Here is a 57,058-nt window from a genome sequence, read left to right as displayed (position 1 = left end):
TTCGACAATCCCCTCCCGAAGCCAGAAGAACACCCGGCCGTTTGCGCCGAACCCCTTCAGGTCAGGATGACCGGACGGGCCATCTTTTCCGTCGTAGTCATGTGCGTGAACGATCCCGAGCGGGGCGAGCGTCTCTTCGTAGAAGGCGACCGATCGGCCGATGTCGCTGACGGATAGGAAGACGTGATCGAGCATGGCGCTCTCCTTGTTCAGATGATGTAGCCGCCCGCGACTTCGATGTTCTGGGCATTGATCCAGCGGTTCTCACTGGACAGCAGGCTGGCGACGACGCCGCCGACATCCTCCGGCTCGCCAACGCGACCGAGCGCCGTCTGGCTGGCGAGTATCGCCTCGAACTCGTCGTTAAGCCCACCACCAAGTTCCGTGCGGATCGCACCGGGGGCGATTGAGTTTGCCCGGATACCGCGAGTGCCGAACTCCTTGGCCATGTAGCGGGTCAGGACTTCGAGGCCACCCTTGAACGCAGCGTAAGGAGCAACGCCTGCCGTGGCCACACGGGTGGTTGCGCTGGTGATATTGATGATCTGTCCGCCGTCCGCCATCAACGGCAGAAGGACCTGCGTGAGGAAGAACGGGCCTTTGAGGTGGACCTTGAACAATCCATCGAACTGATCTTCGGTCACCGTGGCGATCGGATTGAACAGGCCGTATCCGGCGTTGTTAACGAGATAGTCAAAGTCGCGGCGGTCAAAGACGGACTGCAGCGTCGCCGCGACGGCATCGCGAAATGCAGGGAACGAACCGGTGTCGCCAACATCGAGCTTCAGCGCGACGGCCTTCCCGCCGCTCTGCGTTATCTCCTTTACAACCCTTTCGGCCTTGTCGGGGCTGCTGTTGTAGGTGACGACGACACCCATGCCTTTGCGGGCGCATTCGATGGCAGCGCTTGCTCCGAGGCCGCGGCTGCTGCCGGTGATGATGACGATCTTCATGGGGCGTTCCTTCCGTGTCTGGTGTGACCTGAAGCTATGCGGCCCTCACACACGGCGCTCACCCATTCCTCTCTGAAACTTGCCTATTTCTGCTTCGCTCTTGCAGCGCATAGCCCGGCCTGTCAGGGTCGCCTTCATGGAAAAGCAACTTCAGGAATTACGCGCCCTGGCGTCTTCAGCGGAAAACCGTCGAACCGACACGGGCATTCCCCGCGTCGCCATGGTGCAGGGCGAGATCCCGGAACACAGGCTTTCTGCCGTCTACGAGCCAATGATCAACCTGATCCTGACCGGGTCGAAGACGATGACTGTCGGCGATCGGACATTCGCGTACGATCCGGCCACCTACTTCGTCATATCGGTCGATCTGCCGGCGGTCGGTGCGGTGCATCCCTCTCCCGCAGGAGAGCCATATCTCGCCGTCAGCCTGACGCTGGACCCGCCGACGGTCGCGGCACTGATCAGCGACCTGCCCGTTCCGGTCTGCAGCAAGCTGTTCGGCTCCGGCTTCTCGATCGCCCCGGTCAACGAGGAGTTTCTCGATGCCTGGGTTCGCATGCTACGGCTGATGGCGCGGCCGGACGAGATCGCGGTGCTTGCACCCGCCTATGAGCGGGAGATTTTGTTTCGCGTGTTGCAGGGGCCGCTGGGCTGGATGCTGCGCGACATCGCCGCTCCCGATGCGGCGCTGTCGCGGATCGGTGTGGCGATCCAGTGGATACGGGAAAACTTCGCAAAACCACTCCGGGTCGAAGCGCTCGCGGAAATGGCGGCGTTGAGCGTTTCGGCCTTCCATCGCCATTTCAAGGCGGTGACAGCGCTTAGCCCAATTCAGTTTCAGAAGCAGGTCCGCCTGCTGCACGCCCGGACGCTTCTCATGGCCGGAGAAGGAAACGCGACATCCGTGGCCTTCGGCGTCGGATATGAAAGCCCCAATCAGTTCAGCCGGGAATATGCGCGGCAGTTCGGGCTCCCACCATCGAAGGATGTTGTGCGGTTGAAGGGCCAAGCCGCATAACCTCGCGCGGCCCACATCACTTTCCGGCGCAGAAAGCATCTCGGTTTGCTCTTGAAGAGAATCGAACCCGCGATCTACTCCTGCACTAACCAATTGATAGCGCTCTTATTGTTCGATTTGCGAATGTGAGTTGCCATTAGAATCCTGCGCCGTTCGTCATAAGCCAGGACTGAAGCAAGCTGCCGTTTAACAAGAGCTCCACAGGAGTCTAATGTTCTGCTTCACTCATACCACGACGCGACAGACTCATACTCAACCATATTGCCGAAACAAGAAAATAGAATGCTCCGAAACCCGCATAGCCGGCGACTGTGGAGATCGAAGGCTCCTGCGGCGTTTGCGCTTGATACAAGAAGACAGCGCCTGCTAATGCCGATTGACCACCACTTAGAACCATAGCCCACTGACCTCCGCTCGTTTTCCACCGCCTGACGGCAGTGCCAAGCTGCAGCAGCCCTGAAAAAATCGCCCATAGTCCAAAGGCGCCCAGGACCCAGTTCATATTCATCGTCAAAGCGATGATCACGGCAATTGTCATGATCGAGCTTGCAGTGACATTGATCGCCTGGCTGCGATTGACCGCCAAGCCACCGCTCCTGGCCGCGTCAATAACGTTCGCGGCGGCGTCCCAAGCCGGATAGGCGATCAGGAGTGCGGCAGTTATCGCAAATGATTGCTGCCCTATGGTCAAGGCAGCTGTGACCCACAACAACGAGAACGCCGCACGCGTGAAGTAATATTGCTTGAGCCATTGCTCGTTGCCGCTCGCGGCAAGGGAAGTCTGATTGTTTGCCATTGTTCTTTTCCACTTTCTTGAATGATGAGATTTTCTAAAGCGAGGTCGATCAAAAGAAACCGACCTGTTTGCCAAATGCAGTATTCTCGTCCCACTCAAATCAACCAATTCGATCGCTTTCGCCGGAGAGTTTCGCAGCTGGCTTCTCTAAGAGCTCGACGTTCTGTGCGCTGTCGTGCGACGGAGTCGCTGAATCAGTGCCGTGTTCGCTCTCCAAGCGCATGCGCTTCTCGAATGCCTCGTTAATCGCCCCCTGCCGCTTTGCGACCCATTGGCCGTCGGGATCAGAAAGGATCGAGTTGGTTTGGCCGATCTCAACCGGTGGCGAGGAAGCGACCGCTGAGATGGGCATTACTTTCTGAACTGGGCGTCTGCTCATGAGCTGTGATCCGGTGGTTTGCTGTTTTGATTGCGTCAGATGCCGGCGTACCATTCGTACCCGCGGTCTTCCCAATAGCCGCCGTTTCCGCCCCACAGGCCGGCGAAGCTGTCGACCAGCTCGATGCGCATGATATATTTTGCCTGCTTGTAACCCAGCTGCCGCTCCACCCTAAGACGCAAGGGAGCGCCGTGCCCGATGCTCAGATCCTGGCCGTTCATTTGGTAGGCGAGGATGGTTTGAGGATGAACCGCATCGATGAGATCAATGCTCTCGTAATAGCGGCCGCTACCATCGAGCGTCTTTTCAAGTTCGTCGGCACAATGCAGCACGACATAACGCGCCGTCGGCTTCAGCCCGGTCAGACGCAGCAGACTGGCGAGAGGAACGCCCGTCCATTTGCCGATGGCGCTCCATCCCTCGACACAGTCATGGCGGGTGATCTGCGTGCGCGCCGGGAGCGCCTTTAGATCTGCGAGCGAAAACGCCTGAGGTCGATCAACTAGACCGTCGATCTTCAGTCGCCAGTTTGCAAACTTGCCTTCCAACAGTTCCGCATATTCCTCGCTGTCGGGCGCGCTCGTTCCATTGACACGGAAAGACGGAGAGATATCCTTTTCGTCAAACTCCCGCGCCAGCGCATCACGCCCCTGAAGCAGTCTTTGCGCCTTCATCGTCAGGTGCTCGGCTGAACGGAGGACATTGGCGATGCCGGCGTTCTGGTCTAGCACGTCACACCCGGAAAGGGTCAAAGCACTGGCACCAAGCGTGCCGCCGATGAGAAAGCGACGTCGCGTGAGAAGCTTGCTCATGATTGCGGGCCTTTTTCCTGGATTGCATAGCGTCCGGTGATCATCGAGCGGATGTTGTTCCAGGTCCCGGAAAGGACGACCATTGCCACATGGACGATGACGAAGATGACAAGCGCTGACGCTGTGATGAAATGGATGGTGCGCGCGGACTGGCGTCCGCCAAATACATCGACCAATGCGGGAAGAGCGGCATCCACCCCGGGTGACACGGTCAGACCCGTCAGGACCATGAGAGGCAGCAGAATAACAATGACCGCCAGATAGGTCAGTTTCTGAAGTGCATTGTAATGCCTGGCCTCCTCCCCTTCGGGGAAGCGGAGACGAGCATGGTCGAGAACCTCGCGGCCGAGGTGGCGAGGCGAGAGTTCGTTCACCTTCGGCGCCAGGTCTCGCTTGAAATGTCCGCTCAGCAGGCTGAATCCAAGATAGAGAAGACCATTGATCACAAACAGCCAGGCGAAGAAGAAATGCCAGCGACGTCCAGCCGCGAGATCCTGGAACGAGGGAATTGTCGCCCAGGACGGGAAAGCTCGCGCAGTCGGCTTCCCATCAACATTGGAAACACCCAAGACGCCGGTTGTAGGGATCTGTAGCCCTGCGACACGAACGAAGCCGCTTGGCAAGCCTGCATCATCGTCGGAGCCGATTGTCAGGACAGCGGGGTCGCCGTCCGCGCCAAAATGACCCCAATAAAGCTCCGGGTGGGCATTGAAGATCTGCAGCCCGCTCAAAAGAAGGAAGCTCAGGCAAAGCACGTTTAGCCAGTGCGTGAGCCGGGTTACAACGGAGTGGCGGCGGATGAAGATCGTCCGAGGATACTGAACATTGTCATTGGAAGCGTTTGCGCTCATCTCAACGTCTTTCATCTGTGGCATTTTACGGCTGAAGATCAAGCAGCGTCGATCTGTTGTCGCTGGCCGAAGCAGTAAGGCGGCTGCTCCGGCCAGTGACGGCGTGGTCTTCACATGGGGGGAACCACGCCATTCTTGCCGACCACCACCTGGTGGGCGATCGGGCCGGTTGCAGCCTTTTCGGCGGTGATGAAGACAACGGCGCCGGGAACGAGATCATCCTTGGTGGCTCCAGCGATGGTGACGACAGGTGTCCCATCCGGAATGGCGATCTTCTTTTCCTTGCCATGATAGGTCACGGTGACAGTCCGGCCATCAACGCCCTTAACGGCATCCGCGACCGTCGCATTGGTCATGCTGCTGTCGGGCTTCAGATCCCAACCGTAGCTACCCTCGCCCGTGCCTTTCATTGCCGGCGGGAAAATGAGGACCTCAAGCGCTCCATCGCCGCCGTCGACCCTTGGCAAGGATGCGATACCCACGAAATCGCCCGGCTTGATATCTGTGACCTCGGCATCCGCGACCCCAGCCACCTTCCAGTCGTCGGCAAGCGCGACATCGATTGTCTCGCCTTCGCGCGTCTTCACTTTGAGCGTTGAACCCTGGTAGTCGACGATGCTGCCGCGGACGTGGATCGGCGCGGCTTTCTTATCTTCGGCAGATGCGGCTGTCGGAAGGATTGTTATAGAAAACATGCTGGTCAGCCCGAGGGCCAAGGCGGGGAATAGGTTTTTCACTTTGATCTTCCTACTAGTTGGTAGTTTCGTTGGACGCGATTGACCTGAGCAGGCTAGCTACGCAGGATTAGTGAGAGACAGTCGGCGTAAGGCGGTTGAGAGCAGGTGCAAGTATCGTCGGAAACACCCCCGGTTTCCCGTAGGCTCTCGCGGAGAGCATCGCGCCATACACCGTCGCCAGAAATGCTTCGGCTTCGACGTGCGGTTCGCTCGTGAGATTGAGCGTCCCGCTTTTGTAGCCACGTTCCATGACCGTCCTCAGCCACGATGAAATGAAGCGAAAGAAATTCGTCACCTCGGTTGCGACTTCCGGCGGAAGGGATGGCAGTTCACTGGCAAGCAAAGCACACACACAATAGGGCCTGCTCGCATCCTCGATGCATTTGGCCCAGTGGTTCGCATAGACTTTGAGGATGTCCAATTCGTCTGGAACGTTCTGTTCGAGAGTGACAACGCTCGCCTGCCCGTCCTCCCGGTAACGCTTGACCAGCTCACGCACCAGATCGACCTTGCTGGGGAAGTGGTGGTGGATGCTGGCCTTGCGTATGCCGACCACTTCAGAGATATCTGCATAGCTGAACCCGTTGTAACCCCCACTCATGATGAGGTTGCGCGCAGAGGCCAGGATTTGGTCGGAAGTGTTCGAAAGATTGTTCATGGAATCTGTCTACCTTCTAGTAGGAAGATCGTCAATAGCAAAAAGCTCGTCTTGCTTCTAGCCGTCTGTGGAGACCGTAAGAGCTTTCCACGATGCGAGTTCCTGCTGCAAACGCTCGATACGCGCCGTCACGTGGCTGAGGGCATCGCTACCAAGAAGGAGCTGCGGCGGAGGATTGTTCGATCCAATGAGAGTAAGCACAGCGGCAGCCAGTTTTTTGGGATCACCGAGCTGCTTGCCGCTTACGGCCTGACGCGCCTCGCGAATCGGATCGAACAGGCTGTCGTAATCCGCAATCGACCTGTCTGTGCGGACCATCGAACGCCCAGCCCAGTCTGTCCGGAATGAGCCAGGGCAAAGCGTTGTCACGTGAACTCCAAACGGCGCCATTTCCGAGCGCATGACCTCGGAAATGCCCTGAAGAGCGAACTTGCTGCCGCAGTAATATGCGATGCCGGGCATGGTGATCATACCGCCCATCGACGTGACGTTCACGATAAAGCCACGGCGGCGCTCACGGAACCTCGGAAGGAATGCCTTGGCCACAGCGACGGCGCCGAACACGTTCACATCAAACTGACGTCGCATCTCTTCAAGTGGCGATTCCTCGAGCACGCCTTCGTGACCGTATCCGGCATTGTTGATCAGCACGTCGACTGGCCCGTGTTCGTCCTCCGCTTGCTGGACGACGTCAGGGATGCGGGCGAAATCGGTTACGTCGCAAAGGACCGAGCACAGTTGCGGGAGGGTCTTTGCCAGCGCTTCGCGCGAGCGTTCGGAGCGGAGGGTCCCGATGACGGTGTGACCGGCTTCCATTGCGGCGGTGGCGATCGCCAGTCCAAAGCCCGAGCTCGCCCCTGTTATAAAAAACGTTTTGCTCGACATTTCTGAAACTCCTTGATTAAACGTGGATGACAGATAATCTGAAGGCCAGCTGAAATCGATTGCGGATTCTCTAATTGGTTTGACTAATCCTATGATTTTTGAAGAACAGTCCGTCGCACATGACCGGCTTGTCGCCGTGGCCGAACAACTGGCTCCTCGCCTCGGTTACAATCAGACTGCGATCAGCTGTGTCCGTATCCTGCGCACTGAAGCGGTACTAGATGACATCCCAGTTCTCTATAAACCGGGGGCAGTGTTCGTTTTACAGGGGAGCAAGCAAGGCATCCTGGAAGGCGAAGTATACCTTTATGACGAGGACCATTATCTCGCTGTTTCGGTACCCGTTCCATTCCGGATGACGTCAAAGGCAAGTCCACAACGGCCATTGCTTGCCGTCTATCTGGAGCTAGATATGCGGATGGCGGCCGAGATTGCTCTGCAGGTGGAAGAACTCGCAGGTCCCTCAGGCGGTAAACCGAGAGGTTTGCTCTCGAGCAAAATGGATCGCAATATCGGAGACGTCCTGCATCGCCTGCTGACTGTACTCGGCAACCCGGTCGATGTCGCCGTGCTCGGGAATTCCATCCTTCGTGAACTGCATTACCGGGTCATGTCAGGGCCGCAGGGTGACGCGGTGATCGCGGCAATTCAGCGCAAAGGAACATCGGGAAGACTGGTCGAGAGCGTGGCGTGGCTGCGGGAGAATTACGCTAACGAAATTGCCGTGGCGGATCTGGCCAAAGAGGTGGGCATGAGCGTTCCTTCCTATCACGTCCATTTCAAAAACCTGACCGGCTCAAGTCCGATGCAATATGTAAAGGCGATGCGGCTCCATGAGGCCCGACTTATGATCGCCAGCCAGAGCGGGACCATTGCAGACGTAGCTGCGTCGGTCGGCTATGTCAGCCCTGCACAATTCAGCCGCGATTTTAGAAGACATTTTGGACGCACCGCGTCGGAAGAGGCCAAGTGGGTCCACCATCATCTTGGTGAGCAGGGCTAACCGATGCTCTCGCAAACCAGTCGCCCGATGGGCAGCATGTCACTGCAAAGCAGCTCGAAGGGCGGCTTCACAGTGAACCAGGGTCGTATCGAAGACGGGGACGCCGACATTACCCTGATTCAACAGCATCCCTACCTCGGTACAGCCTAGGATAAGACAATCACTGCCTTGATCAATCAGTCCCTGCGCAATCCGTTCATACGTCAAGCGACTTTCCTCGCGAACCACATCGCGACACAACTCGTCATAGATGATGCGGTGAGTTTCCGCTCGATCATCGGCGTCAGGAACTGTTGGTGACAGTCCTCGGGCGGTCAGCCGGTCGGTGTAGAAATTCTGTTCCATAGTGAAGGCGGTCGCCATCAGGCCCGGCCTGCGGAAACCGCCGTCCAGGATGGCGGTCGCAGTTGCATCCGCGATGTGCACGAACGGGATCGAGACCCCGCTCAGGATCTTGTCCGCCACCTTATGCATGGTATTGGTCGCCATGATAAGCAAGTCGGCACCTCCGCGCTCCAGAGCAATGGCTTTTTCATTCAGGATATCTGCCGCCGCGTCCCACTCGGAGGATGCCTGTAACTTTTCGATTTCGTCGAAGTCGACCGATCGTATGAGCAGCTCGGGAGAATGAAGTCCTCCAAGGCGCTCGCGTGTCAGCCTGCAGAGTTCCCGATAATAAATCTGGGTCGAGGCTGCGGACATTCCGCCAAGAATACCGATTGTCTTCAAATGCTTTCTCCATATTCACGTGTTTTAGTCTGTTGCCGCCAAAACAGCCGAACCAACACTCTGTCGTCAGGAAAACCCGACGACAGAGTGGGGAATGTAGTTCATCTCAAGAGCTTGTATTTCAGCGTCGGTGAGCCTGATGGAAAGCGCGGCGACAGCGTCGTCCAAGTGCTGCAACTTGGTTGCGCCGATGATGGGTGCGGTGATCTCGGATTTAGATAGAACCCATGCCAACGCAATCTGTGCTCTGGGCACTTCCCTCTCCTGCGCAATCCTGGCAACCGCCTCCGCCACGCGTCCGTCGGCGTCCTCGGTGGTGCGGGTGTAGAGGCCCTTTCCGATCTCGTCAGTTTCGGAGCGATCGCTCTGCGCGCTCCAATCGCGGGTCAGACGGCCACGTGCGAGCGGGCTCCACGGGATAACGCCAATACCCTCGGCTTTGCAAAGCGGGAGCATCTCTCTCTCCTCTTCACGATACAGCAGGTTGAGGTGATTCTGCATGGATACGAACCGTGACCATCCGTTCGCCTGCGAGACAGCGAGCATTTTCGAGAACTGCCACGCGTACATCGACGACGCACCGATGTAGCGGGCTTTGCCCGCCTTTACGACGTCATGCAACGCTTCCAGCGTTTCCTCGATCGGCGTGTGGTGGTCGAAGCGGTGGATCTGGTAGAGATCGACATAGTCAGTTCCCAAACGCTTCAGGCTGGCATCGATCTGCGAAAGAATAGCTTTTCGCGACAGGCCGGCCCCATTTGGTCCGGGCTTCATCCGACCGTTGACCTTTGTGGCGATGACCACGTCGTCTCTCGTCGAGTAGTCCCTTATAGCGCGGCCGAGGATTTCTTCGCTCGTTCCATCCGAGTAGACGTTGGCGGTATCGAAGAAGTTGATCCCCAATTCGATCGCTTTGCGGATAAAGGGGCGGCTTTGTTCTTCCGCTAGCGTCCAGGGGTGGCTTCCGCGATCGGGCTCGCCATAGCTCATGCACCCAAGGCAGAGCCGGGAAACCTCGAGGCCGGTATTTCCAAGGCGCGTATATTCCATGTCTATCTCCAATTTTGCAGCGGAAACCTGGCTTGCCGATCGGCAGCTCCCGCCTTGCTTAATGTTCAAGCGCTTATGCCGCCATCGACGAGAATGCCCGAGCCGGTGATGTAGCCAGCGCCCGGGCCCGCGAGGAATGCAACGGCCTCTGCAACCTCTCTGGTCCGACCGTATCGGGCAATCGACAGGCTCGGCAAGATCGCAGGTGCTAGAGCGCCATCGGCAGGGTTCATATCGGTATTGATCGGGCCAGGCCGGACCAGATTGACGGTAATTTCCCGCGGTCCCAGTTCGCGCGCTAGACCACGTGTAAAACTTTCCAGAGCGGACTTGGTCGCTGCATAGACCGCAATTCCTGCGAAAGGCACAGCCAGGCCTGCATTGCTGCCAGTACTGATGATGCGGCCTCCGTCCGGGATGTGCTTCAACGCTGCCTGAGTGATCAGAAAGACGCCGCGCACGTTCACGTTCAGTTGAAGATCGATCTCGTCCAGTGGCTGTGAGGAGAAATCACCGGCAAACAGGACGCCGGCATTGTTGACCAGGATGTCGAGGCCGCCGAGGTCAGCGACAGTCCGCTCAACCGCAGCTTTAGCAGCGTCTGGGCTCGCGGCATCAGCTTGAATGGCAATGGCTTTGCGGCCCATCACTCGGATCTCGGCTACGAGGGCTTCGGCCTTTTCCGCCGACCTCTCATAGGTGATCGCGACATCGGCACCATCTTCGGCCAGTTTCAACGCGATGGCCGCGCCGATACCGCGTGCCGCACCGGTCACGAGCGCTCGCCTTCCCGCAAGTGGAGGAGTGGGAGTGTTGTTCATGGAATTTTACCTCAAAATGTTGCATGTCGATCGGCCGAGAAATGGATTGTCCGAGGGTGGCCGACTGGGAGTGGGAATGGTCAAACCTTCAAAGGAAGAGCCGATGGCTCAACTTTCGTACTCATCGGTGGACTTCTTTGTCCGATGGCAGGCCAGCGGAAAGCCAACCTGCAATGATGAGACAAAGACCAATCGCGACGGCTGCGACGCTGTAGGCATGGCCGATGGATCTCTCATCGGATGCTGAACCCAGGATTGAGAAAAACAATCCGCCGATAAGCGCTGTGGCCAAAGCGCCGCCTATCTGGAGCATCGAATTGACTAGGCCCGACGCCAAACCCGACCGCGTCGGGTCAACCCGCTGAACGACAGTCTTCACCAGATTTGGCAGCGCAATTCCCTGACCGGCGCCAATAAGGAACAAGGCAACGAATAAGAACTCTGGTGCCCCGAACGAGATCAGGGCAGCGGTCCCGAACAATCCAGCCGCTTCCAGGGTCATGCCTGCGGCGGCGGCGTACCTGCCGAAGACGCGCAGGATGCTCCCGCTCGCGAATGGTCCCAAAACGAACCCGAGGGCCGCGGGAAGGATTGCAACTCCAGCCTCGAAAGGCGTACGGCCAAGGCCGCCCTGTTGGTAGACCGAAAACGTCAGCCAGAAAGCCGCAAAGGCATAGAAGAACAGTGCTGAGAGCAGCCCGCGCTTCAATCCCGTTACCTGGAGCAGCCGAGGTTCGACAATCGGATCTCCCCCCGCGGCCCCCACCCTTTGCTCGTAGCGCCAAAACAGCAGAAGAAGTGGCAGGGAAGCCGATAGCATCAAGATCGACCAGATCGGCCACCCTTGTTCACGGCCCTCAATCAGCGGCGAGATCAGCGCAAACAACGCAACTGCGATCAGCGTCGCTCCACCCATATCCAGCTTCCTCGCATCCTCCGATCTGGTCTCGCGCAACATTACCAGCGCGGCCGGCGCGGCTATTGCGATCACGGGAAGGTTGATAAGGAAAATGGCTCTCCATCCGAGGCCAAGCACATCCAGTGCAATCAGCGCCCCACCGAGAAACAGGCCAGCCATTGATGCCACCCCAAATGTCAGGGCATAAAAGCTGAGTGCCTTCGACTTTTCGTGTTCGGGAAATATCGCATTGATTGACGCCAAAGCTTGCGGCGCCATAATTGCTGCCGCAAACCCCTGGAGGATACGACCGGTGATCAAGACCGAGGGGGACCAGGCGAAGCCGCACAAGGCAGAGGCGGCGGCGAATGCGACCATTCCAGCCAGAAAGACGTTTCGTCGACCATAAAGGTCGCCAAGTCTGCCGCCGGTGATCAGCATGACTGCGTAGGTGGTGGCGTAGCCTGAAATAATCAGCTGCATCGTCGAGGCGGAGGCCTGAAAGTCCTCCCGGATCGAGGGCAGCGCCACGTTGACGATGAAGAAATCCAGCGGGGGCAGAAAAGCCCCGGTCAATAAGATGGCCAATGCCGTCCACCTGCGCGGATCGAGACTGTCCTTGGCGTCATGGGATCGTAACAACTTTCTCTCCATATCGAGAAGCGAAGCCGCTGAAGCGGGTTGCAATGCGTGAATTCGGAACTCAATGGTTCCTAATTGAAGTCAGTCGAGCGGCTTCAGCGCGAAGTCGACCATCGCCCTCGTGTCCTCTCGATCTGCACCAGCCTTGCCCAGCACTCTCATTCCTTGGATCTGACACACGAGGAATCTCGCCAAAGTTCGCTCGTCCAACCCACGATCAATCTCACCCAGGGCTTGAGCCCTTATGATGGCGGCCGCATAAAGATCCTGCAGTCGCCGGAACAGTCGTGCAATTCGAGCGGAAACCTCTTCGTCCGCAGGAAGCATTTCGACGGCCGACAACACGACAAAGCATCCGCGCAGGCCCTGTTTGCCTGAGGACTCCTCAACCTGCCGCAAAAAAGCTTCTCGAATTGCGGCTTTTGGCGACGGGTTGGTATGTAGGATTTCGCCAAGCTTACGAATGGCATCTTCGATATAGACATCAAGCGCGCGGAGATAGACGCCCCGCTTGTCCACGAACGCCTTGTAAAAACTACCTCTCGATAGCTCCATGCCTTCGAGCAGGTCGGGCAAAGAAGCATCGTGATATCCACGGTCCCAGAACACGCCCATCGCCTTGCGAACTGCGTCGTCGAGTTCGAATTCGCGAGGGCGTCCAACGGTCGGGGATGTCTGACTGCGTCTAACCATGGAGACAATATGGAACCATTCAGTTTCTATTGCAAGTCATATTTTCTCGCATTAGATAATCGCTCGTGGTTTCCAAGGCGGCGCCGCCCTTCCCTACCTGGGCCGCCTATATTTAACAGGAAAGTTCAGGCCAATGGATCGAGAAGTCATTATTCCAGAGGAAATGCGCGAAATCGTCGCCCGCGCAGGATATGCCCCGGCGGTTAAGGTTGGCGGTACGATCTACGTCGTCGGGCAAGTCGGCCGCACGAGGGACTTGCAGGTGATTGAGGACCCGCGGGAACAGTTCAGGGCCATGTGGGAGAACCTCCGCATCGTCCTTGAGGCCGCAAACTGCACCTTCGACGACGTGGTGGAGATGACTACCTATCATGTGGAGATGTCGAAGCACATGGATATTTTCAGGACGGCAAAGAACGAAGTCTTTCCAAAAGGAACCTACGCATGGACTCGTATCGGCGTATCCGAACTGGCACATCCTGGCTTGCTTGCGGAGGTGAAATGCGTCGCGGTGAAGCGATAGCGGTTAGGTTCACACCGATCGGGGAGCGGGCAATGCGCCCTCGTGCCGGCATGGAACAGGGTACCAGCTCTTGAATGGACACGAACCCACGACAAGTTAGATCAGGGCGTTATAGCAGTGGATTTCAGATATCTCTCAGTCGGTTGGAAATCGCGGCGCGTCTCCTCGAGTATGCGCCGACCCACACCGATATTTTGTTCTTGATACGTTCTGCCTTTTTCCTTATTATTCGGGAATTAAGGGGCAATTCGCCTCTGCGCGGTCGCCACAGCGACGGCGCGATCTATCTCTGAACAAGAGCCGACGCGCGGATAGTGGCCTCGGTCCGAAACTGGTGGGAGCTGCGAATGCTGACGGCAATTTCTGAAAGGTGGTGAAAAAATCAAACACGGATTGATGACGTTTTCGAATGCCATTATCAAAATTGCAACAGGTGAGTCGTCATATATGGACTCAGGAGAATGACTATGGCTAATCGCTACGTAGAAGCCGAACTGCTAATGGCGATCTGGAAGCTCGGAAGCGATAACGAACGTTTACCGACCTCACATGGGATATTGGATAGAGCGTTGTTCGAGTGCCGCGATGATCTTCCAGCGGCACTTCGGGATAATCTGCATTTTGGGCAAACGAACGTCGGTCTGCGTTGTTACGAGCTGCCCGACATTCTTCTGGCTGCGCAAGATGCGCTGCTGACCAGCGAACCCAATCCAACCTATCTATCGACGAATGTCATGATCGACGAGGAGATGGCGCGTCGCATCGCGGTCAGGAATGGCTTGTCCACGAAAGTCGCTCGCGAAATCGGCGGCAGGCTTAATCATCGTGCGGCCATGTTGCGAGACACGACAGAAAACACATCGCATTTTGCCGCGTAGGGTTTTTCTATGGAACGAAGCTTGGCAATCCAACTCAAGGACAGCCTGCCAAGCTTAACCCAGAGTGTCCATGAGCTTATGACGCAATGGCTCCAGCCATTGAAAGTCCGGCTGGACCAAGGTGTTGAAACACGCCCCAAGCAGGTGAACGATCCAATCTGGGGAACGGTGGACCTCTTTTCCTGGGAAGTCGCGTTTCTGGATACGCCCTTTCTACAGCGATTGCGTGGCGTCAAGCAGCTAGGACTTGCGCAGCTTGTCTTCCCAAGTGCAAATCATGATAGGCTCGAGCATGTCGTTGGTGTTGTCGGTGCCGTCGAGACGATGCTCGATGCGCTGGGACGGCGTATTTCGAAGTGGAATATCTCCCACGTGGACGACCTGCTTCCGGAAATCACACAGAACCAAAAATATATCTACAGGCTGGCTGCCCTAATCCATGACACAGGTCATGGGCCATTTAGCCACGCCATAGAGCCGGTGTTGGAGACCCAAACCGGCGGGGCGAATCCACTTGCGCCCTGGAAAAAGGAGCTGCGAGATGCGCAGCTTCTTTTACGCAGGATTTATCCGCAGAACGATATGCCGTCGATCTCTGAAGTCCTCGCGGTCCTATTTGTCCTATCGCAGCCGATGCGCACGATCCTCGCCCACGATCGACTGCTTATGCCGCGTGGCAGCCTTGATGCAGAACAATTTCAGGAACATCTTGCAGCCGCCATCCTCGGTGCCGTTTCCGGACCTGGTGCGAGTCATCTTTCCCAGGTTCTCAGCAGCCAGATCGATGCGGACAAGCTCGACTACCTGTCTCGGGACGCCCATCATTCCGGGCTTGAGATCGGGTTTGACACGGATCGGCTACTGTCGAAAATCGAAATCCTCAAAATGACAGAGCAGAACCTCGACCCAAGCCTCGGTGATCTGATAGAAAGGGCGAACGCACAATCGACGCGGAGCATCTTGCAGATTGGAATAGCTGCATCCGGGTTCGGGTCGTTCGAACAGATGCTCATCGGCAGAACGTTCCTCTACGACCGGCTCTACCACCACCACAAGGTACGGGCGGCCGAGGCGATGGCGCAGCGATTGGTGCTTGCCGCAGAAGAAGAGAGAGGAAAACCCTTTTCTCTTAAGGAAATGTTCGTTCCGTTCGGCGACGAGAGCATACTTCAGGTGTTCGCCGGCAACTTGACGAGCTCCCAGATCAAACTGAAGCCGGGTCGGTCCCGACGACTTGCATCCGGACTGTTGAACCGGGACCTTCTTCATCGGGCCTTCGCATTTCGGGGACGATTTATCGATTGCCCTCCGGGCCTTTTGGACGAGCAAAAGGAAGACATCCGCCGGGAGAAATGGGCGGTCGTTGCGCGCGATCTTAGCGCGCTGGCCACCCGTATTGAGGTTGCAAGCGAGATTCACGCGCTGTCGCTTGAGATTGGTACGTCCCTCGCCACCGACGTGGGGACGCCGGAGCAGTCGAAGGTCGCGTCGATGCGAGACGAACTTCAAGCCATCGGGGCAGAAGAGATAATCGTGGATATTCCTGCGAAAAAGGCAGACGCAATCCGTATTCTTGCCAGGTTCCCGACTGGAACCATCCGCGTTCCGGAATTTTCGTTCAATCCAGTCAAATGGACCGACGCCTACGATTTACAGAAGCGAACCGGTTACGTCTTCTGCCCGCGCAGTCTTGTTCCGCTTGTGTCGCTTGCGGCGAAACTGATCTTTCTGCGCCGGTACGGCGTTGTGATGGGCCCTGACGCCGACGGCTATATCAAAATGACCCAGGACCATACCGGCTGGCTCGAAATCCTTCGGCAGCGCGAGTTGCTCGATCATACAGCAATCGAACTCCTCACACGGAAACGCCACCAGCTTCTTACGATCAGGTCAGAGAAGCTCGGTATCCCCAACGACTGGCTCGGCCAGGATCCGGATCTCGACGTCAAACTCACCGAGGATATCAACCGGGTACTACAAGCGGGATTGACCCACGAGGATGCCGAGGCCTTCTACAAGGTCATGGGCACTATGTTCAGCATTGTTGACCACTGGTACGGAACAGGACTTGTCACCGAGGCACTCGAAAACGAGGCTGCCTTGCAGAAGCATATCCGCAGCTTTCTTGAAATGAACCGTATCGATGTCAAGGAAGGCGCTGAGATGAGCGGCGGTGAGCTCGACCTCTTGGCCGAGGGTCGCGTGATTATCGAAAACAAGTTCGAAAGCAACGTGGCAACGAATGCCACAGCAAAAGCCGCGGGTATGCAGGCCAGGCGCTATGCGATGGCGCTCTCGTCGCAGCTCACGATCGTAATCGTAGCGGTTCGCCACCGAGCAGGGGAGATGCTGGAAAAGACCAAGGCTGTCAGCGTCGGGCCTATTGTTGGCGGCGAGAACCGCGTTGCGCTACGCATTGTCCTTCCTTATGGGTCTCCCATACCATCACGCGAGAAAGCGCAGAAGAAGAAATGAAAGTCCTGATAAAAAAGGACTGGCTCTTGCTCCGCCCCGCCAAGCAGCTTAGCGTCCACGGTAGAGTTGCACGAGCTTTATTCATCATCCGCATCTGCAATTACGACGAAGGCTGCTCCCAATGAAAAGCAGTCAGATCGAGCGCCAAGAAGAAGGGCGTCGAGCTGCTGCATACGCCGAACTTCAGAATCTGGTGGGTCGTCACTATCCATCTTATCCCGAACGCTGTTGAAGACAGAACGACGGACGCGCGGCTGAAATACAACCACTTTCGTTTTCAGATTGGAGCCTAAGCCAGCGAGCATCGCGAGCAATGCCTCCCTGTTTTCTTGGCGTTGCCCATCATGCCAAACTGCATTCTGGAGCACCCCTTCAGCGTTCGCCGCCAGCTTCTCTCTGAGCAGTCCGCGATCAACGTGGCGCAGATTTTTGATCGCTTGTCCGACAACGACTTCATAATCAGAGACGGAAAGCCCGCGATTGGCATCGTTGGAACCACTGCCCTTCACGTGGATCAGCGTGAGCTCAGGCGGGTCGCTCGTGTCGTTGACGTGGATGAAGTCCGCAGACTCCATTGCGCCATCATCGCAAACGAGCCAACCGGCCTGCTGGCCCCGTTCTTCCAAATTGGGCCAATGTCTGGCGACCATGCCGAAAAGAGAATTGTCGTCAGCATTGCCGATATTCTCAACAGCAAAGCGTTTCCCGTCCAGGGGCTTCTCCTGCCAGAACGCAGTTCCATGATGGGCCATCGAGACCCATCGCCAGTCCGAGAACCTGGCGTCCCGGAACCTTGTCTCATAGAAGTGGCCCCGTGAGAAAGTGTGGCCAGTGTCGAAATAAACCGTGATGTTCTCTGGCTGCCGACATATTTTGAGGATATCGGCATCTCGGGCTTCATTGTCGAAACCATCCATCTTGCGAATCTTGAGACGAACATCGCTACCCAGCGTTTGCTCGAATTCGTACGCCAACCGCCCGAGCCTCTCATCGGCCCAGAAGACGTCCGCTTCAAAGTTCGCGCTTCCGGCCGCCGCCGTGACTTCAAATCTGGCAGCATCGCCGAACTGCTGAAGCCAACGAAGTTCGTCTTCGCCAGCAGGCCCCGCTCCATCAGCCACTTGTTCGGGCACAATGAACGCTAAATCGTAAGGCTGCTCGATTCCGTCCAGTGCGGTTATAGCGGAAGCGAGGATCGGAAGCGGCCTGTCCGGTCGCGCCGCGTCGCTCATGTAGTCTGCAGCTCGATCAAGGACCAGACCGACGTTTACGATGAATTCCTCCCAAGACCGTGTGGGTCCAATCCAGATTCTGCTCCCGGTTGGACTCGCACCGACCACGGCACTTGTGTGATGTTCGGATAGGGAAATCGTGCTGCGGACCGAGCTGAAGTAGTATGTCTGGTCCCCAAGGGGATCGAGGGAGGTCTCCAACTCAAGTCCTGAGAGAATTTTCGAGTCAGGCTTGATCGCTGTTCGACGATGTGTGCCGCTGAGCCAAAGCGTGCGGACCTGGCTCTCAACAAATGCCTTGTTGATTTCGCTCGAACTAAGCCGCCTAATTCTCGAAAAAGGTCCATTGGACGCGCGCAGGATTTTCTTTGCAACGGTGCCTCGAAGACCATTATCCGAGAACAGCAGGGCGTATAAATCTCCCCGACTAGCCACAATGATCAGTTGGTTCAGCGTGTCTGCAACGCCTTCACCAACATACCAACTCGGCGATCGCTTTTCGACGTAGTGTGCCCAGGCAACCGTTGTCCCGTCACTTTCGATGGACGGGTCTTGGACCGCGGGGAACCTTGCCCTTTCCGTGCCTTTCTTGTCAGCATTGTCTCTTGCGAGATCGCGAATTGCGGTAAGCAGTTCGCTGGATGCGACGGCGTCTCCGGTGGCTCTGTAGAGCGAAACCGATAAGTAAGGCGTACATTGATCGCTGGACAGCGCCATCGACATCCCCCAATCCGTCAGCGCACCAGCAACGACACGCGATTAAATAACATCAGTTCGCCCCACATCCTCACGTCTCCACTTCATAAGCCGAAGGCAAATTCTGCGGGCGATAGGCTGGCACGGCATCCTTCCGCTGGAGCACTGACTCATGGATCTTCGCTCCCTCAGGAATAGATCGCGGCTCGTAGTGGGGCAGGTAGTAACCAAACAAGCCCTTCCGCTTCGGCCACTCGCGCCATTTTACATTTTTCGGTAGCCACTCGAGAAGGCGCCAAGCGCCGGTTGCTGATGTGTGCAATTCCGCGCTTGCGCTGGGCTCGGCGTATCTGTGCTCGCTACCCTCCCTAGCCTTCCCTTCCGCGAGATGATTGAACATCGCCATGTTCACGTTCAAACCGTGCGGCTTGGCTTGTTGGATCATCCAACGGAGGGGGTATTTTGACAGACCGCTTTCCTTCTCCGGATAACCGCCGCCGATGTCGGAGTGACAGCCTGCGAACCAAACCTGGCGGCTGTCTTGCTCTCGAGGCTCTGAGGTCGAAAAGCGGTTGGGCTTGAACTCCTGGTCCTCTTTCCATCTGCGCAATCGAAACATCCGGCGAAATTCATCAATGGCAATTGCTTGACGGAAGACTTCGACGCTGGGATTCTGCAGCGTGTAGGGCAGCGTCTCCAAACTCGGGATGTAGAAGCGATCAGGTCGCGGCACGATAACAGATGCGACGGTATCCCAGACGCCAAGGAACTTGATCGGTACCGTCCGGCCGCCGACAATTCTCCGGAAGTGCCAAGCTACCGAGAGATCTTCGCCATCCATGGCGGCGCGCTTGTAAGCGGCGAATGCATAGCCGAGGTAATTCAGTTGATCCGGGCGTAATAGACCGAGGAGGTGAATGAAACCACCAAGGACACGGACGCTGTAAGCCCCGCGGCTGAAGCCGAAAAGAAATACCTGGTCGCCTTCGCTGTAATGTTCAGCCAAGAAGCGATAGGCGCCCAACACGTCGTCGTCCAGGCCATAGCCGGTGGCTAGCCCCAGAACACCTTTTGCGTTCTGGCTAATTCTCCCCCAGGTCTTTCGTTGACCCAACGTTCCAACGCCGGGGTCATAATACACAGTTTGACCGTTGTCCTTCTCAAGCATCCTATACAGCTTGAGGACATTGGACATGTTCACGCCGATTTCGTTGCCAGTTCCGTCACAGCAGACGACGATGTTCTTGGCCATCGCTAATCTCCCCTCGTCCCCGTCAGAAACCTACCACAGATAGCAACCTCTTCAACTAATTCGCGCACGCTAGTTGAGGCTTGTTTTAATAGGCTCAGCGGCCTGTCACTGGATCCGCAGAGCCGATGCGAAACCACCGACGCGCCGATTCTGGTCAAAAACGATCATTGGCAGATCCGCCTTTGGCATCCACACGCGCCCCAGTTCCACCGCCGCAGAGACCGGCAAGGCGGGAAAAACGTTTATCGTTGCCCCTTCTCCGTGCACCGCTTTGATCCTGTCGAAAAGCCGTCTCAGTTCCTGGCGAAAGCGCGAGAGATCCCCGGCGCTCCGCATGATGTCGTTATGCGGTGAGATCGCATTGATCGACCAAATCGAAATGTCGTGGCCCAAAATGGCATCGATACGCTCCTTCGATATCGTCGCGCTCAAACCCAGAACCAGGGCCACTATCGAATGAACATCGGTGGGCGCCTCGATCTGGAACTCGATCGGCGCACTGTCGTTCTGCCACTTCCATGTTGCCGGCTCTCTGTGTCGTTGATGAACCTCGGCGGGTAGGATGTCGCAAAGCTGCCTTCCCAGTTCGATCAGGAGCGGCTGGGGCGCAAGCGCGAAGACGCTTGCATGCGTGATCTGCTGTCGTTCGATTCGGCCCCGGATCTTTTCAGCAAACTGCCGCTGGAGGTTCTTCTGCTGAACCTGCCAATACTGTTCGTCGGCATCATCGAGCGAAAGACCGAGCATTTCCAGATCGATTGTGTCGAAGGACGCCGGCGAACGATCAGGCTGCATGGAGGCGAAAATGTCATGCCTTGCGACCAGCGCCTCGTTCATGCCGATATTCGCGCCGAAACGGATTACATGAGATGCCCGGTCCGGCTGAATACCAGCTGCTATACGCACCCGCTGCTCGTGCTCGTTCTTCATACGAAGGAGAAGCTCTTCCGGATGATCAAAGGGTGCTTCATCATCGATGAGACGATGGTGTTTTGCGCAGAGCAACATGAGATTTGAGATGTCTTTTGCGAGAAGCGCGGACCGGGTCGGATGTCCGCGCGCGCCGTTCGGGGAGTCGGCAACGATGTGCGCGACGAAGCCGAACATCTTGTCCTCCTTGCCGGACAGCAGCTCCCCGATGAGCTCGCAGTTGCAGCCACGATATTGGCAGCGACCGGCGGCACGCGCCCAAAGCGCCCGTTGCGTTTTTTGATCGACTTTCGTCTTCGCCATTTTACTCAATCCTTTCACGAGGAGGATGCTGGCGCTGCAAACGGCTTCGGCTAACGCGGCGCTCAACGTCTCGCGGCACGGGATGTTCTCCTCCGCCTCGCCATTCGCCCTCGCCTAGCCAGTCCTCGAAGTAAAACAGCCACAGCGACGTCCAGGGGACGATGGTCTGATCCAACCTCATCCAGGGCTGCCATTCATATGTTCTGGGCAGATAAAGACATAGGCGCGTGGGGCTCTGCTCGTAGACGTGAGGAAGTTTCTTTCCACCTGCCAGCAGCACCAGGTCCGGAGTTTCAATGTAAACCCGGGGCGATCGGTCAGACGCAAATTCCAAGCGTGCCTCGTATATGCGGGACAATGGAGTCGGCGTGGCGCGGAAGCGCCATTCAAAACAGCCTGAACCGAGAGTGCCATTGCCGGCCGACAGCGGGTTCTTCCTGAGGAGGAGGAACTGCTGCGCAGCGGTTAGCGGCTTCGGCTCGGCAAAACGCATGAGCTACCTGCCGAAGAATGTGTTTGCCCGCACCGGCGTGGCGGTTGCGGAAGCAAGGCCTGTCACGAGCCCGACATGCGGTGCAGCGGTGAGCAAGCCGTTCCGACGCGATAGCGAGATCTCGTCGGTTATGGAGTCGATGACAGCTTTCGCCGGAGCCGGGCCAAACGAGTCCGAAAGTCGCTGCTTCAGACCGTCCAGCCCCTCAACATCCCTCAGTCGCCCAATGTCATTGAGCACACGCGAATGCCACGCATAGAACACCTCAGCACGTCTCGGTTCGCCGTTCCATTTCTCGGCAAAGTTTTCGCCCTTGGTGGTCTCGTTCCATACAAACCAGTGCATTCGGCCGTTGACGGTGCGAGTCTCAATGAAATCCGGCATGCGCCTGATCACATCGACCAGCAAATCCAGTTCGCTGTCGTAGACGTTGGTTCGGACGCAATATTCATAGCTCTGGGAGGCCAGGGTCGTGACGAGAACGGAAATGGGCGAAAGAGACGTATCGAGGTCGTTTGCCAGAATAAAGACGTCTCGATGCCTTTTTAGAATCTGCACGATCCGCTGCAAAATGCCTTTGAAGCGACCCTGCTCGGGATAGGGCTCCACGCTGGCATGCGCCCTATCCTCAGCCTGAAGGCCTTTCATCACCCGAAACCGGGGCACCAGTTTTACTCTTTCCAGGAAAAGCGCCTTGTAGCCTCTCGGGTTTGAGGGCTTCCAGACCTTCAGGGCGCGGTCCGGAACGAACTCGCCGCCCATGTTGCAATCACGGTTGGGAATCGATGGCGTAATATCCAGGTGGAACTCGTTGGCATATACCAACCGCCAGCAGCGGCCCATCTCGATGAGCAATGGCTTGTAGTGGCCGTTCTCCCTCAAGCGATCACCGATCGCCTTCTTCAGGACAGCCGGCTCAACCCAGATTCCAAGACCTGGAACATGCGCCACCAGATCCACATCATGTTCATTACTGCCGATCGGCTTCACGGTCGTTCCGATGGCGGTCGAACCCTGGAGGAATATTCCGATCGCCTTCAGCAGCGGGTCATCAGATTCCGCGAGCCAACCCCCAACGCCTTCGTAGCGCTCCTGAGCGAGAGTGGTTTGGGACTGCGAGATTTCGAGTGTGGCGCACATCCGCTCGAGCGCACCAATGAGCATTCCGTCTCGCAGAAAAAGTCGCTGATCATGAAGCATTCATGCCTCCATTCCCTGAGAAGGGTTCGATGACGTAAGATTCGCACCTATCATTTCGTACAGATAAATCTAACGCTTGTTTCCGTCAATCCCTGTGTTATATTTTCGTACAGATGTATCGAACGGCGCGGCGCGAGAGTGCACGCGCCTTAAGCGATTCAAGGGAGCATTTGAGAATGTCTTTGGCTACCAAGCTCAAAGAACTAAGAGGGAAAAACCGGCAGTCGTTGCAGGATGTGGCAGACGCTATTGGAGCATCGAAAACCCACGTCTATGATCTGGAAACCGGCCGCAGCACCAATCCGTCTATCGACCTTCTCACCAAGCTCGCCACGCATTTTCGAGTTTCGATCGCTGATCTCGTCGGGGAAAACCCGGAAGGCGAGAATGAGGATCCGGCACTGGTTGCCATGTACCGAGACCTCAAGACGCTGGCCCCACAAGATCGGGAAACAATCCAGATGTTAATGGATCGGCTTAAGGCTCCAAAGGAAAAATGACATGACCGTCATGCGGATGGATTTAGCTGACACCGGATCGCCCGAAGGGCTTGTCAGTCTCATCCTGAAGCATGAGCCCGAGTTTCGAGTGCCTGTCCCGATTGAGGAGCTAGCACTGCAGCTTGAGATCGACGAAATAGCTGAACTTGAAACCGACGGGTTCGAGGGTGGGTTGATCACCGACAGCCATCGGAGCCGCGGAATCATATTGGTGAAACGCGGGGTGAAGCAGCCGCGGCGTCGCTTTACGATCGCCCATGAGCTTGGGCACTTCTTGATTGCCAATCATGTGCCAGACAAGGAGGGGCGTTTCCTTTGTTCAAGGCAGGATCTGCAAACACTATCCGCGAAAGAAGGTGACCGGCGCGCAAAGATGGAGGTTGAGGCAAACCGCTTCTCTTCACTGATCCTGATGCCGCCGCCCAAACTTCGCGAGTATTTCAAGAAACAACCATCACCTAGCCTTGAGCATGTTTTCCAGCTCGCTGAGGAGTTTCAAGTCAGCAAAGAAGCCATGGCCCGGGCGTATGCCGACTATCACCCTGAATCCTTGGCCTTCATCATTGTGAAGGATGGGAAAGTCGGCCGGATATATCATAATCGGAAGCGCTTTCCGTTCATCACGGCAAGCCGCAACAAGCCGGTACCACAAGGTTCGTTATTCTACCGGAGAAACCTTCGGATCGGCACTCCCAGTGAGATTGACGAAAGACTGCCGGATGTTTGGATTGATGTGCCGCGCGGACAACGCGCTCCGACGCTCAGCGAACAGGCCTGTCTTCAGAAGAATGGCTATGCGCTGATCATGCTCTGGCACGAGGAAGCCGATGAGGAACAGGAAGAAAGAGAGGACATGACGGCTCGCGACCGCTGGCATGCTCAGCAGGAAAAATATCAAAGGCGCTGATCACGATGGAAAGCCACAACTTTGAACGCCTGAAAGCGCACATCCTCCCTTTGTCGGTTTCAAAAATGTTCGAAACAGCTCGCCTGGAATGGCAGTTGGTTGGCGTTGAGATAAGCGAGGAGTTCGACCAATGCCCTTGCGGTCAGGACATTCTTGAGCATTGCTACATCCGAAATCGCCTCAACGGAGCGACGACTTACGTTGGCAACGTCTGCATCAATCGCTTTGTAGGCATCAACACTGGCAATCTCTTTGAGGGCCTGAAGCGCATACAGGCGGACCCTTCTGCCAATGCAAACGATGACTTGATCGAGCACGCGTATCGAATGGGATATCTCTACGACGAAAAGGAATATCGGTTTCTTAAACAGACAAAGCTCAAGAGAAAGCTCTCGCCAGCGCAGCTGAACTGGAAGCAGAAGATCAATCGCCGAATTTTGAATCAAACGATTGTCCAGCGCCGGGGAGCGCATCAGTCTCGCTAACCTACTCGGGACGAGTCTACCGTGACGTGCCAGAAAGGAGAGCTCCTTCAGGAGAAGTGGCTGGAGGCCAGGGCCTACAAACACGGCTACCTGTGGATCAGTGCCCTCGATAATAACTGATCAGCGGTGGATGCTCGGGATCATCTACGACCATCTTCCGTTCAAACGTGCCGGTCTTAAAGCCTTCGAAGGGACTAAATGTCTGGTCTACGATTATGCACTGCCAATCAATCAATTCAGCGTTCAGCAACCGATACAATTCCTTGTAAAAATTCTTGAAAACCAACGGATTGATATCAGGCGTAATGTTTTTCATCGTTGAATCCACGATTAGTAGCTGAGGTATGGGAAGTCCTTGTTCCGCAGCCGTCTTGTGAATAGCAAGCGCGTACGAAATCTTGAAAAGCACCGCCTTGCCGCCGCTACCTACATCGTAAAAAGTCCAAGCGGCATCAAAATTCCCCTCTGGATAAATGTAGGGAAGCCAAGTTCGCGTGTTGATGTGAATACCGTCAGTATCGCCGATCTCCGGAAACTTGATGGCTCGCAATATGGATTTGAAGTTCTCTTCTAGAGCCTTGACATGGATACGACCCTTTTCGAATTTCTCTTCTTCCTCACTGATATTGCGCATAATTTTTGCGATATCGGCTGAAAGTTTGTCTGCACTCGCCATTCTCGCCTCAATGTCCGCTGGCATCGCCCTGACGTGCATGAGAAATCTTCTTCGTTCGTTTAACTTACCCAGTTCGCTTTCGATCCGACGCGCCCGCTGCAGGTATTGCGATTCCACACTTTGTCGTGCGGAATCGATAGAGTGAGATATTTCGGCACGCTTCGCCTGGATCTCAGAAAGTGACCGCGATTGATTTCTCAGCGAATTCGATAACCTTCGTAACGATATGTCCAAGTCATCGATACGGTCTGACAAATCCTGTTCGACGGCGGAAGATGGCATGTCCCCTTCGTCGTCAGAATCGGTCTCAGCCTTGCACAGATAGCAGTGACCAGGGGGAATCTTGGTCGTAACTGACGTTCCGCAACACGGGCATGCTTTGAAGGTAGCTCCTTGCAAGAGTTTCGAAGCACTCGCTGCTCTGGCCGCTTTCATCTTCAAGGTAATCAGTTCGGAACGAAGTGCCTCCTGTTCTTCCTGGCGCAGACGAATGTCTTCTATCGCTGCGGCTTTAAGTTGGTAAGCCTCTGCCAGGCGAACTGCCTCGCTGCGCAGGCTATCCTCGACGAATTCCGTTGGTGCCTCCTGAGCTGCTCGCTCAATTTCGAGCTTTTCGGTCAAGCCGTTGATCTCGTCAACTTGGCCGTCGATAGACGCCTCCGAAGCGAAGCCGTAGGTGTTGAGGAATTCGCGGATCTGTTTCGCGGCCTCTCGCAGAGAGCGCTGCTCCTGTCTTTTTTCCTGAAGCTCCTGCTGTAACTGCGTGAGCACATCGCTCTGAAAGCCGAGAACGAATTTCAGAACATCCTTCGACTTTTCAGCCTTGATCGGCTGCTCTAAGGCGAACAAGCTTGAATCAAGATGGGGCTGGTCAAGGTAGCAGAACCTATAGAAGTCTCTAAAACTAAGTCTGTGCAGTTCTGAGTCTTCATCCGCCTTCCGTTTTCGCACCTTCATCGGCGCGCTTCCCATACGCACCAGCAGGAAGTCGCTAAGGTTGAAGACGTCGTCACCGATTATCGCCCTTTCTCCCGCTTGGAGAGGCAATACTTCGCGAAAAACGTGTCCATCTTGCTCCCAGCTTACTTCCACGTTTGACGCCGAAATCGCACGTTCTATGAGAACCTCAGTATCGCCCAAACGGACGGTCAGCTGCGCTTTTAGCACCTCGGATGAAACGGCCGGCGTCTTTACAAGCCTTCCTCCGAGGCAGAAATTTATCATTTCAACGATCGTCGACTTTCCGCTCGACATCCGGCCGTGGAAAAATGAGATCTTCGGTCCGAAGGTGATTAATTCTTCAGAGCCTCGGCAAAGCAGTTTGAGATAAACAATGCTAATTTTCACCGATGAGCCCCGTTGCATCGATTTCGTCATTCAGCTGCATAGAGTTTAGCTCTGGAAAAGTATCGTAGATGAAATTCATCAGCTTGGTTGCTGACAGGTCGAGATGCCTGGCAAGCATGGAAGATCGAAACACCAACTGTTCGAACTCCGCCTGCTTGGACAATGTCTCGGCAATAGCTACGCCTGAATCTGTTAGGTCGATCGATATCTTACGCCCCTCAACCTTGAAGCTAACGAATCCGCGCGCCGCAAGATTGTTGAGGAAACGCCGGTATCGGTGATCCCACGGGCCAAATCTGTATCGGACCATAGTAGCTTCTATAGATTTTCGTTCAAAATCTGCAACTTGGAGCTTTGCCCTCTGCACACCTCTCTTCTCAAGCGCGGCTTCGAAATACGATGGGTATCTCAATAAGAAGTCCAGCTTTGCAAGTTTAGTTATTCCCTCGACCGCGCTGGCGTCTTTTTTCATAAAGGCATTCAAAAGCACCAAGAGCCGCGCGAGATGAAGCTCCTCATTCTGCTCAAGCGACGAGACGATGTCGATCAGATCCATCGTCATGCCTCCGCCAATAGTTCAAATGGTGCCGACCACCACACTTTACAGTATTCAGTCAGAAGACCTGCTGCTCCGATCAGATGATCGGGCTTACATCCGTAAAGAGTCGCCTGCTCACGAGCATACCGAGCTTCCAACTTCGCCTTCATCAGTGAAAACTGTGAAGAACCATAACTCATGCCCGACGCGGCAGCTTCAGCCTCCACGTGTGCCTCAACGCACTCGGTGAGCGTCCTGGCCAACAGGTCATTGACCATCTCTTTCGCTTTGTCGCCACCATATCGGGTGGCCCACCGCACCTTCAGCGCTTCGAAACTTCGAACCAGGTCCTGCACGTGATTTATTCTAGCGAGCTGGACGCCGCCCGCGGCCATCTTCTGTACCATGCGGGAAAGCCCCACTGGCAGATCTGAATGCACAAGGAGATCGGTTATGGCCAAGGGTTCGTCAACCGGCTCCAATCGATCGGCGATAATTGCCTGCACCATCTCGCGTCCGAGCGTCTTTCCTTGCAATGCGGCTTTCTCGAAGACGCTGGCGTAGTCGACGTCAGCCGCATAAAGCGAAGGTACAAAGGTATTTCTACCTTTCGAAGAGGCATGAAATGCTGCGGCGATAAGGTCGTCGACGAGTTTCAGAACGGTTCTATGCTGGAGGCCTGAACATTGGTCGCACTCGACGATAGCATGCTCGACTGCTCGATCGATTGTTTTGATATCTTGCTTCTGCGGGTTGCATCGCGTTCGCGATAATGTGGCGATCACACTATCTGCATCGGCGCCGGACGCTTTACACAAGCGGTCAATGGCGATCCTCTTCGGATTGGTGACTTTTAGCCTTTTTATAGAGGGTTGGCGCTCAATTTCATCTAACAGCCAAACAAGATTGGAATCGTTCTCCTTTTCGATCCACATCTCATGGTTTGTGACGAATACAAACTCGTCGAAGATACCTGGGAAGCGGAGATCAAGCCGGACGAAGCGAACAATAGCCTTTTCGACTGCTAGTTCATTCAGCTTAAATGGTGACAAGTGTCGCTCGCGCGATTTTACTTGAATTGCCGAAAAGGTGCCCGCGTGACGCTCGATGATAAAATCTTCGAAATTCTCGCAGATGATCGCTTTAGCCCATTGTGGCTCAACGACCATTTTGAGTGCTTGGATAGCGACGTGGCTGAATTGGTACCTAAACCGCGCGATGACATCATCACCCGGATCTTCGAGATCTAGCAGTACAGATGGGCAGGCAGTCTGCAAAATAGGACCCGGCTATGCATTGTTCCAGAACAACTTCGAATTGTTCTTTCGTATTGTCAATCGCGCTCAATGAACTTCCCGCATCAGACGTTTAGATAAAATTCAACGGCGACGTCACAGCACGCCCCACGCCCGAAACCTCCCCCTCCCGGTCATCTCCCTCAGTCCCAGTTCCAAAACAATCCGCCGCGCCGCCTGCGGCGTCACCTCGAGCGTCTTTGCGACCATGCCGGCCGACACCAATGGCTTTGCCATCACCAGCTCAACCAGCTCCGGCAGTTTTGACGACGTCCGCCGTCCCTCCAGTTTTCGGTCCATCATCGTTTTCGCCAGAGTCAGCCGGTCATGCTCTTTCAAGCCGATCTCGGCGGCCGCCAAGAATCCGTGAGCAATTGCAAGCACCCGGGTCTCCCGATCACGATGCCGGCGCCGGTCGACCGGAATGGTTTTGAGGCCCAGATTGATGGCGGCCAGGTGCGCGCCGGTGGTGATCCCGGCTTGCCGAAGTATCGAGGCGGCAAATAACCGGCCGAGCCAGGGCGCATGCTGCAGAACGGCCAGCTCGTTCCAGGCATCGAGGGCGACGATCGCCTGCAGCACCGCCGGCAGATTTTCAGCCTGCCGCAACACGCCGCGCCACTCGTCGAGCCTGGCATCCTCGTCCCAGTCGAGATCATAGACCAGTGCGTCTCTATCCGCGGCGCCACTCCGGCCGGGCCGAGTTGCGTTCTCGATCGCGGCCTCCGATCGGGCGAGCACCGCATCGATGGCGGCATAGTCGACGCCGGGAAGCCCTTCGGCTTCGTCGATGTCCTTCCCCTCCCCTTTTAGATCATTCACGGAAGCGCGGCGAATGCCGCCCGCCACCTCTCCCTCGTCGGCGCCGACCGGTGTGATCTCCGCGGTTTTCCGCAGCGTCCGAACGCCCTCGGCCGAAAGCGCCCAGTCGGGAGACTGAGCAGCGATGCGCCGGCGGGTCCTCAAAACGTCGCGGGCGATGGTCAGTTCATGCGTCGGTGTTCGAATATCCCGCGTGGCGTCATGGAGGACAAGGTCTTCGAGATGGACGAGTTCGCCGTCGATCCACAGCGAAGCGCAGGCATCGGTGAACTGGGTGCGCTCGATCCATCCCTGACCCACCGGCGAACGGGCGATGCGCTCGTCGAGACGGGTGAGCGCGATGCCGGCGTCGAAAGCCGGCCGTATCAAGTCACTCATGTCGATTTTAGCGAGATCATAAGCCATTGAAATCATGGTAAATGATTTACTAAAGGAACTCTATATAAATATTGCGGTTCCTCACATGGTATGAATGCTGGTTGGTCTGCTAACCCTCGATAAGTAACCCTTATCGATGGTAGATTGATTTCGGCGTGCAAATCACGGAGAATCGTCTCAAAGGACGGCCCTGGAGGCCTTTTGGGATGCCTGTGGCCAAAGCAAAAGAATCAATGACCGCCGTCGAGCGACGTGCCGAAGAACTCGACACCATCGCCGCCGTGCTGCCGATCGACCGCCGCGACGAACTCGCCGAGTTGCTCACCGACCACGACGTCGAAACACTGCGCCATCTCGTCAACCAGGGCATGGGCGACAACACCTTGCGCGCACTGACCTCCGATCTGACCTATCTGGAAGCCTGGGGCATGGCCGCCACCGGCAAATCCCTGCCCTGGCCGGCGCCCGAGGCGCTGCTTTTAAAATTTGTCGCGCAGCATCTGTGGGATCCGGAAAAGCGCGCCGTTGATCCAGATCATGGCATGCCGGCCACCGTCGACGAAGACCTTCGGCGCCAGGGGTTTCTCAAATCCGTCGGTCCGCACGCGCCAGCCACGGTGCGCCGGCGCCTGGCCAACTGGTCGACGCTGACCAAGTGGCGCGGTTTTGACGGTGCCTTCGCCTCCCCTGCCCTCAAATCCGCCATTCGGCTGGCGATCCGAGCCGCGCCAAGACAACGTCTTCGCAAGAGCGCCAAGGCGGTCACATCAGACGTGCTGGCAAAGCTGCTGGCGACCTGCGCGAGCGATAGTTTGCGCGATCTGCGTGACCGGGCGATCCTGATGGTCGCCTTTGCCTCCGGCGGCCGCCGGCGCAGCGAGATCGCAGGCCTTCGCCTGGAACAACTGACCGTGGAAGCTCCGATCGAGGTGCCGGACGGGCCTCCCCTCCCCTCTCTCGCCATCCATCTCGGCCGCACCAAGACCACGACCGGCGAGCAGGACGACGTCGTCTATCTCACCGGTCGGCCAGTGGAGGCGCTGACTGCCTGGATGGTTGCCGCCAAGATCGAGAACGGCAGCGTGTTTCGGGCGATCGGGAGGTGGGGCACGGTGTCGCGGCGGGCGATTGATCCGCAGTCGGTTAATGCCATCATTAAACAGCGGGTGGAAATGGCCGGGATGGAGCCCGGGGAGTTTTCGGCGCACGGTCTAAGGTCAGGATATTTGACTGAGGCTGCTAACCGCGGCATCCCTCTTCCCGAAGCGATGGAGCAGTCGCGCCATCGCTCAGTTCAACAGGCTTCCAGCTATTACAATGATACGACGCGACGCAAGGGGCAAGCCGCGCGTTTACTCTAGCTTAGAATGCAATACGGCATCGTCAGCCCTTCAACTAGATACAATATCCGCATCTACGCTTGCGGCCTAAACGTCCACAGGTCACAAGCCTAGATCGGAGTTAACAGGCTCTCAGATCCGGACGCGGGTAGAAAAGCCTATCGATAGCAGGCTTCAGATGTGGGGGCAAAGGCATTGAAAAACAGACCAAGTGTGGAAATCAGAAACGGCGAAGCGATTATCGACGGTCGACCGATCGCGCTACGTGGGCTGACAATCGATAGGATCATCGATTCTGGGGCACACGGCACTGTATTCGAGGGTACCGAGACGGCGCTTGAAAGAAAGGTCGCCGTGAAGGTTTGGTATAAGGTGGGCGACAAGGTACGAGAGGGAGCTATCGGGGAGGTTCGCAAATTGGCCTCTATCGTTCACCCCCTTTATGTCACCGTCTACCAGATGGATGTCTCCGAGGCCGCCCCTTATTCCACTATGGAGTTGTTGACTGGGCCGTCACTGAAAGCATGGTTGCGAGAGAGAGATTTTCGTCGCCTGGACGACGTCGATTTTTTCCTTCACCTGCGCGTTTTCCAAGACAATCTCAGGCAGCGTTGCAAATTCTGGTTCCTCTACTCATCAGGGTTGAAACACCTGTATTCTCAAAATCTGCTTCATGGTGACCCACATCTCGGTAATGTCATTGTTGTAGATGATGAATTGGGCATCTCGAACCGCTTCGTCGACCACCATATTCATAGCAAGCATCGGCTGCTTTCGATTCGAATACTAGATCTTGGAACAAGCCTCTTCCGCGCGGATAGGCACAGTACTATTAAACGTGAGGCAGACATAATAAAGGAATCAGCACAGAAGCTCTTTCCAGACTTTCCTCTCGGTCGAACAATGAATTTGAATCTTGTGCTCGACCCGCCAACACTGCTGCGTGTTCTGGATTGTTTTGTTGAATATGTTCTTGAGCTGTCGAACGTGCCCACCATGACGAAGGACGACTATCACAGTTTTGAACACGGATTTCCGCAGCTGCTCGGTTGGTGCCCATTCTTCAATTACCAGACCATTAGCGATGACCTAGTGTCGCTTTTCACCACCCACGAAGCAAAAGATTTGATGAGCCAAGCAGTGTCTCAGATGTTGGGGCACTGTGACGGCGCTTCGGCCGAAGAAGAGGCGGATAGGTTGAATAAGTCGACACTTGAAATTCATCAAAGCGTCGCGAGGCTTACTGAATTGAGTCCGGGACTTCGTTCCCCACACTGGGTTTTTCAGTCTCCAAACGATCTCTGATGTGCTGGTGCTCTAAGCTTGTTCCCAAATAGAATGTCAGAAGCCAACCTTTAAGCTAGGGTACCCCTGCGCAAAGAATTGAAAATGGCCGCGTCGATTCGACTGAAGAGCCCTCGTAAGAAGTATGGGGGCTGCGTCAGCTCTTGAAGCCTGCACCACTCATTTCTCGGTAGTCCGTTACGATATCGACGAGTGAGGACATCGCTTTCGCGAACTGCATTGGCACAATTCCGCTGGTGACAAGCGCTGAGCGGAGTTGGATTTTGGTCGGGTCGATGCCGGTCAATTTTGATAAGCCCGCAAGATTGCCTTTCAAGAAACTAACTCGGTCCAGATGTTTTTGAATTGGCGTTCGCTTGTTGTTTCTCAGTCCGGTGGTTGTGTAGTCGGCAAGACGTTCTCCAACTTCCCCGACCGTGCGGTCGAGCAGTAGGCGTTTGCACTCTATGATCCAGACACGTCCGTCGCCATCCCAAGCGAGAACATCGACATCTCCGAGCTCCTTCTTTCCCTGGAACTGTGTCATCAGTTGATCAGGCAACGCATTTAACCCAAGTTCTTTCAGCCGGCCTGCGACGGAATGATTGAAAGCATGACCGCGTTCGTCCACGACCTTCCCGATCCATTTTCCGATTTCTTTGGTATCGAACAACTCCGACCCCAATTTGCCATCAATGATCTCGAAGTACCGTCGAACAACTCTCGACAGGAGAACCGCGGAAATGATGATTTCAGGTTCTTCTCCTTCACCCAGCTGTATGATCGGGCGTCGCGTCAGCGACAGCTTCCTGTTCATTCTCCAAGGCTGCCAATCTCTCGCCCGAGCGCCCTCTGGCCTTTGTTCGTTCCACTGGGGCCTCGGCCTTAGAGTCAGAGATGCGTAGGCCCGATCTACATCGACATCAGTGCCTAGATCTGCCAGCAGTTCCCGAAATTGGGTACGGTTCATGCAAACGAGAATCTCTTGGTCTTTGAGCGCCACTTCCGCCACACGATGTGAAAGCTCAACAAGCTCCTCGAGTCCCATTCCGAACTCAGCACGCACCCCCGCCAAAAGGTCGGGATCGAGCACCGGTGGTGCCGATTGCTGAGCGTCCGCTTCAGGCTTCTCGAAAGGGCTAGCATAGTCCGCAGCAGCGTCACGGAAAGCGCGATCACCATGGGCATGAGTGTAGGGCCTGTGCAGCTCCTCGTAGAACCCCGTATGAAAAAGGAAACATCCACTCGGCGTGACCTCAAGCGGCCCGGTCGCAAGCCCATAATGGTAGGCGTCGCACTGGGTCGCGCAGTCAATCATCGCACAGACATCTGCAAGCAAACGGTCGAATTCTATCTCGGTGCAAGGAATACCCCCCTCTATCGGACAGGTACACAACGCCATTTCGGCCAGCGCACGGCTTGCCACCCCAGCCGAAGCTCGCTTCCCTTCTTGCTCGTTATGTGTGGCCAAAACATCTGCATGATCCTGGTGGAGGGCAAGGAGCGCTGCTGCCGTTTGAGCCCACTCAGCCCGGTCGCGGTCGATAGCCTCATGGTTAACGAGAGCTTTCATGACCAAATAGCGCCGATCGATAATCTCCAGCCGCACCCGGATTCTCTCCCAAAGCTGCAACACCGCACCCTGGAGCAGCGAGCCCACCTGCCCTTCTTTGACGATCCCGGGTTGGGTTGCACCCGCCAGCGTTGCCAGTCCGAGATCAGACCACGACCGATCTTCATCCAACTGATAAACCGGTTTTGGAAGGAACAAGCTGGCCTGAATCATCTGCGCTGGGTCTTCAGCAGGGATGGCATGCACGAAACGAGCGTCTGAGTTCCCCGCGATCCCCATTGCAAGGTCATCAGCCCAGTCGTTTGAGCGAGGAGCTCCAGCCAACTCGCTGACACCTATTGCCATCGCCGCGATGAGATATCGCTCGGCGACGTTCGTCTCGTGAATGTAGCCGCAAAGAGCGGCAACTCTCGAATCGATCTTGATCACACCATCGTCGACTGTAACACTCGGTCGAGCAATATGATCAATGGTAACCGCGGCCAACTGTGACAGGTCTGTAAGATCTGAAAAAGCTAACTCGATGGCAATGGGGCCCGCGGGAAGTGAGTTCAGCTCGTGCTCCAAAAGGGGCGCCAGACGCACCAGCCAACGTTGCGCCGCGTCCCATATTTTGATGGTGATAGCTCGGATGGCGGACGTGCCGAGTTCCTGATCAATCCACCATGGTCGCTGATCCGTTTCGACCACAACGCGGAGTTTGTCATTCAAGATAAACATGGGGGAAACGAAGATCGGAAGCCGGCTGATCTCCTTGAAATACGACGACGTCGAACGCCTTTGTACCTCAATCAACGAGCTGCCGTCAGGGGCCAGGGCGAGATGGTAATCGCTCGCGGTTCTTATCCGGTGGCGCGCGAGAGAAGCGTAACCACCATCGAGCACAGCCATACCCGACTGCGCCAACGCTGTCGGCACGGGCTCGAAATTTCGTTCCTGCAGATATCCGTAGAGATTGAGAAAACCGTTGAAGTTCTGAACCAGCCAGCCGCGCAAACGCAGCTGCGCTTGCTGCTCAAGGATTTTCCAAAGGCGCTTGGCCGTAAAATCATCATCCCAACTCAGTCTCAAAGCGTCACCCAGATCGAGATCGACGCGGTGCCAGTTCTCAGGGTGAACCGCCGAAGATCGGGAAGACCCTTTACCGACGCCACCGTGGAGAAAGACGGTCAGCCCATGGCGGAAATCCGGTTGGGTTGCAGTATCGGCTTCGACCTTGGCAATCGCATCCATTACGCCATCGTTGAGCTCAGAAATCCCTGACAGTCCGGTCTGCAGGGCTTCGGTCAGGTCAGCCGCAACGTGAACAATAAGAGCGTAACACCCCTCACCGAACCTCGCTCTGATCAATCTCGAGCGCTCATCCAATCGCTCCTCTGTCGTGTTATCGCTGAAGCCCAGATTCTTAATGAAAAAAGCGCGGATGTCCTGAAACTCAACGAAGCTCAGCGCCTCCTCAAGGTGCGGCAAAGCGCCTTCCGAATGAGCGGCTTCGAGAACGAAGAGGCGTGCAGCTGCACCGATCGCAGTCGGCAAGGCGACGAGCCAATCGTTTCCCTGCCTCAGCAATGGAAATCGCTCCAGTACGGATTGCCCGAGCGAACCGAACTTGATCGCATCGCGATAATCGTCCGGCAGGACAAAGGGAGCAAGGTCCCTCGCGAGCACATGAAACCTAATGAGGTCGTTGAAGCTGAAGCGGACGGCTGACCGCGTTGCCTCGATCGCACCGGGCGATACAGTAATCCGAGATCTTGGGAGAGACGTGCACAGTCCATAGCGCTCGACCCCGGTGCGCTCCGAAATTTCGCGTGCGATCTGTAAGATGGCCATCGCGTGGTGAAACGCTGCATCGGCCCATGGCTCACCGCGTAACCGGAGCAGCGCAGCCAGGAGGTTTTGCACATAGTTGCCGTTGTCAGCCCAGGCTCCTTCGAGCAGTACCACGCTCCCCCCCCAAGCCGGAACGACGGTCGCGAAAACGTCGCCGACAGGGTCCTCCCCGCGTCCGAGCGGATCTCGAAGTAGGTCGTCATTGATCCACTCCCGGATCTGCGCGTTTGTTGGGATTTGTGTCCCTCTGCAGAGGGCCACGGCAAGATGTATCAACGCCTCGATGCGGTGCGTAGCGATGTGGTTTTCCTGGCGTGTCAACAGCCCCGAAAGTGTCTGTACGAGGTGGAGGCCATCGAACTTCGCCAGCCGTGCGCACAGTTTGTTCTGCCGTGCAATCAGATTACCAAAGCTGTCGAGGTTGCCTGATTGGTTATGCTGCTTTTCAATATTCAATGAGAGTCTCGCTTACGCCTATGCAAAAAAACCAATATTTATCGCCGTCCCGTAAGTTAACGAGCACTCTACTTCTACGACTACCATAGATGGTCGCCGCAGGCACAGGGCTAAAGATTTGTCTTCTGCCAAGGCTCACGGAGCGCCGCAACAGAGCTGCGACGTCGTGTTTCATAGGGCTTGTCGAGATCTCGTTCGGCGATCCGCTGGTCTCGTCAGCAGTTCGGCCCCGGCTGTTTCGATTTGCTTTCCAGCTTTGGCAGCGGCAGGCATGAACGCGATAGTCGTGCAGCTTTCGCTACGGAGTTTTCGTACCCCGTAGCGCTTCCCGCGCTTCGACCCTCCCGGCTATGAAGGCAAGAGCCTCAAGGGCTGAGAACCGAACCGGCGAATTTCATTTTTAGTGCTATGAGCTGTCGGCACGGCCGCAGCTTACAGTTAAATGCCAAACGACACATCATCATGTTTCCATTACAGAAAAATGCCATCTGTACCGCTGACAATTTTGTGCCGGTTAACGATCAGACGCCATGGATTCATATGGCCGGGACGAGAGAACTCTTCAAGCCGATTGTTGTCTCTGCGGGTCGTGTGCCCTGAGCAGAGCCATCAGCATAGGGCCAAGCGAGAACTCGCCTTTCTCACTTCGCCTGGTCAAGTCTCGCAAGTATCCGCCCGCCGAGGTGATGTGCTGTGCTCGCTCGAGGACACACGCCATGGCCACGGCGGCATTTTCCGGCCCCATGGTCTCGCAAGCGTCCTGGTAGGCTGACGGACTGACGCCGAGCATGGTTCGGACGACCACCGCCGCGGCCATCAGCTCACGCCAATGGGAGATTGTCCCTCCAACCGCGTAGTCAGAAATCTGCGGGCACGCTCTTAACACCATTCCCAACGGGAAAGCCTTTATCGGTTCGGTACCACGGTTCGGCTTAGGCACTGTCGTTTCGCCCTGCTCTTTTTCGGAGCGAGGTTCAAGTTCATTTAAGGATTCGGTATTTGAATTCTGTATGTGCCGACGGATTTCGCTATCATTGGTGTCGGAATTTTGAGGATTTAGCTGAATTTCCAGTAGGTTCACGGCTTCTTCGTTGAGGAGGTTGAGTTCATCGAGGCAAGCTTCGAAGGCCTCCACTGTTTTGGCGAGTTTTATGCGCGCGATCGCCCCTACAAGGGCACTTTCAACTGCCTGCCAGTTCCCTGGTGCACCCTCCTCTACAGCAGCCGTAATGAGCTTGCGTACGTTGCGCCGCGCGATCGTGATGCGCTCCTTCGTAATGCGAAGTTGGCGGCTCTCCTCCGCGACCTGATGCGCCATTAGCGCAAGCTCCTCAGCGCGTGCGAGGAGCGGCGCTAGGCTGAAGCCGTACGCTGTTTCGATCTCACCATCGCTCCCCTTACGGGCGTAGCGTTTGCCATTTGGACTATCGTTACGATGAATCAGCCCCGCATCCACCAGGAGCGCCAGGTTCTCCCGTAGGGTTGTTCCTGCGATTCCGTTGGAGCGAATGGATAGCTGCGCGTTCGACGGAAACACGACAAGATTGCGGTCTTCGCTGAGTTCTTGTTCTGGATAGAAGCTCAGCAGCGCGTTAAGGACAGCGAGCGCGCGATCGCGCAGGCCGAGCAGAGCTCTCGCCTCGCAGGCGCTACGATAGACCTTCCACTTATCAACGGTCTTCCCTGCCTTGATATTTGCCGTTGCGAGTTGACCTTTCACCAAGGCAAGCGTCATTGGCCGCCGCCCGAACGGCGTCGTCACATTTCCTGTCTGCATTTTCCTCTCACCTTTCGAAAGGCAAAGGAAATCCGCTCACCAAACTGGCGCCAAATACTCTTGACTGCGATTCATGGAAATGCGATTCTCAGGCTGCTTAGACATGAGGAAGGCTTCCACGACGGCGACGTTTGGGGGCCTTTTTCTTTTGCCGCTACTTTTCCTCTGCTCTGGTTGATGTCAGGAACTCTTGATGCAAGCGGTCCAGGTTATCGGCAATGAACCGCCCAAACCTGCCGGCGTCGTTCGCTTTGAGGGCGATAGAGTAGCTCTTCCCGCCTCCTTTGAATTCCGCACGCACGCTTGAGTCCTCAGCTTGCCACTCGCTAGCCTTGGTGGGACGTTTTGCGGGTTTCGAGGCATTTTTGATCTCGGCCAAAAGTCTCTCGAACCGGGCATCAGATTCCAGCGACGAAAATGCCTCATCACCAATGAACGTTCGTGCAAGTTCGAGCGTCGACGGCTTCTCGATCAATTGAGCGAATTCGGTCCAGCGATTGCGGCCGACAGACTTTGCTGCACCAATCGCATTTGCGATGTCCGCTGGAACGCGACTCGCTACCGACAGCATTCGCGTCAACATCGGCGCATCAACGGAAAGCGCTACCTGAATTACGGGTTTTTCGTGTGAAAGTTCCAGTAGCCTTTGTGCGAACATTGCGCGCTCGATAAAGGAGAGGTTTTCACGGGCTGAGTTTTCCTGCCCCTGAGCAATGATATGATCCGCATCGGACAACTGTTTGACGACAGCGCGGACTGGGCGCCCGAGCTCCTTTGCGGCGCGCGCTCGGCGATGTCCAAAGACGATCTGATAGCGGCCATCGGCTGTCGGGTGAGGGCGCACCATTATCGGTGTGTCCTGTCCGCGCTCCCGGATACCCTCGACAAGCTCGCCATACGCAAGGTCGTCTGCTCCAATCCGATCGGAGACGAAGGAAGAATCCAAGAGTTCAGGATCGAGATCGATGATCGTCTCGCCAGTAATCTGCTGTTCGGCCTGCGCGACTTTCTCGCGCAGTTCGCTCAACGAGCTAATCATCGATCGTGACGCCCCATGCGTCGCGTAGCCAGGCGTTGCGCGCCGTTCGGTGCCCGAATTTGCCGGCGACGTTATGTTTGCGAAAACATCTTTACGTGCCATTGGATAAAGCCTCAGTTTTGATCAAACCGCTGTTTCCGCTCCAAGAAATCACAGTTTGTACCGCTGACAATTTACTAAGCATGGCGTCTCCCCCATGCCTTCTGCAGGAGTTCTATGACTTCGTTGTTCACGGCATCCATCGATTCCCGCGCACGGTCGTATGTGGACGCTGTGAACTGCGAGCGCTCGACCTCATACAGGCTCTGCTTCGTCAAACCTGCGTCCGATACAGCAGTCGACTTGACCATATGGTTTTTCATCATCTGCTGCGCAAACATCGACTGCATGAAGCCGACCATCTGCTGTTGCGGGATATCGGTAGGCTCGTAGCGAGTCACAAGATAGCGGAACCAGTCGAGCGACACGTCGACACCCACGCTCTCGACACTCTTGAGGATCTCACCAAGCATCAACAGGAACTGGGACATCGACATGATGTCGAGCATCTGGGGATGCACGGTGATAAGGACCGATGTTGCTGCCGTCAGTGCCGTCAGCGTCAGATAACCGAGCTGGGGAGGGCAATCGACCACGACGACGTCATATTGGTCATCGACCTCGGCCAAAGCATCACCGATGCGAGTGTAGAAAAGTTTGCCGGCAGTCGAATCCTTGCGCTGCATAGCAATCGGAGTGTCATACTCGTATTCTTGCAGTTCGAGGTTGGCTGGCACCACATCCAGATTTGGAAAGTTCGTGGGCTGGATGACGTCTTTAATTGACTTGCGCTGATCGTCGTAACGCAATGCTTCGTAGAAAGACTTCTTCTCATCCAGTTCCGGCTGGATGCCGTAGAGCGCAGTGAGGGAGGCTTGGGGGTCGAGATCAACCGCAAGCACGCGATAGCCCTTCAGGGCGAGGAACTGCGCAAGGTGAGCAGATGTCGTGGTCTTTCCCGAGCCGCCCTTGAAGTTCACGACCGCGATGACCTGCAGCTTTTCATGGGCCTGGCGATGTGGAACACGATCGAGATGTTGGCGAAGCTCGTTGACTTGGGCGGCGGTGTAATAGCGACGGCCGGTCGACGTGGTAGTCGGCTCTACGCCTTTTCCCTGTAGGTGGAGCTTCTTTAAATAACTCTGCGAGACCCCGACAAAATCGGCGACTTCCGCCAGCGAAAATTGGCGGAGGGTCTTTTGAGCATTCGGCGGGAATTTCTCCTGCCTTAGCATGTCAAGCTTCGAGGAAATATCCCCGCCCTGTGCGAGGATAGTATCCGCGAAACTCGTCACTTTCTCCAACGCAGCCATTTTCACGTTCATTTAGCTAATCGCCTTCAGTCACGATAATCGTAAGGATTTTGTCCAATTATCGTGACAATCACCCGATTCCCAGATCATGGCAAGGAAAATAGGGTAAACAAACCCTTAACTCGCTTCGGGGGGGTTCTAACGGAAATTCCCGAGACATGAGCATTTCTCAACAAGATTAGCGACTTAGCGACAACGCCAGCTCTGCCGCCCCTGTGGAGACTACCAGTTTTGATAGTCAGATTTTGTCACCGATCGGCGATCAGGTCGGGTGAACGCGGGTTAATCCTGAGAATCGGTCGCTACCACTTTTGATAGTAGCAGCCTGAGTCCGAACATCGCAAATCTCCCTGTATCCAGCAGAGGAGCACTATCGATGGCTGTGCAAGGCAGACGAGAAAGCGAGGAAACGGAACGGCTAAAGCACCTGTCAGTCGGGAGGGGAGGGCACCAATGACGCAGCACCGGTCCCTACCTCGGTTGATTCGGAAACTGCAGGAAGCATTGGGAGATCAGATCTGCATAGCGCTCGACGATCCGAGTGTCGTCGAGATCATGCTGAACCCCGACGGCAAGCTGTTTATCGAGCGGCTCGGTCATGGCATCACGCCGGCAGGCGATATGCGGCCCGGCTCTGCGGAGATTGTTATCGGCAGCGTGGCCCACGTTCTTGATTCGGAAGTCGATGACGCGCACCCGATCGTGTCGGGAGAGTTGCCGATCGGTGGACACCGCTTCGAAGGGCTATTGCCGCCCGTCGTTTCCGCGCCGTCGTTTACGATCCGGCGGCGCGCATCCCAGCTCATACCGCTCGATGCCTATGTGACAAAGAAGGTGATGACGGCCAAGCAGGCCGAAATCATTCGAACCGCAGTGAAATCTCGACTGAACATCGTCGTATCCGGTGGGACCGGGTCAGGCAAAACCACGCTCGCCAATGCGATCATCGCGGAAATCGTCGAGCACGCACCGGAAGACCGTTTGGTCATTCTGGAAGATACGGCGGAGATCCAATGTTCAGCCGCAAATTCAGTTGCCCTGCATACGAGCGACGAAATCGACATGGCGCGCCTCCTGAAAAGTACCATGCGCCTTCGACCGGACCGGATCATCGTCGGTGAGGTGCGTGATGGTGCTGCGCTCACCTTGCTGAAAGCATGGAACACAGGCCATCCTGGCGGCCTTTGCACGATCCATTCGAATACCGCCCGGTCGGCGCTCCAGCGCCTTGAGCAACTGACAGCGGAGGCGAGCCAGCAGCCGATGCAGGGCGTGATCGGCGATGCGGTCGACCTCGTGATCTCCATCGAACGAACAGCCCGCGGACGCCGGGTGAGCGACATCCTGCATGTCACTAAATTTGCATGTGGCCAATATCAGACAGAATCCCACGGAGAGGAACCAAGAAATGCAGCTTAATCGGAACGCGGGAACCTTCGCTGGATTGACGATCGCGGCGGTTTTCCTGGCATCACCAGCGCTTGCGAGCTCGGGTGGAAGTCTTCCCTGGGAAGGTCCGCTCGAACAGATCCAGCAGTCGATCACTGGACCGGTCGCTGGCTACATCGCGCTCGCGGCCGTGGCGATTGCCGGTGGTATGCTTATCTTCGGTGGCGAATTAAACGATTTTGCCCGCAGGCTGATGTACGTCGTGCTGGTAGCCGGGATCCTGCTAGGGGCAACGACGATCGTAGGCTTGTTCGGTGCGACGGGCGCTTCGATCGGAACTCCACTTGAAGAGCAGTTGGCTGCTCCGATGGCTGCAGGGGAGGGGAGGGATGCCTGACGGCTATTCAGGTCTGCAACGTAACCGTATCCACCGGGCATTGTCGCGACCGAATCTCCTGCTTGGGGCGGACCGCGAACTCGTTTTAATCACCGGTCTTGCTGCCGTCATTTTGATCTTTGTCGTCCTCACGGTCTATTCGGCACTATTCGGGGTCGCGGTTTGGATCTTCATCGTTGGTCTGCTTCGACTGATGGCGAAATCCGACCCGCTGATGCGGCGCGTCTACGTCCGCCACATCTCCTATAGGCCCTATTACAAATCAACGTCTGCGCCCTGGCGCCGGTACTGAGGAAGCGAACATGGTTGCCCTCAAACGTTTTCGCTCGACTGGACCCTCCTTTGCTGATCTCGTTCCTTACGCAGGAATGGTCGATAACGGCGTGATGCTATTAAAGGACGGCAGCCTGATGGCTGGCTGGTACTTCGCGGGTCCCGACTCTGAAAGCGCCACAGATCAGGAGCGCAACGAACTCTCACGGCAAATTAACGCCATCCTATCGCGTCTCGGCTCGGGCTGGATCATCCAGGTAGAAGCGGTTCGCGTCCCGACGGTAGACTATCCAGCTGAGGACAGGTCTTTTTTCCCCGACCCCGTAAGCAAGGCAATCGAGGCGGAGCGCCGGGCGCATTTCGCACGTGAGAAGGGGCATTTTGAGAGCAAGCATGCGATCATCCTGACCTACCGTCCGCTCGAGTCAAAGCGCACGAGCCTTAGCAAGTACATTTATTCCGATGAAGAGAGCCGGAAGCGATCTTATGCTGACACGGCTCTCTTCCTGTTCAAGAACTCGATCCGAGAGATCGAGCAGTATTTGGCGAACACGTTGTCGATTCGCCGCATGCAAACCAACGAAACTTTGGAGAGGGGAGGGGCGAGGAGGGCGCGTTACGACGAGCTTCTTCAATTTATCCGTTTCTGCATCACCGGTGAGAACCACCCCGTCCGGCTCCCCGATATCCCGATGTATATCGACTGGGTCGCGACGGCGGAGCTTGAGCACGGTCTTACGCCACGCGTGGAAAACCGGTTCCTCGGCGTCGTCGCCATCGATGGCCTTCCGGCGGAAAGCTGGCCAGGGATACTCAACAGCCTTGACCTCATGCCGCTCACCTATCGCTGGTCGTCTCGCTTCATTTTTCTCGATGCTGAGGAGGCAAGGCAGAAACTGGAGCGCACCCGCAAGAAATGGCAGCAAAAGGTCAGACCCTTCTTCGACCAGCTTTTCCAGACGCAGTCCCGGTCCGTCGATCAGGATGCCATGACCATGGTTGGCGAAACCGAAGATGCGATCGCCCAGGCTTCATCGCAGCTCGTAGCTTATGGTTATTACACGCCGGTGATTATTCTGTTCGATGTTGATCGAGAAGCGCTGCAGGAAAAAGCGGAAGCAGTTCGCCGCCTGATCCAGGCTGAGGGTTTCGGTGCGCGCATCGAAACCCTCAACGCCACGGACGCCTATCTCGGCAGCCTGCCCGGCAACTGGTATTGCAATATCCGCGAACCGCTGATCAACACGAACAATCTCTCCGACCTTGTGCCATTAAACTCGGTCTGGTCTGGCTCTCCATTTGCCCCTTGCCCGTTCTATCCGGAAAACTCTCCACCGTTGATGCAGGTTGCCAGCGGCTCCACCCCCTTCCGTCTTAACCTACACGTCGACGACGTCGGCCATACCTTGATTTTCGGCCCAACCGGCTCGGGCAAGTCCACTCTTCTCGCGCTGATCGCCGCCCAGTTCCGTCGCTATGAGCACGCGCAGATTTTCGCCTTCGATAAGGGTCGGTCACTCGAACCGCTCACCCTTGCGTCCGGCGGCAACCACTACGAGATTGGATCCGATCGGGACGGCGAGGGGTCACAGCTCGCTTTTTGCCCGCTTGAAGATCTTGCGAGTGACGAAGATCGCGCCTGGGCGTCGGAATGGATCGGAACGCTTGTCGCACTTCAAGGTGTCAACATCACCCCCGATCATCGCAACGCTATCTCGCGTCAGATCATGCTCATGGCGCTCTCTAATGCACGGTCGCTATCCGACTTTGTTTCCGGTGTTCAGATGCGCGAGATCAAGGATGCGCTGCACCACTATACGGTCGATGGCCCTATGGGCCATCTCCTCGATGCCGAGCAGGACGGGTTGACGCTTCGCGCCTTCCAGACGTTCGAAATCGAGCACCTCATGAACATGGGCGAACGTAATCTTGTACCAGTGCTTACCTATCTCTTCCGACGGATCGAAAAGCGACTCGATGGCTCGCCGAGCCTGATCGTCCTCGATGAAGCCTGGTTGATGCTCGGACATCCGGTATTCCGGGACAAGATCCGGGAGTGGCTGAAGGTGCTGCGAAAGGCCAACTGCGCGGTTGTCCTGGCGACGCAATCGATTTCCGACGCGGAGCGATCCGGCATCGTCGACGTGCTAAAGGAATCCTGCCCGACAAAAATCTGCCTTCCCAACGGAGCTGCGAGAGAAACTGGCACGCGCGAGTTCTACGAGAGGATTGGTTTCAACGAGCGACAGATCGAGATCGTCGCAAATGCCATTCCGAAACGTGAATACTACGTAACGTCTCCGGATGGCCGACGGCTTTTCGACATGTCGCTCGGCCCAGTCACGCTTTCTTTTGTCGGCGCCTCGGGCAAAGCCGACCTAGCCCGTATCAGGGCGCTCTTGTCGACCCATGGGAAGGACTGGCCGAGCCAGTGGCTCATTGAAAGGGGAATGCAACCACTATGAGTAAAACAAGCAGAATTCTGGCTATCCACAGGGCGTTACTTGCTTCCGCCGTTGCCGCCGGCCTCGCCATATCACCTAGCCCGTCGTTCGCAAGCGGCGCGGTCACGGGCGCAACCGAAATGACCCAGATGCTTAACAACGGCGAACTTATCTCACTGGTCGGACAATCGACGGAGCAGATTAACAATCAGATTACGCAGATCACGCAGCTCGCCGAGCAAATCCAGAACCAGCTGAACATCTATCAGAACATGCTGCAGAATACGGCACAGCTCCCCAATCACATCTGGGGTCAGGTCGAGGGAGATCTCAGCCAGCTCCAGAACACAGTCAAGCAGGGTCAGGGCATCGCATTTTCGATGGCCAATGCCGACGACCTCCTGAAGCAGCGCTTCAAGAGTTACGCCGATCTCAAGACCGGTCTCCCGAACGCCGACAGCTTTTCGTCCACCTATCAAACCTGGTCAGACACGAACAGGAATACGATTTCCAGCACACTAAAAGCCGCAAGCCTGACCGCGGAGCATTTCGACACGGAAGAGGAAACAATGGGCCAGTTGCGATCCATGTCTCAGTCGGCGGATGGCCAGATGAAGGCGCTGCAGGTTGGTCACCAGATCGCTGCCCAACAGGTGGCGCAAATGCAGAAGCTGCGCGGCATCGTTTCCCAGCAGACCACGATGATGGGAACCTGGCTACAAAGCGAGCAGACCGACAAAGACCTCGCGCAGGCCCGCCGCGAGAAATTCTTCAATTCGAATGTCCAGTCCGTTCCGACCGGCCAGAAAATGGAGCCGCGTTGGTGAACCGTTCGGTAATAATCATTTCCATTTGTGCCGCGATAGCCGGCATTGCCACCGTTGCGGCCGTCGTTGTGATCCGTGACGAAAGTGCGGCTGCACCGCAAATGAGTGAAGAACAGCGAGCGGCCCGGGAAAAGTTCTTTGGCGTCCCAAAGGAACCTGCTCCGATCGAGAAGGGCCAGGAGATGCGGCCAAGATGGTGACCCCGGCGGTTAGACTCAGCTTTGTGATCATTGGAGTTGTCTGCCTCATCACGGCAGTCCCGGCCTTTGCTCAGCAAGGGCAGGTGTTGACCGAACTCGAAAATCAGGTCTCAGCGGCGGCCAAGGGGTGGGAAACCACAGTCATGGACGCGGCGAGATCCCTGTTCTGGATCCTCGCTGGGATCGAGGTGGGAATAGCTGCCGTTTGGCTTGCGATCCAGGCCGCATCTTTGGATAGCTGGTTTGCCGAGCTGGTCCGCCGTATCATGTTCATCGGCTTCTTCGCCTTTGTGCTGACGCAGGGCCCAACCTTCGCAAAGGCGGTTGTCGATAGCCTGTTCCAGATCGGTGCTGGCGGCGGATCAGCCTCGCCGGCCGAGGTGTTCGACGCCGGCATCCGCGTCGCTTCCCAAATGTCCGAGCAGGCAAAATTTGGGGTCTTTGAAGATAACGCGCTGGCAATTGCTGCAGTCCTGGCGATGGGTATCGTCGTGATCTGCTTTTCGCTCGTCGCTGCCATCTTCGTCTCGGTGATGGTCGAGATGTATGTCGGCCTGCTTGCCGGCATGATCATGCTTGGCCTTGGCGGATCTTCTTTCACCAAGGACTTCGCTGTCCGGTATCTGGTCTATGCATTCGGCGTAGGAATGAAGCTTATGGCGCTGGTCATGATCGCCAAGATTGGCTCGAACGTCCTGCTGGGCTTGGCCCAAGCGCCGACTGCGACCAGTGATCAGTTCATCACCACCCTTGCCATCGCAGGCATTTCCGTCGTGGTCTTCATCATCGCGATGTACGTGCCGAACATCATGCAGGGCGTGGTTCAGGGCGCGTCAGTGTCTGGTGGAATGGAAACCGTCCGCCACGGCGGGCAGGCCGCGTCGTTTGCGGCTGGCGGCGCGTTTCTCGGGGCGGGTGCTATCGGCGCTGGCTTTGCAGCCGCGCAGGCCGCCCGAGCAGGCGGTTCCTCTGCTGCAGGCTCCGTGCTGAAGGGAATGGGCGCGAGCTTCAGTTCCGGCGCGATGGCCGCGGGATCCGCAGCGAAGGAAAAGGCGATCGGATCGCCAGGCGCCTATGCCGGCTCACTCTTGGGGCTCGCCAACGCAAAGCTGCAGGAGAGCCGGTCCGGGCATGCCAGCCCACCGCCTGCACTTGAACGAAATGACAAATGATTTTCAAAAGATTGGATTGATTGATGGCCGCAGACCGTGCCCCAGATAACCCGTATCTTGCCGCCCGCCAGGAGTGGTCGGAACGCTATGGGTCCTATGTCAAAGCCGCTGCGGCATGGCGCGCGGTCGGCATCCTCGGACTGACGATGGCGGTGATCGGTTTCGGTTACGCGCTCTATCTCAGTTCGCAGGTGAAGCTCGTTCCGTACGTGATCGAAGTCGACAAGCTTGGAAATGCGGTGAACGCCGGATTCCCGCAGCAGATCGAATATGCCGATGCCCGGGTTGTTCGCGCGACGCTCGGCAATTTTGTCACCTCGTTCCGTAGCATCACCCCGGACGCCGTTGTCCAGAAGCAATACATCGATCGCACCTACGCCTTGCTTAGGACCTCGGACCCATCCACCGAAAAAATCAATTCGTGGTTCAGGGGCAACTCGCCCTTCGAACGTGCGAAATCGGCCACGGTTGCGATCGAAGTGAACAACATCGTCGCCTTGTCAAACCAGACCTATCAGATCGACTGGACCGAATATGAGCGGGACCGGAAGGGCAAAGAGACAGGAACACGGCGCTTTCGCGGGATCGCCACGGTCGCGCTCACTGCACCGCAGGACGAGGCCATAATTCGGCTAAACCCGATCGGGCTCTACATCCGCGATTTCGACTGGACCGCGCAGCTCTAGGAGCAGGGGAAAATTTCATGATGAGGATTGGATTTCTGGCGGCCACCGCCTGGCTGGCCGTAACACCGTATGCTGCTGCTGCGGATTCGCAAGGCATGACCTATAAGGAAGCGAAGGGAACGGGCCTGTCGGGTAGTTGGAGAGGGTCGACCGGCCTTGTCACACGGGGAGCGGATGGGAAGGTGATTTTTCTCTATGGAGAGACCCAGCCGTCCGTCGTGTGTTCGCCCCTGCAGGTATGCGACATCGAACTTCAAGGTGGTGAGATTGTAAGGGACGTTTTGGTCGGTGACACCGTTCGGTGGAAGGTTGAGCCGGCGACATCAGGCGCCGCCAACGGTCAGGCGATCCATCTCGTCGTCAAGCCATCGGAACCGGGACTGGTGACATCGATGGTGGTAACAACGTCCCGGCGCACCTACCACATCCAGCTCAAATCCCATCCGACGCAGTATATGGCAAGAGTTGGCTTCGAATATCCCGAAGACGTTTCCACCAAGCTTGCCGACATCAACGCTAGGCTCGAGACGGGCGGCATCCCTGGCTCAGCGCCCGACAAGCTGAATTTCTCCTATTCGATCAACGGCGGTGCATCGTGGAAGCCGAAGCGCGTCTATTCGGATGGTCAAAAAACCTACATCCAGTTTGCGCGGTCGATTGCGGGTCAGGATGCGCCGGTTCTCTACGTTGTCTCGGGCGGACAAAATCGGATCGTTAATTACCGAATGAAGAACGACATGATGATCGTCGACTACGCGATCGACAAGGCGATCCTCATTTCGGGCGTGGGCTGGCACCAGCAAAAAGTCACCCTCAGAAGGGGAGGGTGAGGACATGCGCGCTAGTTATCTCATCCTATACCTCACTCTAGCCCTCGCCGGTTGCCAGACGACTGAAGACGGCTTGACGACCAATGCTACACCGGTCGTCTCGAGCTCCGCCGCCAGCGCGATCGCCGGTGACTTGGCAAGTCGATTTGCCGAACAGGTCCCGCCGGCCACTACCTCGGTGCGGCTGAAATCGGATAAAAGCGACTTTGCGGTCGCGCTCGAGGCCGCCCTCAAAGGTTGGGGCTACTCGGTCACCACCGAGAAGGTCAACAATGACAAAGCGGTCGAGCTTGCCTATTCCATCCAGGGCCTCGACGGCCAACTACTAGCCCAGCTCTCGACACCATCCATTGCGCTCGGCAGGGCCTATGTCGTGTCAGCGAGCGGTGCGACACCTGCCAGCCCGCTTTCCATCATGCAGCGAAACTGACGGAGGATTTTATGGTCCAATCCCTTCAACTGGGAACGCCCAACGGCCAAGGATCCGAAGGTGGAATGCGCCGTCTCAATCGGCTGCCGATCATCGCCGCAATCGTGTTCGTCGTACTATTTATCGGCGTCGTCATCGTCGGCCTGTCGTGGAGGGGCCTGTCTTTCGGGGGACGGAACAGCCTCGATAGCGCTTCGAATTCACCTGCCACATCGTTTGGAGATCAGCTCAAGCGGGGCGTTGGCGACGGCATCATCGGGGATCCTACGGAACGTGAGACGTTCCAACCGACACCTACTCCGACGGTCGAACGGAAATCGGAACCGGAACAGCGTGTTTTGGAAACGCCGGCAGCAGAGCGTACAGTAAGGCGACAACCATTGGAGTCTGAAGAGGAGTGGAAGGCACGTCTCAGGAGAGAGCAGGACGAGCAATACATGCGCGAGCAGAACCGTCAGCGCATGGCCCGTCTGCAGGCACGGGCAACAGCCCTCGATTCGCCTTTGAAGGTTGACGTGTCGGAAATCGAGCGTGGCGATAGAGCCAATGCTTCGAACGCGGCTGGTACATTGACCGGAGCCAGGGGGGCTTCAGATCTTTATGCGGCGGCTATGAAGGCAGGGCTGCAGGGTCAAAACCCCGACCCGAACGGGCAAGTCTCGAAAGAAGACTTCTTCAACCAGGACATAAAGGACCTCGGATATCTTCCAAACCAGGTCGTGCCGCAGCTCTCGAGATTCGAACTTAAACGAGGATCGGTCATTCCGGCCACCTTGATTACAGGGCTGAACTCAGATCTTCCCGGCAGGATCACCGCGCAGGTTAGTCAGAGTGTCTATGACAGCGCCACCGGTTACCGGCTCTTGATACCCCAAGGGGCCAAATTGTTTGGACGCTATGATTCGAAGGTCTCTTTTGGCCAGGAGCGTGTTCTTGTGGTCTGGACAGACTTGATCTTTCCGAATGGATCAACTCTTCAGATCGGTGGCATGGCAGGGACAGATGCTGAAGGTTATGGCGGGTTCCAAGACAAGGTCGATCGCCATCTGTGGCGCACATTTGGCTCAGCGGCGTTGATCGCCCTGATTGGGACAGGCATCGACATGTCGATGCCGCAGAGCTCGACGCTTGCTACCCAGGACACGGCCTCGGATGCCGCACGACGAAACTTTGCTGAGACTTTCGGACGGGCCGCGGAACAAACGATTTCTAAAAACCTCAACGTCCAGCCGACGATCCGAATTCGACCGGGCTACAAGTTCAACGTGCTCGTCGATCAAGACATCGTTTTTCCGGGCAGCTATCGCGAGTGACCTTTAACAGTCAGGGTGAGAAGTGCTGGTTAGCATGATGACTTCACCACAACTTGAAGAACGCCAACCCCCGCACGTGGCCCTTTTGGGTTGACCTGACTCTTCCGCTCAACTATCCGGTAAGGACGACGTAACGTCACATTTTGTTTCCCATTTTGAATTGCAATTTGATTGCGTTCATTTCCTCACGCGTCGGGGGGCCGTGGATTGGATCAGTGGTTTGAACATCTGATAGAGCAGGTATCGCTGGCGTTAGACGAGAAGTCAGTGAAGATCGTGCTTCAGAACCTGGCACACGAAGCTGGGTTCGAAATGTTCACCTATGTTAGCTTGCAAGCCAACACGCATAAGATCTTGTCGAACTATCCCGAGGTCTGGCAGCAGCGATATCTTGACGAGCTTTATGTATCCGTCGATCCAATCATGCTTGGCCTTAGATACAGGTCAGATCTTTTTGCCTGGTCAAACACCACAGAGGGTCGGCTGAACAAGCAGCAGCGAAAGTTCTTCGCCGAGGCGGCCGAGTTTGGGATCCGGTCGGGCGTATCTATCCCGGTCAGATCCGGGTTCGGTCAAATGGCGATGTTGACGCTGGCCTCCAGTGAGCATGGCTATGCCGAGAGCCGATCAATAACGCCGTCTTTGGCGGCCGCTGCGGTCGGTCAGATGCATGCGAGGATCGACATCCTCGAATTGAAGCCGCGTCTGCATGCGCCTGTTGAGCTAACGCCCGGCCAACTCACCTGCCTGCGCTGGAATGCAGAGGGAAAAACAGCGGACGATATCGCTGATATTGAGAAAACCTCCGCCCATAATGTTCGCTTTCATTTGAAAGGCGCAAAAAGGGCGCTTGGGGCGTCAACCTTGACCCAGGCCGCGAGGATCGCGACGATATTGGGGCTGATCTGACGTCTGTTAGTGCGCCTTGGACGTCGGCATCGGGGGAATGTATCCGAGGATATCAATCAAGGTCGAAACCACCGTCTGCTGCGCATGGACTGCGATCATTGACGAAAGATACGCTTCCCGCGCCTCTGAAATTTCCATTTCTCCTGGCTGTTTTTTGTACCGGTCGTAGGCCAATTCCGCCTCACTGACGAGACATCGGTGCTTCGAGATAGCCTCAATTGTCAGTCGTTCAATCATGTCTATGGGCTGGCCTTCCAGCAAGCCAATGAGCGGACGAAGGACAATCTTTGGGTTATCCACCTGCTTCTAGCCTCCTCCGGTACGCCGCCGCCAAAGGCTCAGACCGTGACTTCCATCCCGATCGCTACTCCATCACAGCGAACGAGCGACCCTTATCATACAATCGGGCTGTACGACCACATCACGCAGCAGTGTGTACAGAACCCTACCTGCGCTCATAATTCGAGAAGCGGCCGGATTTGTAGAGAATACTCCGTGGTGAAATACTCTACAACCCGCTGCTTTGCTCCTCATGGAGATTCGCGACGTTTTGGCAAACAATTTGAGAGCGCTTAGGAAGGCTCGACACATGTCGCAGGAAACCCTTGCGGATGAGGCCGATATTGACCGCACCTATATTAGCTCGATCGAGAGGGGAGTTTACGCGACGAGCGTTGACGTTCTGGACCGCCTCGCCAAAGCTCTTGGGGTAGAAGCCAGCGAGCTTCTAAGCAGAGATCGAAAACAGAACCCGGGCGATGCAACTGCGCAAAATTCCGATTAGAGTTGAGAGCGCCAGCCGGTCCTGAAATCCAAGTCCGTCAACATCTGGAAGCTGTTGCACCAACGCACTTCAAGGTCGTCGCAGACGTCCGGTATCCTGCGGTTTGCACGTTTGGTGCTCGGCTTCGAGGCCTCGACGGTCACGACGATCCTATCGGCGCGGTCAGCTAAGGCGTAGGCAATCAGGAATGGGTCGCGGCCGACCTCAATGATCTCAGCATCGTTGAGATCCGGCGCATATTTTTCGATGACTGTCTGAACGAGGGCAGTATCGACGTCCTGATCCAGTTTGAGGGCGTCATAATTGTCGCCCTCATTCAGCCATTTCGCCAATTCCGATCCTTCGGTAATCTCTTCTAATATCTCGACTGGGATCTTCAGCGCGCCGGTCTGTCCCTTATGGACGAGCCAATCCCAGAATTCTGGAACGCGCTGAATAGGATAGTAGAGGTTATGCGCCGTTATAAGGACGTTTGCGTCGAGAAGATGCACGCCGCCCCCTTAAGCCACGCCGTCGGTCAGCGAGAAGACGTTGTTCGGCTTCACGCCGAGAATCGCGGCAGCCTTGGAAGGTGAAAGGGCTCCGTCGGCTAACATCCGTTTCGAAAGGCTCAGCAGGCGATTGCCCAGCCGATGGCGACGCACAAGATAGTAGCTCGGGCCGCCTTCGCTTTCGCGCGCGCGGGCTCGTTGCGCAGCCTTGTTGTTCAGCCATTGCTGCCGAAAGACAGCCGTCACAGACGACCACATGGCTTGATCGATGATCCCTTCGCGATAGAGCTTGTAGGCGACCATCGAGTGGCTGACCTGCCTCAGCTCCGCGATTTCGCCGATGCGGGCCATCACGATATCCTGACGCGCCCCACGCAATGCGTTCTCGCCAGCGATCTCGGCCGAAGGCAGCAGGATACGGCCCGCCACATCGTTGCAGAAGGTTTCAATGACCGATGTGGGCCGCCCACCGCTCACTCCGGTCTGGCCAAGCCAGATATGGGCAAGCTCGTGAAGTAGCGTGAAGGACCACGCCTGCTCGCTGTCTTGATCGTTGATCACTACGAAAGGTGCGACCTTGTCCGAGAGAGCGAAGCCCCGAAAGAGTTCGACATTGAGTGCACTGTGGTGACTTCCGAGATTGCCGATCAACAACACGAAAATCCCTGCGGCCTCGGCGCGTTCGCGCAGATAAGCGAAGCCTCTTGACGTGCCGCGGCCGTTACCGGATCGGAAAGACTGGAGGCTGAAGCCTAGACGCTCCCTGATCGCAGCAGCGAGTCCCTCTGGACTTCCGCGGTAGTCATAAGATCCTACGAAATCCAGTGCTTCGGCCTCTTCCTCACTTTCGAGGAGCGAACGCACCATTTCCTGGCGAGCTCGAACTTCGCGCAGCAGCGTGTCGACGAGCGCCGCATCGCGTTGTGCATATTCGTCGGGAAGGGTCCGGAAATCCTCGCCTCGTGCAGCTGTTACTGGCGGCTCGGCAAGATAGAAGGTGAGCAGGGGCCGGCGATATTGAGTCGACATCTTGATCAGTTGCGGACGAGTAGGTTCAACCTCGCCGTTTTCAAGCATGGCAAGGCGATCGCTGCCCGCAACACCGCGTGCATCGCCGATGCCGAGCTTGTCGGCAGCATCTTCGACGGTGAGCCCTGCGGTTTCGCGAGCCCAACGCAGGATCGACGGGTTGACCTTTGGCACCTTTCACCTCCGCTAGAGTCAGCCAATACTTGGTCCGATTTGATCATGCAATCGTTACGAAAGATATAGGTGTCCTGTCGATGCAAAGCCACCCGGCCCTGGGTCAGCTTTTCCACTCTCGCTCCCCATAGCACGTCGACTCCCTTGGGGCATCGCTTCGGCGAATAATCAGGGGGCATTGCATATCCCTATGCACAGATTACCCGCTATCGCCGTCGCGGATATCGAAATTAACCCGGAGGGTCTTGCGCGGCAGCGATCTCTATAATCCTCACGATATAGAAGGTGATCTAGGCGGCGATGGTGGCCAAAAACATGATGCCGCCTTCGACGCGCTGTCGCAATGCCTGAAGGCTGGCAAAGGTAAGTGTTCCAGCTACTCCGTGCGTAGCCTTGTTGAAGACCGGGAAAAGCTGAAGGATGTCATCGATATCCTTTTCCACGAATCCGAGCATTTCAGGTGAATCCACGCCTTTCCGCTGCAGCAAGAAGCGAATCTTCGCACGTCGTGAAGGGGTGCCTTGCTGTGTTTTCTCGCAATTGGCGTCCGCTGCGAGCACAGCTTCGTTGTCTGCCCATCGGTCCAGAATCTCCGAGAAAATCTCCCTTACGCTGGTACAGAAATGCCTAGCCGCATCGGTGTTGGCTGGATTGAGGGCAAAAAGCGCTCCCCGCCATCGGTCGCACAGGTCGCTCGAAAGGTCTGCCAGGTAGTCGAGGATTCCCGTGTCCTGCGCGTTTTCCGCATGTGCGCTTGCATCGGTGTTCAATGCATAAGCTACCGCAACACTGTTGCTACTCTCGCGCTCGGCCGCAGAGAGGATTTCCTCGTTGACGGAGCCAGCGTGCTCCATTCGCTCGTACCGAGCGCTCAGGTCGAAAGATGAGTCCCTGACGTCAACATATCGCGTTGTGGTTAGAGCGCGAAGTGCGGACAGTCGGCTTTGTCGCTCGCGCTCCACTTGTGCGTTATGCGACCGTACAGCTTGGTTATATTTGTTGATGGCGGCCTGGCGCTTTTGGTTATGCTGTCGGACCTCCCGGTTATGAGCTTCCACCACGCGCTTGTTGTGCTGATTGACTCTATCGATCTCGCGGTTGACCTCACGTACCTGCTTTTCGTAAGCAGCTTTATTGGCTCGGTTTGCCCGGTCAACTTCTTGGTTATACCGCCGGATCGCATCCCGCTGCTTTTGCTCTTGCTGCCGAACCCAAGCGTTATACTGGGATGGCGTCATTCTCCGGACCATCAATCCCTCCCTGATCCTCTCGCCAACGTAGTAGGTGGGCTTGGTGCTATGTTTCTTCAAGTGTAGGTTTGGTACCGCGCATCCGTCGCAAAAGTCTGGCGCGAATTAGGATAATTGTGACGGTTCTCCGGCAACATATGAGTCGGTTGGTCCGGTGCGGTCAACGTGACAACCCGCCCAAATACAAGAGATTCCCTTCACCGAATCCCGATACGCGAAAGATCGACACGGATACCAGCTTTGCCGGCGTCCATTTTTTCCACCGGTTCGCCTTCTGAGCCACCCGCTGTGTGCGTTAGTCCACTGTCTTCGACCGGGTCCTCCCGCTTGATCGATTTGCCGTTGATGAAAGTCGCTCCGCCGGGGTCTTCGGCCTCAAACACACGCGTTCCTTCGAACACCCCGGTTCGCCACGCATAGATCGCGTCATCCACCATTTGCGGCAATACCTCCTGGTTTGTCGGCCGACCGTACCATTTCGTCACGATACGGGCGACCTTGGCAAAAAGAGCGGTGCCCATGCGAAGGTTTGAACAAGAGTCAAAGATCTCCGGCGTCAACTGGGAGGTATCCGTGATGCCAACGCCCGCGGGAAATTGGGTTATGCCGATGCGGACGTTTGCTTGACCGACATAGTTGCGGATGGCGTCAACGCCCATCGCAGGATCTGCAGGCTTCGGAACAAGCACCAGCCTTCCACCGATCTTCACCGAAATGGCCAGCGGATCGTCGGACCCGGCGGCGCTGATGAATTGTTCGACGATTGCTGGTGTGAGCGAGGGGTCTGAGCATTTCTCGATGAGAGCCATGTCGATCATAGTCGTCTTTCTGATCAGCGGTTGAAGGAGGTTACGAGCGGTTTGTCGAAGAGCCGTGCCCAGGCAACCGCACTTGCAGTTTGAATGGGGACGATTGAGGTGCCTTCAGTCCACCATCCGTTTCCGACGGCGACGATCATGTCCGGGTCATGAAAGATCGAGTGCAGGATCGGCCAGACGAGCAGTTGCTCATAGCAGATCAGCGGGGCAACACGCGTACTGCCGATGTCGACAACAGGATTATCGAAGAAGTGCGCTCGCGCGCCCCCGCTTTCCCCAAGCAGCCGGCGCCAAGGCTGCCACATGGCGCCCGGCACCGGCATTCGCTCCCGATAGATTATCTTCCCGCCCGCTTCGGTGACAGCGACCAGCACGTTGTCATAGCCACCGTCGATGACGACTGCTCCACCGGCAATCACAATCTTATCGGAGTCCTTCAGCGCTCTCTGCCAGACCCGCTCTGTAGTCAACGTCCAGAAGCCAAGCGCGCTTTCCGGAAAAACCGTGACCCGACCGCCGGTCGGGAACGTTACCAGCGCAGCACCTGCCAGATCGAGCTGTCGCTGAAGCGACGGGTCACGACCAAGGCTCGCACCATATTCGAGGTCGACACCCGTCCACCCCGGGGGTAGAAGGGCGGGTGTCCAGCTAGCGGCGGACCAAGCCCAGATGCCCGAAAGGGCAAATATTGCAATCGGCCTACACCGTGTCACGAGTACGGCGAGGCCGGTTGCGAGGACCACGAGGCCGAGCCAGCGCCATCCAGGAAACAAGACGCCTGCAGCGGTAATTGGGTGCGCCCAGCCCAGGATTCCGAAGGGCGGAACTGCCATTAGAATACCGGCCGCGAGATAGCGAAAAGCTCGCTCCAATTCGTCCGCCGCGCTCCAGAGCAGGGTATGAACGAACACAAAGGCGCCCGACGCGACGAGCCAGAGCAGGATCCCGGGTAGTATGTCGGAGCCATAAAAGGTCGCAACGCCCTGCGGCAGTCCGCGCGACGCAGCCAGAAAATAGCCCCCTGAAACAAGCGCTGCGACTTTTCGAGACTTTGCCATCGACCAGACGACTGGGAAGGCGAGCGACAGGGGAAGCGCGAGGACAAAGCCGCTCCAGGCCAACCAACCGGCGCC

General features: G+C 56.4%; 56 protein-coding genes (2 of these 56 running past the window's edge). 23 read left to right on the top strand and 33 right to left on the bottom strand.

Going from position 1 to position 57,058, the window contains the following annotated elements; translation table 11 throughout:
* Together OCK01_RS21740 and OCK01_RS21735 are read right to left on the bottom strand one after the other, a co-directional pair.
* On the bottom strand, window positions 1-195 hold the 5' end (the start) of the coding sequence (locus OCK01_RS21740) for a VOC family protein (RefSeq protein ID WP_263825774.1). 201 nt of this gene lie to the left of the window's left edge; only the first 195 of its 396 coding nucleotides appear in the window; it begins with the start codon at window positions 193-195; the stop codon falls past the left edge of the window.
* A gap of 14 nt (window positions 196-209) precedes the next feature.
* The gene (locus tag OCK01_RS21735; RefSeq protein WP_263825773.1) at window positions 210-953 is read right to left on the bottom strand and encodes an SDR family NAD(P)-dependent oxidoreductase; all 744 of its coding nucleotides are present in this window, start codon (window positions 951-953) and stop codon (window positions 210-212) included.
* Window positions 954-1,089: 136 nt separating this feature from the next.
* Here OCK01_RS21735 and OCK01_RS21730 point away from each other — a divergent pair, with 136 nt between their 5' ends.
* A complete protein-coding gene (locus tag OCK01_RS21730; protein ID WP_263825772.1) occupies window positions 1,090-1,971 on the top strand; it encodes an AraC family transcriptional regulator in 882 nt (293 codons plus the stop codon).
* Window positions 1,972-2,179: 208 nt separating this feature from the next.
* On the opposite strand, the gene OCK01_RS21725 is transcribed toward OCK01_RS21730, so the two are convergent.
* The 7 genes from OCK01_RS21725 to OCK01_RS21695 all read right to left on the bottom strand — a co-directional run bounded on the left by OCK01_RS21725 (window position 2,180) and on the right by OCK01_RS21695 (window position 7,089).
* A complete protein-coding gene (locus OCK01_RS21725) occupies window positions 2,180-2,767 on the bottom strand; it encodes a DUF308 domain-containing protein (RefSeq protein WP_112360103.1) in 588 nt (195 codons plus the stop codon).
* A 100-nt stretch (window positions 2,768-2,867) separates the two neighbouring features.
* A complete protein-coding gene (locus OCK01_RS21720; protein ID WP_263825771.1) occupies window positions 2,868-3,146 on the bottom strand; it encodes a hypothetical protein in 279 nt (92 codons plus the stop codon).
* A gap of 35 nt (window positions 3,147-3,181) precedes the next feature.
* Window positions 3,182-3,958: a molybdopterin-binding protein gene (locus OCK01_RS21715; RefSeq protein ID WP_263825770.1), complete on the bottom strand. Its 777-nt coding sequence runs from the start codon at window positions 3,956-3,958 to the stop codon at window positions 3,182-3,184.
* Window positions 3,955-4,809 carry a cytochrome b/b6 domain-containing protein gene (locus tag OCK01_RS21710; protein ID WP_263825769.1) on the bottom strand — a complete coding sequence of 285 codons (855 nt, stop codon included), beginning with the start codon at window positions 4,807-4,809 and terminating at the stop codon, window positions 3,955-3,957. Before OCK01_RS21710 ends, OCK01_RS21715 begins: the two co-directional genes overlap by 4 nt.
* A 110-nt stretch (window positions 4,810-4,919) precedes the next feature.
* A complete protein-coding gene (locus OCK01_RS21705; protein WP_263825768.1) occupies window positions 4,920-5,546 on the bottom strand; it encodes a hypothetical protein in 627 nt (208 codons plus the stop codon).
* A gap of 67 nt (window positions 5,547-5,613) precedes the next feature.
* Complete coding sequence (locus tag OCK01_RS21700) at window positions 5,614-6,204, bottom strand: TetR/AcrR family transcriptional regulator (protein ID WP_263825767.1); 591 nt, start codon at window positions 6,202-6,204, stop codon at window positions 5,614-5,616.
* Between the two features lie 57 nt (window positions 6,205-6,261).
* Window positions 6,262-7,089 carry an oxidoreductase gene (locus OCK01_RS21695; protein WP_263825766.1) on the bottom strand — a complete coding sequence of 276 codons (828 nt, stop codon included), beginning with the start codon at window positions 7,087-7,089 and terminating at the stop codon, window positions 6,262-6,264.
* 91 nt (window positions 7,090-7,180) lie between these two features.
* Between OCK01_RS21695 and OCK01_RS21690 the strand changes: the two genes are divergently transcribed.
* Window positions 7,181-8,092, top strand: a complete 912-nt coding sequence (locus OCK01_RS21690) for an AraC family transcriptional regulator (RefSeq protein WP_263825765.1) — start codon at window positions 7,181-7,183, stop codon at window positions 8,090-8,092.
* 39 nt (window positions 8,093-8,131) lie between these two features.
* On the opposite strand, the gene OCK01_RS21685 is transcribed toward OCK01_RS21690, so the two are convergent.
* The 5 genes from OCK01_RS21685 to OCK01_RS21665 form a co-directional block, all read right to left on the bottom strand.
* On the bottom strand, window positions 8,132-8,821 hold the full coding sequence (locus tag OCK01_RS21685; protein WP_037082729.1) for an aspartate/glutamate racemase family protein: 690 nt from the start codon (window positions 8,819-8,821) through the stop codon (window positions 8,132-8,134).
* Window positions 8,822-8,887: 66 nt separating this feature from the next.
* Window positions 8,888-9,871, bottom strand: a complete 984-nt coding sequence (locus OCK01_RS21680) for an aldo/keto reductase (protein WP_263825764.1) — start codon at window positions 9,869-9,871, stop codon at window positions 8,888-8,890.
* 65 nt (window positions 9,872-9,936) lie between these two features.
* Entirely contained in the window at window positions 9,937-10,692 is a 756-nt protein-coding gene (locus OCK01_RS21675; protein WP_263825763.1) for an SDR family oxidoreductase, read from the bottom strand.
* Between the two features lie 121 nt (window positions 10,693-10,813).
* Entirely contained in the window at window positions 10,814-12,244 is a 1,431-nt protein-coding gene (locus OCK01_RS21670) for an MFS transporter (protein ID WP_263825762.1), read from the bottom strand.
* Window positions 12,245-12,313: 69 nt separating this feature from the next.
* Window positions 12,314-12,847, bottom strand: a complete 534-nt coding sequence (locus OCK01_RS21665) for a TetR/AcrR family transcriptional regulator (RefSeq protein WP_263825761.1) — start codon at window positions 12,845-12,847, stop codon at window positions 12,314-12,316.
* Window positions 12,848-13,058: 211 nt separating this feature from the next.
* Here OCK01_RS21665 and OCK01_RS21660 point away from each other — a divergent pair, with 211 nt between their 5' ends.
* The 3 genes from OCK01_RS21660 to OCK01_RS21650 all read left to right on the top strand — a co-directional run bounded on the left by OCK01_RS21660 (window position 13,059) and on the right by OCK01_RS21650 (window position 16,801).
* Window positions 13,059-13,448 (top strand): RidA family protein, encoded by a 390-nt coding sequence (locus OCK01_RS21660; protein WP_263825760.1) that lies wholly within the window; start codon window positions 13,059-13,061, stop codon window positions 13,446-13,448.
* A 467-nt stretch (window positions 13,449-13,915) separates the two neighbouring features.
* Window positions 13,916-14,326 carry a hypothetical protein gene (locus OCK01_RS21655; RefSeq protein WP_263825759.1) on the top strand — a complete coding sequence of 137 codons (411 nt, stop codon included), beginning with the start codon at window positions 13,916-13,918 and terminating at the stop codon, window positions 14,324-14,326.
* Between the two features lie 21 nt (window positions 14,327-14,347).
* A complete protein-coding gene (locus tag OCK01_RS21650; protein ID WP_263825758.1) occupies window positions 14,348-16,801 on the top strand; it encodes an HD domain-containing protein in 2,454 nt (817 codons plus the stop codon).
* Window positions 16,802-16,878: 77 nt separating this feature from the next.
* Here the strand turns inward: OCK01_RS21650 and OCK01_RS21645 are convergent, their stop codons facing one another.
* The 5 genes from OCK01_RS21645 to OCK01_RS21625 all read right to left on the bottom strand — a co-directional run bounded on the left by OCK01_RS21645 (window position 16,879) and on the right by OCK01_RS21625 (window position 22,907).
* On the bottom strand, window positions 16,879-18,756 hold the full coding sequence (locus OCK01_RS21645; RefSeq protein ID WP_263825757.1) for a sugar phosphate isomerase/epimerase: 1,878 nt from the start codon (window positions 18,754-18,756) through the stop codon (window positions 16,879-16,881).
* A 64-nt stretch (window positions 18,757-18,820) separates the two neighbouring features.
* Window positions 18,821-19,981, bottom strand: a complete 1,161-nt coding sequence (locus OCK01_RS21640; protein ID WP_263825756.1) for a DUF2235 domain-containing protein — start codon at window positions 19,979-19,981, stop codon at window positions 18,821-18,823.
* Between the two features lie 105 nt (window positions 19,982-20,086).
* A complete protein-coding gene (locus tag OCK01_RS21635; RefSeq protein ID WP_263825755.1) occupies window positions 20,087-21,214 on the bottom strand; it encodes an HNH endonuclease in 1,128 nt (375 codons plus the stop codon).
* Window position 21,215: 1 nt separating this feature from the next.
* Entirely contained in the window at window positions 21,216-21,707 is a 492-nt protein-coding gene (locus OCK01_RS21630) for a hypothetical protein (RefSeq protein WP_222036108.1), read from the bottom strand.
* Window positions 21,708-21,710: 3 nt separating this feature from the next.
* Window positions 21,711-22,907: a nucleotidyltransferase gene (locus tag OCK01_RS21625; protein ID WP_263825754.1), complete on the bottom strand. Its 1,197-nt coding sequence runs from the start codon at window positions 22,905-22,907 to the stop codon at window positions 21,711-21,713.
* Window positions 22,908-23,083: 176 nt separating this feature from the next.
* On the opposite strand from OCK01_RS21625, the gene OCK01_RS21620 reads away from it, so the two are divergent.
* The 3 genes from OCK01_RS21620 to OCK01_RS21610 are packed head-to-tail and all read left to right on the top strand — an operon-like array spanning window position 23,084 to window position 24,799.
* Window positions 23,084-23,407 (top strand): helix-turn-helix domain-containing protein, encoded by a 324-nt coding sequence (locus OCK01_RS21620; RefSeq protein ID WP_222036110.1) that lies wholly within the window; start codon window positions 23,084-23,086, stop codon window positions 23,405-23,407.
* A gap of 1 nt (window position 23,408) precedes the next feature.
* A complete protein-coding gene (locus OCK01_RS21615; protein WP_263825753.1) occupies window positions 23,409-24,314 on the top strand; it encodes an ImmA/IrrE family metallo-endopeptidase in 906 nt (301 codons plus the stop codon).
* A gap of 5 nt (window positions 24,315-24,319) precedes the next feature.
* The gene (locus OCK01_RS21610) at window positions 24,320-24,799 is read left to right on the top strand and encodes a hypothetical protein (RefSeq protein ID WP_263825752.1); all 480 of its coding nucleotides are present in this window, start codon (window positions 24,320-24,322) and stop codon (window positions 24,797-24,799) included.
* A gap of 97 nt (window positions 24,800-24,896) precedes the next feature.
* On the opposite strand, the gene OCK01_RS21605 is transcribed toward OCK01_RS21610, so the two are convergent.
* The 4 genes from OCK01_RS21605 to OCK01_RS21590 form a co-directional block, all read right to left on the bottom strand.
* Complete coding sequence (locus tag OCK01_RS21605) at window positions 24,897-26,822, bottom strand: AAA family ATPase (RefSeq protein ID WP_263825751.1); 1,926 nt, start codon at window positions 26,820-26,822, stop codon at window positions 24,897-24,899.
* Window positions 26,812-27,378, bottom strand: coding sequence for a hypothetical protein (locus OCK01_RS21600; RefSeq protein ID WP_234839712.1), 567 nt, complete (start codon window positions 27,376-27,378; stop codon window positions 26,812-26,814). Before OCK01_RS21600 ends, OCK01_RS21605 begins: the two co-directional genes overlap by 11 nt.
* A gap of 2 nt (window positions 27,379-27,380) precedes the next feature.
* Complete coding sequence (locus tag OCK01_RS21595) at window positions 27,381-28,637, bottom strand: DUF4297 domain-containing protein (RefSeq protein WP_263825750.1); 1,257 nt, start codon at window positions 28,635-28,637, stop codon at window positions 27,381-27,383.
* 114 nt (window positions 28,638-28,751) lie between these two features.
* Window positions 28,752-29,891 carry an RHE_PE00001 family protein gene (locus OCK01_RS21590; protein WP_263825749.1) on the bottom strand — a complete coding sequence of 380 codons (1,140 nt, stop codon included), beginning with the start codon at window positions 29,889-29,891 and terminating at the stop codon, window positions 28,752-28,754.
* A gap of 176 nt (window positions 29,892-30,067) precedes the next feature.
* On the opposite strand from OCK01_RS21590, the gene OCK01_RS21585 reads away from it, so the two are divergent.
* Window positions 30,068-31,216, top strand: a complete 1,149-nt coding sequence (locus tag OCK01_RS21585) for a site-specific integrase (RefSeq protein WP_263825822.1) — start codon at window positions 30,068-30,070, stop codon at window positions 31,214-31,216.
* Window positions 31,217-31,390: 174 nt separating this feature from the next.
* Complete coding sequence (locus OCK01_RS21580; protein ID WP_263825748.1) at window positions 31,391-32,500, top strand: protein kinase; 1,110 nt, start codon at window positions 31,391-31,393, stop codon at window positions 32,498-32,500.
* 136 nt (window positions 32,501-32,636) lie between these two features.
* On the opposite strand, the gene OCK01_RS21575 is transcribed toward OCK01_RS21580, so the two are convergent.
* The 4 genes from OCK01_RS21575 to repA form a co-directional block, all read right to left on the bottom strand.
* Window positions 32,637-36,341 (bottom strand): hypothetical protein, encoded by a 3,705-nt coding sequence (locus OCK01_RS21575; protein WP_263825747.1) that lies wholly within the window; start codon window positions 36,339-36,341, stop codon window positions 32,637-32,639.
* A gap of 562 nt (window positions 36,342-36,903) precedes the next feature.
* The gene (gene repC / locus OCK01_RS21570; RefSeq protein ID WP_263825746.1) at window positions 36,904-38,118 is read right to left on the bottom strand and encodes a plasmid replication protein RepC; all 1,215 of its coding nucleotides are present in this window, start codon (window positions 38,116-38,118) and stop codon (window positions 36,904-36,906) included.
* Window positions 38,119-38,272: 154 nt separating this feature from the next.
* The gene (repB, locus tag OCK01_RS21565; protein WP_263825745.1) at window positions 38,273-39,259 is read right to left on the bottom strand and encodes a plasmid partitioning protein RepB; all 987 of its coding nucleotides are present in this window, start codon (window positions 39,257-39,259) and stop codon (window positions 38,273-38,275) included.
* A 74-nt stretch (window positions 39,260-39,333) separates the two neighbouring features.
* Entirely contained in the window at window positions 39,334-40,521 is a 1,188-nt protein-coding gene (gene repA, locus OCK01_RS21560) for a plasmid partitioning protein RepA (RefSeq protein ID WP_263825744.1), read from the bottom strand.
* Window positions 40,522-40,962: 441 nt separating this feature from the next.
* On the opposite strand from repA, the gene trbB reads away from it, so the two are divergent.
* From trbB to OCK01_RS21500, 12 genes are all read left to right on the top strand, one after another.
* Entirely contained in the window at window positions 40,963-41,928 is a 966-nt protein-coding gene (gene trbB, locus OCK01_RS21555; RefSeq protein WP_263825743.1) for a P-type conjugative transfer ATPase TrbB, read from the top strand.
* Complete coding sequence (locus OCK01_RS21550) at window positions 41,918-42,295, top strand: TrbC/VirB2 family protein (protein WP_113731223.1); 378 nt, start codon at window positions 41,918-41,920, stop codon at window positions 42,293-42,295. Before trbB ends, OCK01_RS21550 begins: the two co-directional genes overlap by 11 nt.
* A complete protein-coding gene (locus tag OCK01_RS21545; RefSeq protein ID WP_263825742.1) occupies window positions 42,288-42,587 on the top strand; it encodes a conjugal transfer protein TrbD in 300 nt (99 codons plus the stop codon). Before OCK01_RS21550 ends, OCK01_RS21545 begins: the two co-directional genes overlap by 8 nt.
* Window positions 42,588-42,597: 10 nt before the next feature.
* On the top strand, window positions 42,598-45,033 hold the full coding sequence (locus tag OCK01_RS21540; RefSeq protein WP_263825741.1) for a conjugal transfer protein TrbE: 2,436 nt from the start codon (window positions 42,598-42,600) through the stop codon (window positions 45,031-45,033).
* Window positions 45,030-45,839, top strand: a complete 810-nt coding sequence (trbJ, locus tag OCK01_RS21535) for a P-type conjugative transfer protein TrbJ (RefSeq protein ID WP_263825740.1) — start codon at window positions 45,030-45,032, stop codon at window positions 45,837-45,839. Before OCK01_RS21540 ends, trbJ begins: the two co-directional genes overlap by 4 nt.
* Window positions 45,836-46,039, top strand: a complete 204-nt coding sequence (gene trbK / locus OCK01_RS21530) for an entry exclusion protein TrbK (RefSeq protein WP_113731244.1) — start codon at window positions 45,836-45,838, stop codon at window positions 46,037-46,039. Before trbJ ends, trbK begins: the two co-directional genes overlap by 4 nt.
* Entirely contained in the window at window positions 46,033-47,211 is a 1,179-nt protein-coding gene (gene trbL, locus OCK01_RS21525) for a P-type conjugative transfer protein TrbL (RefSeq protein WP_263825739.1), read from the top strand. The genes trbK and trbL overlap by 7 nt, the downstream gene beginning before the upstream one ends.
* A gap of 23 nt (window positions 47,212-47,234) precedes the next feature.
* Window positions 47,235-47,897 carry a conjugal transfer protein TrbF gene (locus OCK01_RS21520; RefSeq protein ID WP_113731228.1) on the top strand — a complete coding sequence of 221 codons (663 nt, stop codon included), beginning with the start codon at window positions 47,235-47,237 and terminating at the stop codon, window positions 47,895-47,897.
* 17 nt (window positions 47,898-47,914) lie between these two features.
* Window positions 47,915-48,727 (top strand): P-type conjugative transfer protein TrbG, encoded by an 813-nt coding sequence (gene trbG, locus OCK01_RS21515; protein ID WP_113731229.1) that lies wholly within the window; start codon window positions 47,915-47,917, stop codon window positions 48,725-48,727.
* Window positions 48,728-48,731: 4 nt separating this feature from the next.
* A complete protein-coding gene (gene trbH, locus OCK01_RS21510) occupies window positions 48,732-49,157 on the top strand; it encodes a conjugal transfer protein TrbH (RefSeq protein ID WP_263825738.1) in 426 nt (141 codons plus the stop codon).
* A gap of 11 nt (window positions 49,158-49,168) precedes the next feature.
* Window positions 49,169-50,470, top strand: coding sequence for an IncP-type conjugal transfer protein TrbI (trbI, locus tag OCK01_RS21505; RefSeq protein WP_263825737.1), 1,302 nt, complete (start codon window positions 49,169-49,171; stop codon window positions 50,468-50,470).
* Between the two features lie 207 nt (window positions 50,471-50,677).
* Window positions 50,678-51,379, top strand: a complete 702-nt coding sequence (locus OCK01_RS21500; protein WP_193603320.1) for an autoinducer binding domain-containing protein — start codon at window positions 50,678-50,680, stop codon at window positions 51,377-51,379.
* Window positions 51,380-51,385: 6 nt separating this feature from the next.
* On the opposite strand, the gene OCK01_RS21495 is transcribed toward OCK01_RS21500, so the two are convergent.
* Window positions 51,386-51,679: a transcriptional repressor TraM gene (locus tag OCK01_RS21495; RefSeq protein ID WP_263825736.1), complete on the bottom strand. Its 294-nt coding sequence runs from the start codon at window positions 51,677-51,679 to the stop codon at window positions 51,386-51,388.
* Window positions 51,680-51,911: 232 nt separating this feature from the next.
* On the opposite strand from OCK01_RS21495, the gene OCK01_RS21490 reads away from it, so the two are divergent.
* Window positions 51,912-52,163 carry a helix-turn-helix domain-containing protein gene (locus OCK01_RS21490; protein ID WP_113731233.1) on the top strand — a complete coding sequence of 84 codons (252 nt, stop codon included), beginning with the start codon at window positions 51,912-51,914 and terminating at the stop codon, window positions 52,161-52,163.
* On the opposite strand, the gene OCK01_RS21485 is transcribed toward OCK01_RS21490, so the two are convergent.
* From OCK01_RS21485 to OCK01_RS21465, 5 genes are all read right to left on the bottom strand, one after another.
* Entirely contained in the window at window positions 52,160-52,654 is a 495-nt protein-coding gene (locus tag OCK01_RS21485) for a DUF4411 family protein (protein WP_263825735.1), read from the bottom strand. The genes OCK01_RS21490 and OCK01_RS21485 overlap by 4 nt on opposite strands.
* A 9-nt stretch (window positions 52,655-52,663) precedes the next feature.
* Window positions 52,664-53,857 carry an ImmA/IrrE family metallo-endopeptidase gene (locus tag OCK01_RS21480; RefSeq protein ID WP_263825734.1) on the bottom strand — a complete coding sequence of 398 codons (1,194 nt, stop codon included), beginning with the start codon at window positions 53,855-53,857 and terminating at the stop codon, window positions 52,664-52,666.
* Window positions 53,858-54,147: 290 nt separating this feature from the next.
* Window positions 54,148-55,095, bottom strand: coding sequence for a hypothetical protein (locus tag OCK01_RS21475; protein ID WP_263825733.1), 948 nt, complete (start codon window positions 55,093-55,095; stop codon window positions 54,148-54,150).
* Between the two features lie 209 nt (window positions 55,096-55,304).
* On the bottom strand, window positions 55,305-55,925 hold the full coding sequence (locus OCK01_RS21470) for a TraH family protein (protein ID WP_263825732.1): 621 nt from the start codon (window positions 55,923-55,925) through the stop codon (window positions 55,305-55,307).
* A 14-nt stretch (window positions 55,926-55,939) separates the two neighbouring features.
* Window positions 55,940-57,058 carry the 3' portion of a conjugal transfer protein TraB gene (locus tag OCK01_RS21465; RefSeq protein ID WP_263825731.1) on the bottom strand. The gene runs 45 nt beyond the window's last position, so the window shows 1,119 of its 1,164 coding nt (coding positions 46-1,164); the start codon falls outside the window, past its right edge — the gene reads right to left on this strand; its stop codon occupies window positions 55,940-55,942.

Origin of the sequence: Rhizobium sp. TRM95796 (genome assembly GCF_025779995.1) — a bacterium.
Lineage (GTDB): Bacteria > Pseudomonadota > Alphaproteobacteria > Rhizobiales > Rhizobiaceae > Rhizobium_E.
This window is presented reverse-complemented; position numbering and strand designations above follow the sequence as displayed.

Excerpts from the sequence above, each read along its gene's own strand:
- OCK01_RS21735 (WP_263825773.1), bottom strand. The coding sequence starts at position 953 with ATGAAGATCGTCATCATCACCGGCAGCAGCCGCGGCCTCGGAGCAAGC.
- OCK01_RS21730 (WP_263825772.1), top strand. The coding sequence starts at position 1,090 with ATGGAAAAGCAACTTCAGGAATTACGCGCCCTGGCGTCTTCAGCGGAA.
- OCK01_RS21725 (WP_112360103.1), bottom strand. The coding sequence starts at position 2,767 with ATGGCAAACAATCAGACTTCCCTTGCCGCGAGCGGCAACGAGCAATGG.
- OCK01_RS21720 (WP_263825771.1), bottom strand. The coding sequence starts at position 3,146 with ATGAGCAGACGCCCAGTTCAGAAAGTAATGCCCATCTCAGCGGTCGCT.
- OCK01_RS21715 (WP_263825770.1), bottom strand. The coding sequence starts at position 3,958 with ATGAGCAAGCTTCTCACGCGACGTCGCTTTCTCATCGGCGGCACGCTT.
- OCK01_RS21710 (WP_263825769.1), bottom strand. The coding sequence starts at position 4,809 with ATGAGCGCAAACGCTTCCAATGACAATGTTCAGTATCCTCGGACGATC.
- OCK01_RS21700 (WP_263825767.1), bottom strand. The coding sequence starts at position 6,204 with ATGAACAATCTTTCGAACACTTCCGACCAAATCCTGGCCTCTGCGCGC.
- OCK01_RS21695 (WP_263825766.1), bottom strand. The coding sequence starts at position 7,089 with ATGTCGAGCAAAACGTTTTTTATAACAGGGGCGAGCTCGGGCTTTGGA.
- OCK01_RS21690 (WP_263825765.1), top strand. The coding sequence starts at position 7,181 with ATGATTTTTGAAGAACAGTCCGTCGCACATGACCGGCTTGTCGCCGTG.
- OCK01_RS21680 (WP_263825764.1), bottom strand. The coding sequence starts at position 9,871 with ATGGAATATACGCGCCTTGGAAATACCGGCCTCGAGGTTTCCCGGCTC.
- OCK01_RS21675 (WP_263825763.1), bottom strand. The coding sequence starts at position 10,692 with ATGAACAACACTCCCACTCCTCCACTTGCGGGAAGGCGAGCGCTCGTG.
- OCK01_RS21670 (WP_263825762.1), bottom strand. The coding sequence starts at position 12,244 with ATGGAGAGAAAGTTGTTACGATCCCATGACGCCAAGGACAGTCTCGAT.
- OCK01_RS21665 (WP_263825761.1), bottom strand. The coding sequence starts at position 12,847 with ATGGGCGTGTTCTGGGACCGTGGATATCACGATGCTTCTTTGCCCGAC.
- OCK01_RS21660 (WP_263825760.1), top strand. The coding sequence starts at position 13,059 with ATGGATCGAGAAGTCATTATTCCAGAGGAAATGCGCGAAATCGTCGCC.
- OCK01_RS21655 (WP_263825759.1), top strand. The coding sequence starts at position 13,916 with ATGGCTAATCGCTACGTAGAAGCCGAACTGCTAATGGCGATCTGGAAG.
- OCK01_RS21645 (WP_263825757.1), bottom strand. The coding sequence starts at position 18,756 with ATGTCGATGGCGCTGTCCAGCGATCAATGTACGCCTTACTTATCGGTT.
- OCK01_RS21640 (WP_263825756.1), bottom strand. The coding sequence starts at position 19,981 with ATGGCCAAGAACATCGTCGTCTGCTGTGACGGAACTGGCAACGAAATC.
- OCK01_RS21635 (WP_263825755.1), bottom strand. The coding sequence starts at position 21,214 with ATGGCGAAGACGAAAGTCGATCAAAAAACGCAACGGGCGCTTTGGGCG.
- OCK01_RS21630 (WP_222036108.1), bottom strand. The coding sequence starts at position 21,707 with ATGCGTTTTGCCGAGCCGAAGCCGCTAACCGCTGCGCAGCAGTTCCTC.
- OCK01_RS21625 (WP_263825754.1), bottom strand. The coding sequence starts at position 22,907 with ATGCTTCATGATCAGCGACTTTTTCTGCGAGACGGAATGCTCATTGGT.
- OCK01_RS21620 (WP_222036110.1), top strand. The coding sequence starts at position 23,084 with ATGTCTTTGGCTACCAAGCTCAAAGAACTAAGAGGGAAAAACCGGCAG.
- OCK01_RS21615 (WP_263825753.1), top strand. The coding sequence starts at position 23,409 with ATGACCGTCATGCGGATGGATTTAGCTGACACCGGATCGCCCGAAGGG.
- OCK01_RS21610 (WP_263825752.1), top strand. The coding sequence starts at position 24,320 with ATGGAAAGCCACAACTTTGAACGCCTGAAAGCGCACATCCTCCCTTTG.
- OCK01_RS21600 (WP_234839712.1), bottom strand. The coding sequence starts at position 27,378 with ATGGATCTGATCGACATCGTCTCGTCGCTTGAGCAGAATGAGGAGCTT.
- OCK01_RS21590 (WP_263825749.1), bottom strand. The coding sequence starts at position 29,891 with ATGATTTCAATGGCTTATGATCTCGCTAAAATCGACATGAGTGACTTG.
- repC (WP_263825746.1), bottom strand. The coding sequence starts at position 38,118 with ATGCAGACAGGAAATGTGACGACGCCGTTCGGGCGGCGGCCAATGACG.
- repB (WP_263825745.1), bottom strand. The coding sequence starts at position 39,259 with ATGGCACGTAAAGATGTTTTCGCAAACATAACGTCGCCGGCAAATTCG.
- repA (WP_263825744.1), bottom strand. The coding sequence starts at position 40,521 with ATGAACGTGAAAATGGCTGCGTTGGAGAAAGTGACGAGTTTCGCGGAT.
- trbB (WP_263825743.1), top strand. The coding sequence starts at position 40,963 with ATGACGCAGCACCGGTCCCTACCTCGGTTGATTCGGAAACTGCAGGAA.
- OCK01_RS21550 (WP_113731223.1), top strand. The coding sequence starts at position 41,918 with ATGCAGCTTAATCGGAACGCGGGAACCTTCGCTGGATTGACGATCGCG.
- OCK01_RS21545 (WP_263825742.1), top strand. The coding sequence starts at position 42,288 with ATGCCTGACGGCTATTCAGGTCTGCAACGTAACCGTATCCACCGGGCA.
- OCK01_RS21540 (WP_263825741.1), top strand. The coding sequence starts at position 42,598 with ATGGTTGCCCTCAAACGTTTTCGCTCGACTGGACCCTCCTTTGCTGAT.
- trbJ (WP_263825740.1), top strand. The coding sequence starts at position 45,030 with ATGAGTAAAACAAGCAGAATTCTGGCTATCCACAGGGCGTTACTTGCT.
- trbL (WP_263825739.1), top strand. The coding sequence starts at position 46,033 with ATGGTGACCCCGGCGGTTAGACTCAGCTTTGTGATCATTGGAGTTGTC.
- OCK01_RS21520 (WP_113731228.1), top strand. The coding sequence starts at position 47,235 with ATGGCCGCAGACCGTGCCCCAGATAACCCGTATCTTGCCGCCCGCCAG.
- trbG (WP_113731229.1), top strand. The coding sequence starts at position 47,915 with ATGATGAGGATTGGATTTCTGGCGGCCACCGCCTGGCTGGCCGTAACA.
- trbH (WP_263825738.1), top strand. The coding sequence starts at position 48,732 with ATGCGCGCTAGTTATCTCATCCTATACCTCACTCTAGCCCTCGCCGGT.
- trbI (WP_263825737.1), top strand. The coding sequence starts at position 49,169 with ATGGTCCAATCCCTTCAACTGGGAACGCCCAACGGCCAAGGATCCGAA.
- OCK01_RS21490 (WP_113731233.1), top strand. The coding sequence starts at position 51,912 with ATGGAGATTCGCGACGTTTTGGCAAACAATTTGAGAGCGCTTAGGAAG.
- OCK01_RS21475 (WP_263825733.1), bottom strand. The coding sequence starts at position 55,095 with ATGACGCCATCCCAGTATAACGCTTGGGTTCGGCAGCAAGAGCAAAAG.
- OCK01_RS21470 (WP_263825732.1), bottom strand. The coding sequence starts at position 55,925 with ATGATCGACATGGCTCTCATCGAGAAATGCTCAGACCCCTCGCTCACA.